Annotated in this window: 52 protein-coding genes (2 of these 52 running past the window's edge); 22 read left to right on the forward strand and 30 right to left on the reverse strand. The window is 50.3% G+C overall.

Features of this window, described 5'->3' with window-relative positions:
• From ybiI to mcbA, 4 genes are all read right to left on the reverse strand, one after another.
• On the reverse strand, window positions 1-6 hold the 5' end (the start) of the coding sequence (ybiI, locus tag WC5_RS08305; RefSeq protein WP_000146365.1) for a C4-type zinc finger protein YbiI. 261 nt of this gene lie to the left of the window's left edge; only the first 6 of its 267 coding nucleotides appear in the window; the start codon lies at window positions 4-6; the stop codon falls past the left edge of the window.
• 73 nt (window positions 7-79) lie between these two features.
• Entirely contained in the window at window positions 80-757 is a 678-nt protein-coding gene (gene ybiX, locus WC5_RS08300) for a PKHD-type hydroxylase YbiX (RefSeq protein WP_000990156.1), read from the reverse strand.
• Between the two features lie 213 nt (window positions 758-970).
• Entirely contained in the window at window positions 971-3,253 is a 2,283-nt protein-coding gene (locus WC5_RS08295) for a catecholate siderophore receptor Fiu (RefSeq protein WP_000430070.1), read from the reverse strand.
• A gap of 264 nt (window positions 3,254-3,517) precedes the next feature.
• Window positions 3,518-3,778 carry a DUF1471 family periplasmic protein McbA gene (mcbA, locus tag WC5_RS25335; RefSeq protein WP_010351222.1) on the reverse strand — a complete coding sequence of 87 codons (261 nt, stop codon included), beginning with the start codon at window positions 3,776-3,778 and terminating at the stop codon, window positions 3,518-3,520.
• 275 nt (window positions 3,779-4,053) lie between these two features.
• Between mcbA and rlmF the strand changes: the two genes are divergently transcribed.
• Window positions 4,054-4,980, forward strand: a complete 927-nt coding sequence (rlmF, locus tag WC5_RS08285; RefSeq protein WP_010351220.1) for a 23S rRNA (adenine(1618)-N(6))-methyltransferase RlmF — start codon at window positions 4,054-4,056, stop codon at window positions 4,978-4,980.
• On the opposite strand, the gene ybiO is transcribed toward rlmF, so the two are convergent.
• The 6 genes from ybiO to rhtA form a co-directional block, all read right to left on the reverse strand.
• Complete coding sequence (gene ybiO, locus WC5_RS08280; protein ID WP_016231639.1) at window positions 4,977-7,196, reverse strand: mechanosensitive channel protein; 2,220 nt, start codon at window positions 7,194-7,196, stop codon at window positions 4,977-4,979. The two genes, rlmF and ybiO, sit on opposite strands and share 4 nt — an antisense overlap.
• Before the next feature lie 116 nt (window positions 7,197-7,312).
• Window positions 7,313-8,035, reverse strand: a complete 723-nt coding sequence (gene glnQ / locus WC5_RS08275; protein WP_000569080.1) for a glutamine ABC transporter ATP-binding protein GlnQ — start codon at window positions 8,033-8,035, stop codon at window positions 7,313-7,315.
• Window positions 8,032-8,691 carry a glutamine ABC transporter permease GlnP gene (gene glnP / locus WC5_RS08270; protein ID WP_001159053.1) on the reverse strand — a complete coding sequence of 220 codons (660 nt, stop codon included), beginning with the start codon at window positions 8,689-8,691 and terminating at the stop codon, window positions 8,032-8,034. The genes glnQ and glnP overlap by 4 nt, the downstream gene beginning before the upstream one ends.
• Before the next feature lie 137 nt (window positions 8,692-8,828).
• Entirely contained in the window at window positions 8,829-9,575 is a 747-nt protein-coding gene (gene glnH, locus WC5_RS08265; RefSeq protein WP_000843874.1) for a glutamine ABC transporter substrate-binding protein GlnH, read from the reverse strand.
• 403 nt (window positions 9,576-9,978) lie between these two features.
• Complete coding sequence (dps, locus tag WC5_RS08260; protein WP_000100800.1) at window positions 9,979-10,482, reverse strand: DNA starvation/stationary phase protection protein Dps; 504 nt, start codon at window positions 10,480-10,482, stop codon at window positions 9,979-9,981.
• A 298-nt stretch (window positions 10,483-10,780) separates the two neighbouring features.
• The gene (gene rhtA / locus WC5_RS08255; RefSeq protein WP_010351217.1) at window positions 10,781-11,668 is read right to left on the reverse strand and encodes a threonine/homoserine exporter RhtA; all 888 of its coding nucleotides are present in this window, start codon (window positions 11,666-11,668) and stop codon (window positions 10,781-10,783) included.
• Between the two features lie 233 nt (window positions 11,669-11,901).
• On the opposite strand from rhtA, the gene WC5_RS25340 reads away from it, so the two are divergent.
• Both WC5_RS25340 and ompX read left to right on the forward strand, forming a co-directional pair.
• Entirely contained in the window at window positions 11,902-11,967 is a 66-nt protein-coding gene (locus WC5_RS25340) for a hypothetical protein (protein WP_123056750.1), read from the forward strand.
• Between the two features lie 52 nt (window positions 11,968-12,019).
• Window positions 12,020-12,535: an outer membrane protein OmpX gene (gene ompX, locus WC5_RS08250; RefSeq protein WP_010351215.1), complete on the forward strand. Its 516-nt coding sequence runs from the start codon at window positions 12,020-12,022 to the stop codon at window positions 12,533-12,535.
• A 49-nt stretch (window positions 12,536-12,584) separates the two neighbouring features.
• Here ompX and opgE read toward each other — a convergent pair whose 3' ends face one another.
• Together opgE and mntS are read right to left on the reverse strand one after the other, a co-directional pair.
• Window positions 12,585-14,168 carry a phosphoethanolamine transferase gene (opgE, locus tag WC5_RS08245; RefSeq protein WP_001054695.1) on the reverse strand — a complete coding sequence of 528 codons (1,584 nt, stop codon included), beginning with the start codon at window positions 14,166-14,168 and terminating at the stop codon, window positions 12,585-12,587.
• 271 nt (window positions 14,169-14,439) lie between these two features.
• Window positions 14,440-14,568, reverse strand: a complete 129-nt coding sequence (mntS, locus tag WC5_RS08240; protein ID WP_001001761.1) for a manganase accumulation protein MntS — start codon at window positions 14,566-14,568, stop codon at window positions 14,440-14,442.
• 185 nt (window positions 14,569-14,753) lie between these two features.
• Here mntS and mntR point away from each other — a divergent pair, with 185 nt between their 5' ends.
• Both mntR and WC5_RS08230 read left to right on the forward strand, forming a co-directional pair.
• A complete protein-coding gene (gene mntR / locus WC5_RS08235) occupies window positions 14,754-15,221 on the forward strand; it encodes a manganese-binding transcriptional regulator MntR (protein WP_000091016.1) in 468 nt (155 codons plus the stop codon).
• Complete coding sequence (locus tag WC5_RS08230) at window positions 15,218-16,336, forward strand: anion transporter (RefSeq protein ID WP_000056428.1); 1,119 nt, start codon at window positions 15,218-15,220, stop codon at window positions 16,334-16,336. The genes mntR and WC5_RS08230 overlap by 4 nt, the downstream gene beginning before the upstream one ends.
• 57 nt (window positions 16,337-16,393) lie before the next feature.
• Here WC5_RS08230 and ldtB read toward each other — a convergent pair whose 3' ends face one another.
• On the reverse strand, window positions 16,394-17,314 hold the full coding sequence (gene ldtB, locus WC5_RS08225) for a L,D-transpeptidase (protein WP_001056379.1): 921 nt from the start codon (window positions 17,312-17,314) through the stop codon (window positions 16,394-16,396).
• Between the two features lie 218 nt (window positions 17,315-17,532).
• On the opposite strand from ldtB, the gene WC5_RS08220 reads away from it, so the two are divergent.
• Window positions 17,533-19,125 (forward strand): ABC-F family ATPase, encoded by a 1,593-nt coding sequence (locus WC5_RS08220; RefSeq protein ID WP_000961452.1) that lies wholly within the window; start codon window positions 17,533-17,535, stop codon window positions 19,123-19,125.
• A gap of 228 nt (window positions 19,126-19,353) precedes the next feature.
• Here WC5_RS08220 and WC5_RS08215 read toward each other — a convergent pair whose 3' ends face one another.
• From WC5_RS08215 to WC5_RS08200, 4 genes are all read right to left on the reverse strand, one after another.
• Window positions 19,354-20,613, reverse strand: coding sequence for a DUF1479 domain-containing protein (locus tag WC5_RS08215; RefSeq protein ID WP_016231640.1), 1,260 nt, complete (start codon window positions 20,611-20,613; stop codon window positions 19,354-19,356).
• A 151-nt stretch (window positions 20,614-20,764) separates the two neighbouring features.
• Window positions 20,765-21,580, reverse strand: a complete 816-nt coding sequence (ybiV, locus tag WC5_RS08210; protein WP_000216897.1) for a sugar-phosphatase YbiV — start codon at window positions 21,578-21,580, stop codon at window positions 20,765-20,767.
• Window positions 21,581-21,720: 140 nt separating this feature from the next.
• On the reverse strand, window positions 21,721-24,153 hold the full coding sequence (locus tag WC5_RS08205; RefSeq protein WP_000209334.1) for a glycyl radical protein: 2,433 nt from the start codon (window positions 24,151-24,153) through the stop codon (window positions 21,721-21,723).
• 5 nt (window positions 24,154-24,158) lie between these two features.
• Window positions 24,159-25,058 carry a glycyl-radical enzyme activating protein gene (locus WC5_RS08200; RefSeq protein WP_010351157.1) on the reverse strand — a complete coding sequence of 300 codons (900 nt, stop codon included), beginning with the start codon at window positions 25,056-25,058 and terminating at the stop codon, window positions 24,159-24,161.
• Window positions 25,059-25,187: 129 nt separating this feature from the next.
• Between WC5_RS08200 and fsa the strand changes: the two genes are divergently transcribed.
• A complete protein-coding gene (gene fsa / locus WC5_RS08195; protein ID WP_000424885.1) occupies window positions 25,188-25,850 on the forward strand; it encodes a fructose-6-phosphate aldolase in 663 nt (220 codons plus the stop codon).
• A 182-nt stretch (window positions 25,851-26,032) separates the two neighbouring features.
• Here the strand turns inward: fsa and moeB are convergent, their stop codons facing one another.
• Together moeB and moeA are read right to left on the reverse strand one after the other, a co-directional pair.
• Entirely contained in the window at window positions 26,033-26,782 is a 750-nt protein-coding gene (gene moeB, locus WC5_RS08190) for a molybdopterin-synthase adenylyltransferase MoeB (RefSeq protein WP_000829240.1), read from the reverse strand.
• The gene (gene moeA / locus WC5_RS08185; RefSeq protein ID WP_000397375.1) at window positions 26,782-28,017 is read right to left on the reverse strand and encodes a molybdopterin molybdotransferase MoeA; all 1,236 of its coding nucleotides are present in this window, start codon (window positions 28,015-28,017) and stop codon (window positions 26,782-26,784) included. The genes moeB and moeA overlap by 1 nt, the downstream gene beginning before the upstream one ends.
• A 201-nt stretch (window positions 28,018-28,218) precedes the next feature.
• Between moeA and iaaA the strand changes: the two genes are divergently transcribed.
• From iaaA to WC5_RS08150, 7 genes are all read left to right on the forward strand, one after another.
• The gene (gene iaaA / locus WC5_RS08180; protein WP_000513750.1) at window positions 28,219-29,184 is read left to right on the forward strand and encodes a beta-aspartyl-peptidase; all 966 of its coding nucleotides are present in this window, start codon (window positions 28,219-28,221) and stop codon (window positions 29,182-29,184) included.
• Window positions 29,171-31,042 carry a glutathione ABC transporter ATP-binding protein GsiA gene (gsiA, locus tag WC5_RS08175; RefSeq protein WP_010351158.1) on the forward strand — a complete coding sequence of 624 codons (1,872 nt, stop codon included), beginning with the start codon at window positions 29,171-29,173 and terminating at the stop codon, window positions 31,040-31,042. The genes iaaA and gsiA overlap by 14 nt, the downstream gene beginning before the upstream one ends.
• Before the next feature lie 19 nt (window positions 31,043-31,061).
• Entirely contained in the window at window positions 31,062-32,600 is a 1,539-nt protein-coding gene (gene gsiB, locus WC5_RS08170) for a glutathione ABC transporter substrate-binding protein GsiB (RefSeq protein WP_000090117.1), read from the forward strand.
• Between the two features lie 17 nt (window positions 32,601-32,617).
• On the forward strand, window positions 32,618-33,538 hold the full coding sequence (gsiC, locus tag WC5_RS08165; RefSeq protein ID WP_000936029.1) for a glutathione ABC transporter permease GsiC: 921 nt from the start codon (window positions 32,618-32,620) through the stop codon (window positions 33,536-33,538).
• A 2-nt stretch (window positions 33,539-33,540) separates the two neighbouring features.
• Window positions 33,541-34,452: a glutathione ABC transporter permease GsiD gene (gene gsiD / locus WC5_RS08160; RefSeq protein ID WP_001236057.1), complete on the forward strand. Its 912-nt coding sequence runs from the start codon at window positions 33,541-33,543 to the stop codon at window positions 34,450-34,452.
• A 177-nt stretch (window positions 34,453-34,629) separates the two neighbouring features.
• Window positions 34,630-36,978: a sensor domain-containing phosphodiesterase gene (locus WC5_RS08155; RefSeq protein ID WP_010351159.1), complete on the forward strand. Its 2,349-nt coding sequence runs from the start codon at window positions 34,630-34,632 to the stop codon at window positions 36,976-36,978.
• Window positions 36,979-36,985: 7 nt separating this feature from the next.
• On the forward strand, window positions 36,986-38,314 hold the full coding sequence (locus WC5_RS08150; protein WP_000086866.1) for a GGDEF domain-containing protein: 1,329 nt from the start codon (window positions 36,986-36,988) through the stop codon (window positions 38,312-38,314).
• Window positions 38,315-38,360: 46 nt separating this feature from the next.
• On the opposite strand, the gene rimO is transcribed toward WC5_RS08150, so the two are convergent.
• The 3 genes from rimO to WC5_RS08135 all read right to left on the reverse strand — a co-directional run bounded on the left by rimO (window position 38,361) and on the right by WC5_RS08135 (window position 42,386).
• On the reverse strand, window positions 38,361-39,686 hold the full coding sequence (gene rimO, locus WC5_RS08145) for a 30S ribosomal protein S12 methylthiotransferase RimO (RefSeq protein WP_000049371.1): 1,326 nt from the start codon (window positions 39,684-39,686) through the stop codon (window positions 38,361-38,363).
• A gap of 127 nt (window positions 39,687-39,813) precedes the next feature.
• Complete coding sequence (locus WC5_RS08140) at window positions 39,814-41,049, reverse strand: oligosaccharide MFS transporter (RefSeq protein ID WP_000926278.1); 1,236 nt, start codon at window positions 41,047-41,049, stop codon at window positions 39,814-39,816.
• Window positions 41,050-41,303: 254 nt separating this feature from the next.
• Window positions 41,304-42,386, reverse strand: a complete 1,083-nt coding sequence (locus WC5_RS08135; protein WP_000849772.1) for a LacI family DNA-binding transcriptional regulator — start codon at window positions 42,384-42,386, stop codon at window positions 41,304-41,306.
• Window positions 42,387-42,619: 233 nt separating this feature from the next.
• On the opposite strand from WC5_RS08135, the gene WC5_RS08130 reads away from it, so the two are divergent.
• From WC5_RS08130 to yliI, 3 genes are all read left to right on the forward strand, one after another.
• Window positions 42,620-44,674 (forward strand): beta-galactosidase, encoded by a 2,055-nt coding sequence (locus tag WC5_RS08130; protein WP_016231641.1) that lies wholly within the window; start codon window positions 42,620-42,622, stop codon window positions 44,672-44,674.
• Between the two features lie 104 nt (window positions 44,675-44,778).
• Complete coding sequence (bssR, locus tag WC5_RS08125) at window positions 44,779-45,162, forward strand: biofilm formation regulator BssR (protein WP_000497145.1); 384 nt, start codon at window positions 44,779-44,781, stop codon at window positions 45,160-45,162.
• 110 nt (window positions 45,163-45,272) lie between these two features.
• Window positions 45,273-46,388: an aldose sugar dehydrogenase YliI gene (gene yliI, locus WC5_RS08120; RefSeq protein WP_000555063.1), complete on the forward strand. Its 1,116-nt coding sequence runs from the start codon at window positions 45,273-45,275 to the stop codon at window positions 46,386-46,388.
• Here the strand turns inward: yliI and gstB are convergent.
• A complete protein-coding gene (gene gstB / locus WC5_RS08115) occupies window positions 46,385-47,011 on the reverse strand; it encodes a glutathione S-transferase GstB (RefSeq protein WP_010351166.1) in 627 nt (208 codons plus the stop codon). The two genes, yliI and gstB, sit on opposite strands and share 4 nt — an antisense overlap.
• Before the next feature lie 245 nt (window positions 47,012-47,256).
• On the opposite strand from gstB, the gene dacC reads away from it, so the two are divergent.
• Window positions 47,257-48,459: a serine-type D-Ala-D-Ala carboxypeptidase gene (dacC, locus tag WC5_RS08110; protein WP_016159005.1), complete on the forward strand. Its 1,203-nt coding sequence runs from the start codon at window positions 47,257-47,259 to the stop codon at window positions 48,457-48,459.
• A 47-nt stretch (window positions 48,460-48,506) separates the two neighbouring features.
• Here the strand turns inward: dacC and deoR are convergent, their stop codons facing one another.
• On the reverse strand, window positions 48,507-49,265 hold the full coding sequence (deoR, locus tag WC5_RS08105; RefSeq protein WP_000450136.1) for a DNA-binding transcriptional repressor DeoR: 759 nt from the start codon (window positions 49,263-49,265) through the stop codon (window positions 48,507-48,509).
• 57 nt (window positions 49,266-49,322) lie between these two features.
• Entirely contained in the window at window positions 49,323-49,919 is a 597-nt protein-coding gene (ybjG, locus tag WC5_RS08100; protein WP_000892325.1) for an undecaprenyl-diphosphate phosphatase, read from the reverse strand.
• A 285-nt stretch (window positions 49,920-50,204) separates the two neighbouring features.
• Here ybjG and mdfA point away from each other — a divergent pair, with 285 nt between their 5' ends.
• Window positions 50,205-51,437: a multidrug efflux MFS transporter MdfA gene (gene mdfA / locus WC5_RS08095; protein ID WP_001181217.1), complete on the forward strand. Its 1,233-nt coding sequence runs from the start codon at window positions 50,205-50,207 to the stop codon at window positions 51,435-51,437.
• 40 nt (window positions 51,438-51,477) lie between these two features.
• Here mdfA and ybjH read toward each other — a convergent pair whose 3' ends face one another.
• The 3 genes from ybjH to WC5_RS08080 form a co-directional block, all read right to left on the reverse strand.
• Entirely contained in the window at window positions 51,478-51,762 is a 285-nt protein-coding gene (ybjH, locus tag WC5_RS08090) for a protein YbjH (protein WP_077629224.1), read from the reverse strand.
• An 84-nt stretch (window positions 51,763-51,846) separates the two neighbouring features.
• Entirely contained in the window at window positions 51,847-52,662 is an 816-nt protein-coding gene (gene ybjI / locus WC5_RS08085; RefSeq protein WP_010349635.1) for a 5-amino-6-(5-phospho-D-ribitylamino)uracil phosphatase, read from the reverse strand.
• Entirely contained in the window at window positions 52,662-53,870 is a 1,209-nt protein-coding gene (locus WC5_RS08080) for an MFS transporter (protein WP_000217873.1), read from the reverse strand. Before WC5_RS08080 ends, ybjI begins: the two co-directional genes overlap by 1 nt.
• A gap of 83 nt (window positions 53,871-53,953) precedes the next feature.
• On the opposite strand from WC5_RS08080, the gene rcdA reads away from it, so the two are divergent.
• A complete protein-coding gene (rcdA, locus tag WC5_RS08075; RefSeq protein ID WP_001250444.1) occupies window positions 53,954-54,529 on the forward strand; it encodes a DNA-binding transcriptional regulator RcdA in 576 nt (191 codons plus the stop codon).
• A gap of 135 nt (window positions 54,530-54,664) precedes the next feature.
• Here the strand turns inward: rcdA and WC5_RS08070 are convergent, their stop codons facing one another.
• The gene (locus WC5_RS08070) at window positions 54,665-56,350 is read right to left on the reverse strand and encodes an aspartate:alanine antiporter (protein WP_001024862.1); all 1,686 of its coding nucleotides are present in this window, start codon (window positions 56,348-56,350) and stop codon (window positions 54,665-54,667) included.
• Window positions 56,351-56,618: 268 nt separating this feature from the next.
• Here WC5_RS08070 and WC5_RS08065 point away from each other — a divergent pair, with 268 nt between their 5' ends.
• Entirely contained in the window at window positions 56,619-56,996 is a 378-nt protein-coding gene (locus WC5_RS08065; RefSeq protein WP_000681103.1) for an inner membrane protein YbjM, read from the forward strand.
• A 31-nt stretch (window positions 56,997-57,027) separates the two neighbouring features.
• Here WC5_RS08065 and grxA read toward each other — a convergent pair whose 3' ends face one another.
• Entirely contained in the window at window positions 57,028-57,285 is a 258-nt protein-coding gene (gene grxA / locus WC5_RS08060; protein WP_001195223.1) for a glutaredoxin 1, read from the reverse strand.
• Window positions 57,286-57,444: 159 nt separating this feature from the next.
• Between grxA and WC5_RS08055 the strand changes: the two genes are divergently transcribed.
• A protein-coding gene (locus WC5_RS08055; RefSeq protein ID WP_001201566.1) for a YbjC family protein crosses the window boundary here: on the forward strand, window positions 57,445-57,671 show its 5' portion. Its footprint extends 61 nt past the window's final position; the window shows 227 of its 288 coding nt (coding positions 1-227); the start codon lies at window positions 57,445-57,447; the stop codon falls past the right edge of the window.

A 57,671-nucleotide genomic window follows, 5' to 3' on the forward strand; every position in this document is an offset into this window, starting at 1 on the left:
TGCCATATCGTCCTCCCCATATCAATGCTTGTACAGTTAAGTGTAGCTAATATAGGGGCGAACCTGGGCAGTTCAAGCGTCAGATCTCCGACCATTCCCGCAGCAGATTATGATAAAGATTGAGTAGCGACAGGATCTCTTCTCCTTCACCGTAGCGGTTTTTGAGTGACTGAATATTGTTGTCCAGCTCGAACAGCATGGCGCGCTTTTTATCATCGCGGATCATTGATTGTATCCACATAAATGATGCCACCCTTACGCCGTGCGTTACGGGGGTCACACAGTGCAGGCTGCTGGAGGGATACAACACCAGATCGCCTGCCGGAAGTTTTACCCGATGTTGCCCGAAGGTGTCATTGACGACCAGTTCGCCGCCTTCGTAACTTTGTGGATCGCTCAAAAACAGCGTGGCGGAAAGATCGGTGCGCATCCAGCCGTTTTGCGGATGACTGCGTACTGCGCCATCCACATGAAAACCATAGGTTTCATTGTTCTGATAGCGATTAAACAGCGGCGTGGAGATGGTACGCGGCAAGGCAGCGGCAAAGAACAGTGCATGTTGGTTAACCGCGTTCAGCACTTCATTTTGTAATGCGGCATATAACGCGCTGCGGGTGTCTACCTGTTGATTATTCTTGACCTGCGCGCCTTGTGCGCCGGTGGTGACACGTCCATCAATCCATTCGGCTTGTTCCAGTTGGGCACGAAACCGGGCGACGTCCTGTGGCGATAACACACCGGGAATGTGGTACATCATATAGGTTCTCCAAAAAGTGGGGGCTGAGCATCACACCGATTGTTGATAGAGTGCACTTAACTCATGCCGGATGCGGCGTGAACGCCTTGTCCGGCCTACAAAATGATGTGAATTCAATGCATTGCACGAATTTCGCAGGCCTGATAAGCGTAGCGCATCAGGCAGTTCTGTTCTCGCCATCAATCTTAGTGCGCCCTGCACCCCACATCTGAATCAGAAATGCATATTGGCGGTGAGCAGGAAAGTTCTTGGCTCACCCGGGTGATAACGGTAGCCGCTCTTGTTGATTGAGGCGACGTAATCGGTATCGAACAGGTTGTAGACATTTAACTGGAAGTCGAGATTGCGATTAACCCGATAACCCAGTTTGGCATCGGCGACCCAATAACCTTCGGTAAACGCTGGCGTTCCCACCGCGCCGTCTGAACCTTTACGCATACTGCCGATATAGCGAGCGCCTGCACCAACGGAGATATCATCGGTTGCCTGATATTGGCTCCATAGGGTAAAGGCGTGTTCCGGCGTATACGGCAGTGATGAGGAACCATCCTGAGCAACGTCAGCGCCGTTTTTGATAGTCGCTTTTTGCTGGGTGTAACCGCCAATCACTTGCCAGGCCGGAGTGATATTCCCGGCAACGGAAATCTCATAGCCTTCGACGCGTTTCTTACCGTATTGTGAGTAAGTCCCGTCATCATTTTGCTCAACTTCATTTTCGATATCAGTACGGAACAGCGCGGCAGTGAGTAGCAGGCGTTTATCCAGCACCTGCCATTTGGTGCCAATCTCACTGGTTTTGGCTTTTTGCGGTTTAAAGTCGGTACGGCTGGCACTGTTACCGCTGCCAGATTGCGCAAGGGCGAAATTACTGCCACCTGGTGGTTGTTGGGAAACGGCATAGTTCACGTAGACATTGCCATTGTCTGTCAGGTGGTACAGCGCCCCGGCTTTCCAGTTCACCAGATTGCCCGACTTGGCGGTGTCGACGGTGGTGACCGGAGAACCTTTTGCCACACCAGCAGGGCAGGTGATGGCACCGCGTCCGCTGCCGCCGCAGGCGGTAGCACTGTCATATTCAGTATGATAATTGTCCAGCCGAATTCCGCCGTTCAGCTCAAAATCACGGGTGATTTGCAGCGTATCGAAGGTATAAATTGCAAAGGTATCCGTCTGACCATTGGCATTTGCGCCGTTGCGCGTCAGGCCACCGGGATGAATGCTGCTGTCAGGATGATAAATATTCACCGCCGGTAACGTCACCGGATTAACGCCGTAGTTGGTTTGCGTTTCGCGGGTAAATTCCACGCCGGTACTGATATCATGACCGATAGAGCCGGTATAGAACGTCGAGGTCAGGTTGGTCTGGTTGGTGAGAATTTTATTACTCACATCTTTGGTATTCGCAGTGCGTGACCACGTCCAGCTATTCACATCGCTGGTGGGCTGGGTAATATTCGACGCCCCCCCCATAATTGCCGTCATCAGGTAATCCTGCTTCACGCGTGACCAACGCGTAGTATTGCGAATAGTTGTGTTATCGCTGATGTCGTGCTCAAAACGCATGGTGGCAGTATCGGTGGTCGAATCGTCGTAATCGGAATCCGTACCATAAAAGTTATGCGTATCAACTTTTCCGGAATGATTCAGCGCCGCCGTACCCGCAGAAGGTGCGGAATAGCCCGGTAAACCAATGGTCGGAATGCCGCCGTCTGGCGTATTGTGCTGGGTAACGTGTAAATAGTTGAGATACAAACGATTCGACGTACCGAGACCAAATGCCACGGAAGGGGCGACGCCGTAACGCTCGTTTTTGACTTTATCGCGCCCGGCATCGTGCGTTTTTTCGCCCATCATATTCAGACGTACCGCTGTGGTATCGCCAATGACCTGATTAACATCCAGCGTGCCGCGACGGAACCAGGCGCTACCAATACTGGCGGAGGCGTCAATACCTGAATCATTGCGCGGTTGTTTGCTGATCATATTGATCGAACCCGTCGGCGCACTACGCCCGTAGTCGGTGCCGGATGGGCCTTTAATCACTTCGACCTGTTCGGTATTGAAGGTGTCGCGCGAGACGCTGCCAATATCGCGAATGCCATCAATATAAATGCTGTTAGAGGTATCGGCGCCGCGCATATAAATGGCGTCACCAGTGGTGGAGTTACCGTTCTCACCAGCAAAAAACGCACCCACGCCGGGGACGTTTTTAAGCGCGTCGGTAAGGTTGGTTGCGCCCTGATCTTTAATCACTTGTTCCGAAATCACCGTCATCGTGCGGGTTGTATCCGCTACCGGACGCGAGAATTTCGGGTCGGCAGATTGTTGTGGTGCATAAAGCGAAGGCGTTGATGCTTCGACAACCAGCGTGTCATCCGCGTTAGTTTGCCCTTCGGTGGCCAGTGCCTGTGCCACAGGCGTGATACCGATACAAAGACCGGCAAAGAACGTGAGCGAATGAAATTGTCTGGCGGGGAAATTGCGATTGTTTTCCATTTTGCAGGTGACTTTTTCTTATATGTTAAAATTTTCACTGTCACGAGAAAGCATCTCTGCGGATGCGATGCCACTGTTAATCCCGTAAAAGCGATCGTGCAAGTGATAATAATTTTGATAAGCATTATCACTTGGCGCGGTTTTCTATCACCCATTGCGCGAAAAAGAAATACATTTATTTACATTATGTTCATATTTGATGTTTTTTGATTACAAAATGGGCGAAAACTGCATCCAGAGGCGAATGCAGTTACGTTGGTGGGGTTATTTGTAGATGGTTGCAGTACCGAACATCTGGTCATTTCCGCCTGCGGAATTAATGACATAACCTTTCGCGCCTTGTTCGCGCGCTTTTTCTGCCAGTTTATCCTCCAGATCGCTTAGGTTAGATGCGCCGGTCGCCGAAACGGTTCCGGCTGGTCGTAGTTGACCGCTGTCCTGGCTACTCAGTGGCTGCGCGGCATAAGCCGTGAAGGTGATTCCGCTCAGGACGGTGGCAATCAGTAGTGCGAGGCACTTTTTCATAATGACATCCTCATAAATACAACGAGTAGTGCCTGATAAGTGTAGGTCTCTTGTGCGATGAAAATGACGCAAAAAATTGACAGAGATGTGCTTATTTTTTGAACAATATATTTTTACAAAACAAGACAAATCAATGACATGCAGCGTGCTGATTTTTATGATGAATTGATGAAAAATGCAGTCAGGTTAAGGTTTTGAAGCATGTTAAACGCAGCCAGATATTTACCCTGCTGCGTTATACGGGTATCTTACGCCGCTGCTTAAAGGAGAATGCTATGTCCGCCCAGAAACCGGGGTTACACCCGCGCAATCGTCATCACAGTCGCTACGATCTCGTCACGCTTTGTCAGGTGAATCCTGAACTGGCTCAATTCCTTACGCTTACCCCTGCCGGTGAGCAAAGCGTTGACTTCGCCAATCCGCTGGCAGTGAAGGCGCTCAACAAGGCGCTGTTGGCACATTTTTATGCTGTGGCGAGCTGGGATATCCCTGACGGTTTTCTCTGCCCACCGGTGCCGGGTCGGGCAGATTATATTCATCATCTTGCTGATTTACTGGCTGAGGCAAGCGGAACAATTCCAGCCAATGCCAGCATTCTGGATATCGGTGTTGGTGCAAATTGTATTTATCCGCTGATTGGTGTGCATGAATATGGCTGGCGTTTTACTGGTACAGAAACTAACAGCCAGGCATTAAGCAGCGCGCAGGCGATCATCAGCGCCAATCCGGGTCTTAACCGCGCTATCCGCCTGCGTCGGCAAAAGGATACCGGCGCCATTTTTAACGGCATCATCCACAAAAACGAGCAATACGACGCAACCTTGTGCAACCCACCATTCCATGACTCCGCAGCAGCAGCGCGTGCCGGCAGCGAACGCAAACGGCGTAACCTGGGGCTGGACAGAGATAACGCGCTGAACTTTGGCGGTCAGCAACAGGAGCTGTGGTGTGAAGGTGGCGAAGTGGCCTTTATCAAAAAGATGATTGAAGAGAGTAAAGGCTTCGCGAAGCAGGTGATGTGGTTTACCTCGCTGGTATCTCGTGGCGAAAACTTACCGCCGTTGTATCGTGCTCTGACGGATGTTGGCGCGGTGAAAGTGGTCAAAAAAGAGATGGCCCAGGGGCAAAAACAGAGTCGCTTTATTGCCTGGACCTTTATGAACGACGAACAGCGCCGTCGTTTTGTCAATCGCCAGCGTTAAAGCGTAGGCTCCCCCGATGGCAGTGGTGCTACCGGGGGCGTTCCCGGCAGCACCTGATAAGTTTGCACCGGCGCACGAACACCAGCCTGGTCGAAATGTTTTTTCACCTGGCTGTCGAGGGCAAATCTCACCGTCCACTGTTTGAGCGGCAGCGTGGTAAACGAAACACGCAGCGTAAACGCGGTATTGCTTAAGCCGACAATACCGGCAAAGTTCGGTTCACCAATAATCAGCCCGCGAATTTCTTCATTTTCCATCACCGCCGCTACGGCATCCTTCAGCGCCTGATTGGCTTTATCGGCATCCTCATGCCGATCGACATCATAGTTTGCTACCACCGAACCAATGCCACGGACGAAGTTAGCAAAGGTGGTTATCGAAGACCACGGAATGATGTGATACGCACCGGTATCCTGACGCACGCCCACGGAGCGAATCGACATCCGTTCCACCGTGCCGGTCAACGGCCCGATGGTAACCAAATCTCCAGTGTTCATACCGTTTTCAAACTGAATGAACACGCCGGTAATAATATCTTTCACCAGCGTTTGCGAACCAAACGAGATAGCCAGACCTAATGCCCCGGCACCTGCCAGCAGCGGCGCGATATTGACGCCGATTTCCGACAACACAATCATGATGGTGATGGTGCTGATAATCACCGCCAGCGCATTGCGAAACAGTGTCAGCAGGGTACGCGTGCGGGCGCTGGGCAGCGGGCGACCGTGAATATCCGAAGCCAGCCGGTTTTCGATCAAACTGGCGAGCACCGTCCAGCCAACCGCCGAGAAGAAAAGGATGAGCGCGATACGGATCAGGATATCCACGGTTTTCTGCCCCGCGCCGTTTTGCAGCCAGTTCCAGAAATCGAACAGCCCCCAGGCGCTGAGCAGCAACATTACCGCCACGCACACCGTTAGAATACGCGCCGTTTTCAGTGCTGCTGATAGCCAGCCGTTCAGCCGTTTTTGCAGCTCCGGATAGTTACGCTGAGTATGTGGCGAGAGAGTGATGGTCTTCGCCAGCCAGCGGGAAAACATACCGGAAACAAACGCCGCGATACCAATAATCGCCAGACTGCGCACCGTTGCGCCCATCATAAATTTCAGGCTGTTTCCTGGATCGAACAACGAAAAGAAAAACAGCACAATAAAATAGGCGCTTGCCAGCCAGTGCCACACCAGCGCAAAGGCGCGGATAAACAGGCTGAAGAATGCCAGCGAGTGCTCCGCGAAGTTGAGCAAATGCTGGGTAATCTCTTTTTTATTACGAAAGATCAGATACAGCGCCCAGACGGTCATGCACAGCATGATTATCACGTTGGCGAGCGCCCCGATTTGCACATTCACCTGATTAGAGATAATCGGCACTGCCACAATCAGTCCATAACCAATCAGACTGCTTAACCAGCTAAGACGGCGGCACCAGTAGCGGGCGCTTTCATCCTGAATATTGAACGGGCGCAGCTCTGCCACGTTCGGGCAGAAAATCAGGCGTAAAACAGCTTTGAAAAATTCAATCAGAGCGAAAGCATTGAGAAACAGGCTTTGTTGAAAAGCGATGGTTTTGCTACCGGCGTTGAGGTTGTCGCTTAGTACCTGGCCGACAAATAACGTCAGAGCCAGCAACAGCAAATCGATAATAAACGCCCCGATGATCATCGCCGGAAGCTGTAACCAGTTGCTGCGCTCACGGTTTTTTTGCCGCGCCCACTGACCCATTTTGCGATATAACGGCAGCGCGCACAGGCGAATCAGCCAGTAAAAACCAAACACTAAAACCGCTAGCATTGAAAAATGGGTCAGCGCATTGCTGAAGGTTTGTAGATTAAACGGCTTATGCGGGGAGCCAGTGATATTGCGGTAAAGTTGCCCGAAGCGGGCGGAAAGGGCTTCACCATAATGGCGGCTGATTTCAGTCACCTTTTGCAGCACGGTTTGCTCTTCAACCAGCGTCGGCGGCACGATTTTCGGTACGGGGTCTGCAGGGGGCGTGGCGGCAACGGTGCGTAGCTGGTCGATCAACTCTTTGCGCGAGGTGTCATTATCCAGCACGTCCGCCAGTGCGCCATAGGCCGCTTTTTTTTGTTCGATATCCGGTTCCTGAGCCGGTTCAGAGCCTGAATCTGTTGTTGCTGTGGTGGTAACGCCGGGTATGGATACTGCATGGACAGGTGCGCCCAGCAGGCAGATGAGGATGAACAGAATCCACCGCATGACTCCTCCAGTGAGAAAACAGAGCAAAAAGATAAGTATAGATGCTGGGGGAGGAGCGATTTGAAATGAGAGGAATCTGGTGTGCCTCCCTTTCAGGGGAAAGGGAGGCTGAGAAGTTAAGAGACGTGCTGTAAAAATTCCTGCAAACGCTGGCTCGGCGGGTTCTTGATCAACACCTGAGGATCGCCATCTTCCGCAATCCGGCCTTTATCAATAAAGATCAGACGTGAAGCCACTTTCTCAGCAAAACCGATTTCGTGGGTCACAATCACCATCGTCATGCCTTCTTCTGCCAGATCCTGCATAACCTTCAGCACTTCATGGCGCAGTTCCGGGTCAAGAGCGGAAGTCGGTTCATCGAATAGCATCATTTTCGGCTTCACCGCCAGCGCGCGGGCAATCGCCACACGCTGTTGCTGACCACCAGAAAGTTCGGAAGGGTAGTGATGTGCGCGTTCTGCCAGACCGACCTTCGCCAGCAGCTCACGTGCCAGTTTTTCCGCCTCTTCTTTGTTTGCGCCACGCACGCGTAGCGGACCAAACATCACGTTTTCCAGCGCCGTCAGGTGCGGGAAGAGGTAAAATTGCTGGAACACCATGCCCGCTTCCTGGCGAATCAGACGCTCGTCAACTTTCGGATCGTTAACCTTCAGACCATCGACAATCAGATCGCCAGAGGTAATTTCTTCCAGTTTGTTGATGCAGCGCAGCAGGGTTGATTTACCGGAACCAGAAGGCCCGATAATCACCACCACTTCGCCCTGAGCAATGTTCAAATCGATATTGTGCAGCACCTGGGTAGGACCAAAATGCTTGGAGACGTTTTTAAATTCAATCACAGGATTTTCATCCTTCTTTCCAGACGACGCAGAATAAAGCTCAGCACCAGGGTAATAATCAGATAAAACACCGCCACGGCGCTCCAGATCTCAAGGGCGCGGAAGTTACCGGCAATAATTTCTTGCCCCTGACGGGTCAGCTCCGCCACGCCGATAACAATAAACAGCGAGGTGTCTTTAATGCTGATGATCCACTGGTTGCCCAGCGGCGGCAGCATACGGCGCAGTGCCAGAGGTAAAATGACGTAGCGAATGGTTTCCCAACGTGAAAGACCAAGTGCCAGCCCGGCTTCACGGAAACCTTTGTGGATTGACAGCACTGCGCCACGAGTGATTTCCGCAATGTATGCGCCGGAGTTGATCATGATGGTGACCACCGCCGCAGTAAACGGGTCGATGCGTAAGTCGTTAAACGCCATCGGCAGGGCGAAGTAGATAAACATCACCTGGACGACGATAGGTGTGCCGCGAATCACTTCAATAAAGACTAACGCGACGTGGTTGGCTATCCAACCGCCAAAGGTGCGTGCAAAACCTGCCGCCAGTCCGATCACCAGGCCGCCAGCCAGACCGAGGATCGAAATCCACAGGGTCATTTTGGCGCCTTCAATCAGAAGCGGAATGGCAGGCCAGATGGCACTCCAGTCAAACTGCATATGTTGTTCCTGTTACCGTGGTGTAAATAATCAAATTCAGGGTAATTAATGGCGTTGGAGCAAGCCTGTGCCCTCACCCTAATCCTCTCCCCAGAGGGGAGAGGGGACTGTCCGTGCGCTTTACAGGCGTGGTGTTATTATTTCGGTTCTGTACCGAACCATTTTTTGTAGATTTCGTTGTAAGTTCCGTTTTCGCGCAGGGTTTTCAACGCGCCGTTGACTTTATCACGCAGCTCGTCGCTACCTTTCGGGAAAGCAATACCGTATTGCTGTGCTTCCAGAGAGTCACCCACCGCTTTGAACTGGCCGTTACCGGCGGTTTTGATGAAGTAAAGAATGTTTGGTGTATCGTGCAGGACGGCGTCTGCGCGGTTAGTACCCAGTTCCATATAGGCGTTATCGATGTTCGGGAACTGTCGCAGATCTTTGGTTTTGATGTTCGTCTTCGCGTAATCAACGGAGCCAGTGCCGCTCTTCACAGCAACCACTTTACCGTCGAGATCTTTCACGCTTTTCACATCGTTGTTGTTCGCTTTCACCATCACTAACAGACCGCTTTTGTAGTAGCCGTCAGAGAAATCGATCGCTTTTTTACGCTCGTCGGTGATAGTGATGCCCGCCAGCGCCAGATCGACGTTTTTGGTTTGCAGCGCCGGAATGATACCGCTGAAATCCATCGGTTTCAGTTCGTAATCCAGCTTCAGTTCTTTGGCGATTGCCGCCCACAGATCGACATCAAAGCCCACGTATTTGTCGCCCTGTTTAAATTCAAACGGAACGAAAGCGGTATCTGTCGCGACAACTAATTTTTTATCTGCGGCATGGGAAGAAACCGCAAAAGCCAGGGTCAGTGCTGCCAGTGAAACTTTTAATACAGACTTCATAGCATTTCCTTTTTTCTATCCACGGGACGATCCCCTGCGTAACATTTACCTATATGAAAAAATCGTGCCAGTTTTGCAACTCGTTGATTTTTCGAGAGGCGATGAAAACGGATTGCACGATTTATGAGGCAACACCGTTAGATTGCACCATTATGGGGCGCCAAAGTGGTGCGCTAAAATAGTGCAGTCAACACAGTGATTATTTAGCGTAAATCCTGATGAAAAAACAATCTTTATGTAACGATTGTGTGATGATGTTGATACAAAAAGTTTACTTTGTCAGGCTGGAAGGGCAGTTGGATGCACTAAAAAAGTGCGTAGAGACTGGGCATTAAAAAAAACGGCCCCCTTTCAGGAAGCCGCTTTTATTGCCTGCTAACGTTTTGAACCATCAGCGGCGGTGTTATTCGATGTTAGATTCGATAAACCACAGGAATTTATCCAGGTCGCGGGAGGCGGCGGTCAGGATATCTGCAGTATCATCATCTTTTGCTTCACCGATGGCTTTACGTACATCATTGGCGACAATTGCATAACGATCCGCCAGCTCTTTCAGGTGATCCTGAACGTTGTGGATGTCCAGCGGGTAGCTTTTCAGCGGTGTTTTGCTATTGATAACTTGAGTGGTGCCAAGGGCAACGCCGCCCAGTTGTACCGCGCGTTCAGCCATGGTATCCAGATGATCGATCAGAGCGGTACGGAAGCCATCCAGCATTTCATGTACGGCAATGAAGTTAGCGCCGCGCATATTCCAGTGTGCCTGTTTGGTAATCAACGAAAGATCAATAAACTGGATAACCTGACGATTCAGCAACTCTACTGTCGCTTTTTTCTCGCTGTCAGAGACATCGTTGCGGGTATAAAGCAGATTGGTCGCTTTTGATTTAACTAATTTAGCGGTACTCATAATTTCATATCCTCTTGATGTTATGTCCCAGTAATTAACGAGACTAAGTATAGCACCGGCTATGTGTTCCGCTATTCTGGCTGTTCCTATCACACTAATAGTGGTAACAAGCGTGAAAGATAAAACCGACGAAAATACAGTGGCTTATATATTCAAATAAGAACGATTCTTATTTATTTGTTCACCAGGAATTTTCGGAATAAATATGCTTTTGTGTAGTCAGATATATAAGGATGTGGCAGGTGAAAATTAGCGAAATATTCTGCATGGTTATGCATAACCATGCAGAATTGTAAATTTAATTAATATCTATTTCTTCTATTTTGCTCTCTTTGCGTGCTGTCAGCGTGGAGCCCATTGAAGCTGCGATGATAGCGCCGAGCGCCAGAATCTGTATTGGCGTCAGCATCTCACCGAGGAAAATCATCCCGGAAATGGCGGCCAGTGCCGGTTCCATGCTCATCAGCGTACCAAATGTCCGCGTCGGCAAACGGGTAAGGGCAATCATCTCCAGCGAGTAGGGCAGAGCGGTCGAGAGAATTGCGACAGCTAAACCTAATGGAACAACCGACCAATGCCAGAGAGCCTCTCCAGCCTGTAACGCGCCGATTGGCACGAAAATTAATGCCGCAATCAGCGAACCGATCGCCACCGTCGCAGGGCCGTGTTCAGCACCGGCACGTTGCCCACTTAATATGTAGATAGCCCAACAAGCACCGGCACCGAGCGCCAGCGCACAGCCGGTTAAATCGACATGGGAAACATCTTGCCCCAGCGGCAGCAGGAACCACAGACCGAGCACTGCCAGCAAAACCCAAACGAAATCTACCGGGCGACGAGAGGAGAACAGTGCCACCGCCAGTGGCCCGGTGAACTCCAGCGCAACTGCAATTCCCAGAGGTACAGTCTGAATAGAGAGATAAAAGAGATAGTTCATCCCACCCAGAGATACACCGTAAAACAACAGCGGTAACCGTTGTTCTCTGGCAAAACGCAGCCGCCACGGTTTAAAGAAAGCGACAAGAATCAATGTTCCCAGCGCAAGGCGCAGTGCAGTCACTCCAGGCGCGCCAACCAGTGGAAAAAGTGATTTTGCTAATGAAGCCCCACCCTGAATAGACGCCATGGCAACGAGCAATATGACTATTGGTAACCAGACCGGCATTTTACGTAATGACCCTGGCATCCTTTCTCCCATAAAGTTGTATAGCAAGGTAAAACGTGGAGTGTACTGGATGTACCAGTGGCTGGTTGAGCATTTGTTGAAAATTTTTTCCCCGTTTTGGCTAAAATGCGCCAGGATTGATGGATTCATCAGTTTGCTGATTAAGAATAATCTGGATGAGAGAGTGTGAATATATGCGTAATACTTACGCTGTTCACAGAAAAAGTGATTTAAATTTAGATGGATAGCGGTGAATGGAAACGTTCTGTTACACGAAATGGCCCGTTAGACATCACAAATCGCGAAGAGTTTCCCATTAATTTTTGATATATTTAAAACTTAGGACTTATTTGAATCACATTTGAGGTGGTTATGAAAAAAATTGCATGTCTTTCAGCACTGGCCGCAGTTCTGGCTTTCACCGCAGGTACTTCCGTAGCTGCTACTTCTACCGTAACTGGTGGTTATGCACAGAGCGATGCTCAGGGCAAAATGAACAAAATGGGCGGTTTCAACCTGAAATACCGCTATGAAGAAGACAACAGCCCGCTGGGTGTGATCGGTTCTTTCACTTACACCGAGAAAAGCCGCACTGCAAGCTCTGGTGACTACAACAAAACCCAGTACTACGGCATCACTGCTGGTCCGGCTTACCGCATTAACGACTGGGCAAGCATCTACGGTGTAGTGGGTGTGGGCTATGGTAAATTCCAGACCACTGAATACCCGATCTACAAACATGACACCAGCGACTACGGCTTCTCCTACGGCGCGGGTCTGCAGTTCAACCCAATCGAAAACGTTGCTCTGGACTTCTCTTACGAGCAGAGCCGTATTCGTAACGTTGACGTAGGCACCTGGATTGCCGGTGTTGGTTACCGCTTCTAATCACTTCGGTGATATAAAAAATCCGCCTCTCGGGGCGGATTTTTTTATCTTAAGATTTGGGATCGAATATATCGGTTCCGAGATGGTTGTAATCCACCTTCTGTAACTGGAAGTTAGTGATGTATATCGGCCCGGCTTTCTTCTCAGAGATAAACGGGTAATTGATGTTGATCTCCTTCGCTTTAATCCCTGTCCATTGAGAGAAAAAACCTAAGAAGTCATTGGCTGAACGGCGGGCTTTAATTATCCGGTGCGCTTTATCGTCGCTGGAAATGACCATAAAAGGCACCTGGAAATTTTGCTGATATTTATCGTCATGAGCCAGATATTGCACTTCTTTACCGCGTTCTTTAAAGGCCAGACCGTGGTCAGAAAAGTAAACCAGCGAGAAACTGCTACCGCTGTTGCGTAACTGGTCATAGAGTTTGCGCAGTAAATCGTCCGTTTGCGTCATGGTGTAGAGATAGCACGACGTCTCTTTCGATTGCACAAAGGTTTCGTATTTGCCTTGTGTCCGGTCGCAGGCCTGCGGATGTGAGCCCATCAGATGCAAAACAATCAGTTGCGGTTGCGAGTGTTCTTGCGCCAGCACCTGAGCGGTCATGTCCAGTAACGCTTCGTCTTTGGTGTTCTTATCTGCTTCAAAATTACCTTCTTTCAGGAAGTGCACTTCATCTGCACGTTTAGCAATGCTGGCGATGGCGGTATCGTACTCACCAATTTGTCCCTGATTGGAAAACCACCAGGTCTGAAAACCTGCGCGGTTGGCAAGGGTGACAAAGTTATCCTGAAATTGTGGCTTGCCATCGACGACGCGGTTAAGCGTTAAGCCAAGCGATTTTTGCGTGGAGCCGCTGGCGGCAATGTAGTCAGCGAAGATCAGACCGTTAACGCTGCTGGCAAACGGGGTGTTGTTCCAGTGACCGCCAAAGGCACCGAGAGCGTCGCGACGTGCGCTTTCACCGATCACCACCACATAGGTCTGATATTTCGGTTTAACTGCAGTAACCGTCCAGGTATCTTTCATCCCGGAAAGTTTTGCCATCCGCTCTTGCTCTTCAATCACCTCGTTATTGTTGACGATGACATCCTTAGCGAAACGAAATACCGGATAGCCAGTATCCTTCAATTTAAATACGCCGCCCCAGGCCAGGTTTTGCACGGGGGCAACAAAAAAAGTCGCCACGCTGAATACCAGACACAGGCTGTCGAATTTACTCCAGCGCGTTTTTTTACTCTCTTTTTTTCGCCGGACAGCTATCACGCCGAGCGCAAAAATAAATAAGCCGACCAGATAGCTGTACCACGGAAAAATCGTGAGGATTTCAGTCGACTCTTCCATATTGGTGGAGTGCAGGGCCAGCAAGGTATTGAAGTTAGGCGCGCCGTAGGCCTGAGCAAAAGGGAAATAACAGGCTGCCACTAACGAACTGACGCCAACCAGGACTTTTTGCACGCGAGGCAATGTTCGCCATAGCAAAAGCAAAATAGCCGTAAACGCAGCGGTGTAGAGCAAACTGAAGGGATAACCTAAGCCGAGATTAATTAATAGCGACTGTAAAAAGTAGAACGCAGTCCACGGGCTAAATACCCGGCTACGGGTAACAAGCGATTCTTTGAGGGTTAAATTCATATGCCACTATCGTAACAAACGCCATGTGCTTACCCTGGCGTCAAGGGTCAATACCTGCAAGAGTGCGTGAAGAGGGGAAAAGGGTCCGCATCCGCGAGCCGCAATATACGCAGGGCTGCAAGAAGATAGAGCGAGCCGCCGTTCAGGTCAACTACTGACGAACAAATCTTTTGCGAAGGGGATTGCAAATCCGACAAAAAGTGGGGGTTTTCAGGCAGAAACTATTTATGCCTGCAATAACGCAGGAGTGAAGCGGCGTACCGCGACGCCGCTATTTATCGGAAGGTTTATCTTGCTGCGGTTTATTGTTGACCATATCGCACAACATAGAGAGCAGCATTAACCGTACTTTAAAGGGAGAATGACTAAACACGCGCATACACCTCTTGAACTCATTCATAAGACCTCCTGACTTGCTAATCCCGTCGATCCATGAGGGATGATTGCATTACATACAGATATAGCACAGGCTATATTATATAGCTATTGCTAAAACGTTAATTTTTTGTGCCTTCGCAACTCTGGTTTACAATGTGCGCACGAAATGAGAACGCTATATATGTGTCACCATAATGAGGAAGCACAATGAGTCGTCGCGCAGGTACGCCAACAGCAAAAAAAGTGACGCAGTTAGTGAACGTGGAAGAACACGTTGAAGGGTTTCGCCAGGTCAGAGAAGCGCATCGCCGTGAACTTATTGACGATTATGTTGAGCTGATATCTGACCTGATAAGAGAAGTGGGGGAAGCCCGTCAGGTGGACATGGCTGCTCGTCTGGGCGTTTCGCAACCGACGGTGGCTAAAATGCTTAAGCGGCTGGCAACCATGGGACTGATTGAGATGATCCCGTGGCGTGGCGTGTTTTTAACGGCGGAAGGGGAGAAGCTGGCGCAGGAAAGCCGCGAGCGCCATCAGATAGTCGAAAATTTCTTGCTGGTGTTGGGCGTCAGCCCGGAAATTGCCCGTCGTGACGCGGAGGGTATGGAACACCATGTGAGTGAAGAGACGCTGGATGCCTTTCGTTTGTTTACCCAGAAACATGGTGCCAAATGAGCCTGCCTTTTTTACGCACGCTGCAAGGCGATCGCTTTTTTCAGTTATTAATTCTCGTTGGTATCGGATTAAGTTTTTTTGTTCCCTTTGCGCCGAAATCCTGGCCTGCTGCTATCGACTGGCACACCATCATTACTTTAAGTGGCCTGATGCTGCTGACCAAAGGTGTTGAATTAAGCGGTTATTTTGATGTGCTGGGGCGCAAAATGGTGCGCCGTTTTGCTACTGAGCGTCGGCTGGCGATGTTTATGGTACTGGCGGCGGCGCTGCTTTCTACCTTTCTGACCAACGATGTCGCGCTGTTTATTGTTGTCCCGCTGACCATCACGCTGAAAAGACTGTGTGAGATCCCGGTTAATCGGCTGATTATTTTTGAGGCGCTGGCAGTGAATGCCGGATCGCTGCTGACGCCGATTGGTAATCCGCAAAATATCCTTATCTGGGGACGTTCGGGTCTTTCGTTTGCCGGTTTTATTGCACAGATGGCACCGCTGGCTGGTGCGATGATGCTGACATTGCTGCTGCTGTGCTGGTGTTGTTTTCCTGGAAAGGCGCTGCAATATCATACGGGGACGCAAACGCCGGAGTGGAAACCACGGCTGGTGTGGAGTTGTCTGGGGCTGTATATCGTCTTCCTTACGGCGCTGGAGTTGAAACAAGAGCTGTGGGGGCTGGTGATTGTGGCGGCGGGCTTTGCGCTGCTGGCACGTCGCGTGGTGCTCAGTGTGGACTGGACGTTGCTGCTGGTATTTATGGCGATGTTTATTGACGTCCATTTACTGACCCAGCTTCCGGCGTTGCAAGGCGTGTTGAGTAACGTGAGTCATTTATCCGAACCCGGATTATGGTTAACGGCGATTGGTTTATCGCAGGTGATCAGTAACGTGCCGAGTACTATTTTGCTGCTGAACTATGTGCCGCCGTCGTTGCTGCTGGCATGGGCGGTTAACGTAGGTGGTTTTGGCTTGTTACCGGGATCGCTGGCAAATTTGATTGCGCTACGGATGGCGAACGATCGTCGTATCTGGTGGCGTTTCCATCTTTATTCGATACCAATGTTGTTGTGGGCGGCGCTGGTAGGATACGTTTTGTTAGTTATGCTCCCGGCAGTGTAAGAGCTGGCAAATAAAAAGGCGGATTATGAGTCCGCCTTGCGCTTTAAGTTTTAAAGATTAATTCAGACGAACCGGCATCCCGGAACGGTTTTGAATAGCCTGATCCAGAACAGCCTGGTCAACATCTGGCTGACCGGTCACTGTCTGCACGCTCTTGGTTAGCGTAATCGGCACAATTTCCTGACCTTCAAACTGGGCTTCGGTCGTAGACAGCGGATTATGGACTTCAATATAACGGCTGCCGTCCGGCTCGGTGGTCGCTTTTACCGGCTCATCAATAAACTGTACGCGAGTACCGACCGGCACTTTCTCGAACAGGAATTTGATGTCTTCGTTACGCAGACGCACACAACCGTGGCTTACGCGCAGGCCGATACCAAAGTTGGCGTTGGTGCCGTGGATAGCGTACAGGCGACCGATATACAGTGCATACAGTCCCATCGGGTTATCCGGGCCAGCCGGAACGACAGCCGGAAGCGGTTCGCCCGCAGCGCGGTATTCTGCATGCATTTTAGCGGTCGGCGTCCAGGTCGGGCCTGCTTTCTTACGCTCTACTTTGGTGGTCCAGTTGATAGGCGTGTCTTTACCTAACTGACCAATGCCGATCGGCAGTACGATAACGGTGTTAGTCCCTTTTGGATAGTAATACAGACGCATCTCTGCGCTGTTAATCACAATGCCTTCATGAACAGTGTCCGGCAGGATCAGTTGCTGCGGGATGTTCAGTACGGTGCCGCCTTTCGGCAGGAAGGTATCCACACCAGGGTTCGCTTCCATCATATTGGAAAGCCCCATCTGATACTCCGCCGCAAAGTACTCCAGCGGCTGAGTGTTACCTTCAGGGATAGTGATCACCTGATTTTGACCAACCAGGCGACTCCCGTCGGTTGGCAGAGGATAAGTTACCGCTGAAGCGGTACTGCAAAAGCCGACAACAGCGAAGGCCGCTGCGAATAACGTTTTCAATTTCATATTCATGTTAAGCGAGATTTCGTGCCTGGCAGGCCATTAGGTTGAGAATATTAGAGTATTGGAAGCGCATTATATGTTCATTCCAGCTAACAGTGAAATCAGATGTGTACGAAATCACATTTTTTGCCTTTGGGAAGAGTGTAGACCTTAAGCGGAGGACGGGATCTTCTTTCAGATTTATGGCATAATGCGCGATTTGTCATATCTCTTTTCAGGATACGCCTGTGTTAGTTTCCAGTAACGTCACCATGCAGTTCGGCAGTAAGCCGTTGTTTGAAAACATTTCCGTCAAATTTGGCGGCGGCAACCGTTACGGCCTGATTGGCGCGAACGGTAGTGGTAAATCCACCTTTATGAAGATTCTCGGCGGCGACTTAGAGCCGACGCTGGGTAACGTTTCCCTCGATCCCAACGAGCGCATTGGTAAACTGCGTCAGGATCAATTTGCCTTTGAAGAGTTCACCGTGCTGGATACGGTGATCATGGGGCATAAAGAGTTGTGGGAAGTGAAGCAGGAGCGCGACCGCATCTATGCTTTGCCGGAAATGAGCGAAGAAGATGGCTATAAAGTTGCCGATCTGGAAGTGAAATACGGCGAAATGGACGGTTACTCTGCGGAAGCTCGCGCTGGTGAACTGTTGCTTGGCGTGGGAATTCCAGTGGAACAACACTACGGCCCGATGAGTGAAGTTGCTCCCGGCTGGAAGCTGCGTGTGCTGCTGGCGCAGGCGCTGTTTGCTGATCCGGACATTCTTCTGCTCGACGAACCAACCAACAACCTCGACATCGATACCATTCGCTGGCTGGAGCAGGTGCTGAACGAGCGTGACAGTACCATGATTATCATCTCGCACGACCGTCACTTCCTGAACATGGTTTGTACCCACATGGCGGATCTGGATTACGGCGAACTGCGCGTTTATCCGGGCAACTACGATGAGTACATGACGGCGGCGACGCAGGCACGCGAACGTCTGCTGGCTGATAACGCCAAGAAGAAAGCGCAGATTGCCGAGCTGCAATCTTTCGTTAGCCGCTTTAGCGCCAACGCCTCTAAATCTCGTCAGGCAACTTCGCGCGCGCGTCAGATTGATAAAATCAAACTGGAAGAGGTGAAAGCCTCCAGCCGTCAGAACCCGTTCATCCGTTTTGAGCAGGATAAGAAACTGTTCCGTAACGCGCTGGAAGTGGAAGGGCTGACCAAAGGGTTTGATAACGGTCCGCTGTTTAAAAATCTCAACCTGCTGCTGGAAGTGGGTGAAAAGCTGGCGGTACTCGGCACCAACGGCGTCGGTAAATCGACCTTGCTGAAAACGCTGGTGGGTGATCTGGAACCGGATAGTGGCACCGTAAAATGGTCAGAGAACGCGCGCATTGGTTACTACGCGCAGGATCACGAATATGAGTTCGATAATGACCTGACCGTGTTTGAATGGATGAGCCAGTGGAAGCAGGAAGGCGATGACGAGCAGGCGGTGCGCAGCATTCTCGGTCGCTTATTGTTCAGTCAGGATGACATCAAAAAGCCTGCCAAAGTGCTTTCCGGTGGTGAAAAAGGCCGTATGTTGTTTGGTAAGTTAATGATGCAGAAACCGAACATTCTGATCATGGACGAACCGACCAACCACCTGGATATGGAATCCATCGAGTCACTGAACATGGCGCTGGAACTGTATCAGGGCACGCTGATCTTTGTTTCACACGACCGTGAGTTCGTAAGCTCCCTGGCGACCCGCATTCTGGAAATCACCCCGGAACGCGTGATCGACTTTAGCGGTAATTACGAAGATTACCTGCGTAGTAAAGGGATCGAGTAAGTTATTGTCAGTAGCCCTGGAAATGTCAGGGCTACTGATGACAAATGCAAGATTGTTATCAGGCCTACGTAGACCCTGCAATATATTGAATCTGAAGGGCTTTGTAGGCCGGATAAGGCGTTAACGCCGCATCCGGCATGAAGAAAGCGCACTTTGTCAGCAATCTGAGCAACATCGAACCGACTTCCTTAACCTCACATCAATTCACTTCCACTAATCCATCACCTCTCAAACATCCATGCCCAGCGCGCGTTTACCGTGAACGTTCAGATCCTCCAGCGTAAAACGACCTTGCCAGTTTGTTTCATAATCTTCACGCGGGAAATCCCCCGGCGAGATGCCTTTTTCCAGTGCCTCTTTGACCTTGTGCGCATAAGCCCGGTTCTTCTCGCACATCGGCGCGGCAGGAATATACATCACGTTCCCCCAGCCCTGTTGATTGTCTACCGGTGCGACACAGTGGATCACATCGCAGTGCCACCAGACAGAATCCCCCGCTGTTATTGCCGGAATTGACGTTAGTGCTTTCATCAATAAGGGGTGCCATTTTTCAGAAACAGGCAGAACTTTACCAGGCGCGACTCCGCACAGCTCGTCGTCCGGCACGTCATCCAACAGCGGGCGTAATAAAACATACGCCATCGCTTCCGGGAGCGGCACCACATGCAACAACCCCTGGCCTGGTAACATATCGGAAAGTGCCGTCCAGCCCTGGAACGTGCGGAACACTGAACATTTGGTGGTGTTATCGACGGTGTATTCTTCTACATCGGTACGGTGTGCTGCATCCCACGGATCGTAATCATCAAAATTACCGTTGAAAACATGGGCAAAAACGCGCTGATAAGCGGGTAATAACCAGCGTTCCAGTGCGCCAGAATCAGTGTGTGCGCCCAGACCTTTGGACGTCGTGCCCGGTGGGCGACGGCGGATCCTGTCTGGATAGATTACGCTGACATCGGGATCAAACCATTGTTTGCCGTTGCTTTCAGACTTCCACAGGCGGTTAAGGAAAGATTGCACCGCAGCCATATTGTCGCTCTGCCGCGCCTGCATCTGTGCCTGTGACCAGTAAATGGGATAGATTTCGGGGCGAGACGCCTCCAGCGAGCCGAAAAAGCTGTCACCGGGACCTTTATAAACATCATCAAAGTGATTGGCATCAAGGTAGTTGAGCATTGCGCGATCCCACGCCAGCGCCTGCTCGCGGGGGAAATGGCCTTTTATTACCGCGCAGCCGCGACGTTTTATCTCATTGCGCGTGGCTTCACTCACTGTACCTGCTGCAATGTCGCTATAAGGAACTTCCGGCCAAACCGGCAGTCCTTGCGCTTTCAGTGCGTCTATTTCTGCTACACGCGCTTCGATTTTTGCAGAGAGTTTATCGAAGACCTGTTGTACATCGCCGATCTGTTGCCGCAGCTCCGCTTTCATCTCACGGATAGCCGTTTTCGCATCTGTTGGCAGCGTCTCATGGGTAAAAGTCATATCAACCTCACAACTTTCGTTCGAAAGTAAAAATGATTACGATTGATACTTTAAGTTAAAAATAAGTTAACGCAAGATGAAAATCTTGAGTTAGTGCACAAAGTGAGCAAAAAAGAGAGATGCCGGAGCGGTCACTCCGGCCGGGAGAAGATTACTTATTGAAAGGAGTGATGCTATCCAGCACCGCCTGAATCACATTCAGCGCGCCTTCATGATTATTATCATCGGTAGCGTAACGGGCGATTTGTTTAATGTTTTCCGCAGCATTGCCCATTGCAAAGGAATAATGCGCCATTTTAAGCATCTCTGCGTCGTTACCGCTGTCGCCAATCGCTACCACATTTTGCGGCGACAGATCCCAGCGTTTTAACAACCGCGAAATACCATTTGCTTTATGCAGGCCGGGAATAATCAGGTCGATAAAACCCGCGCCACTGGTGACAGGTTTCATAATGCCATCGAGCGCAACGTGCAGTTTGTCGACAACCAGCGGGATTTGTTCATCCGGCAGGTTGAGCGAAAACTTAAAAAGCACGTCATCAATCTCCTGGTAATCCTTCACAGGTTTCAGTCGATGGTAGTGTTTTTCCATCAGTGCGACGAATGCTTCCGGCGCATTTTCACTGATGTATGCGCTTTGCAGACCACAGGCGACAAAATTGAGTTGTTTATCTTTCAGCAGTTCACCAATGACAATTCTGGATTCATGCCGGGTCAGTTCACCGTGGAACAACTGCTTGCCATGTTCGTAGACCAGCGCGCCATTTTCCGCGACAAAAGAGATTTCATCTTTTAGCTCAGGAAAGAAGGAAATAAGCTGGTAATACTGGTTACCACTGGCGACAACGAACTCAATGTCGCGCTTTTTCAGTTCCTGATACTGCGCCATAAAACGTGACTGGTTGTACATTTTGGCGTCGTTAAGAAAAGTACCGTCCATATCGCAAACGATAACTTTTACAGTCATAAAAGTGCTCCCGGCAATGAATGCAAACGCCACAGTGTAATAACAATGTGATGCGGAGCACAAACTAATTTCGAATGAAAGCGAGAGTAAAATTGATTTCGTGAATGTTTTAGCCCGGCGGCGACGCCGGGCTGAGGGGATTACAGCATGTGTTCAGTACGGGCGATGATATCGTCCTGTGCGTCAGGAGAGAGCGCGGTGAAGAAGGCGGAATAGCCCGCGACACGCACGACCAGATCGCGGTACTGATCAGGATGTTTTTTCGCTTCCAGCAATGTTTCTCGGGAAACAATGTTGTACTGAATATGCCAGCCTTTATGCACTTCGAAGAAGGTACGCAGCAGGATCATCAGTTTCTGCTTGTCAGATTCGTTCTCCAGCGTCGCCGGGTTCAGTTTCTGGTTGAGCAACACACCGCCGAGAATCGACGCCGTAGGCAGTTTACCCACCGAGCCAATGACCGCAGTAGGGCCGAGATGGTCAGTACCGGAGGCCGGGCTTGCGCCTTCTGCCAGCGGGGTATGCGCTTTACGTCCGTCCGGCGTTGCCATCGTCTGCGCGCCAAACGGTACGTTGGCGGAAATAGATGATGTACCTGCGTAATAGTTGCCGCCAACCGGACCACGACCGTAGCGCGGGTTGTGGTACTGCTTCAGTTCGTCGATATAGGTCTGATAGGCGCGAGCCAGCAGCGTATCGACGCTATCATCATCGTTGCCATACTTCGGCGCGCCGTTAATCAGACGCTGACGCAGTTGCTCGTGAGTCAGACCTTCGAAGTCTTCCGCCAGTGCGGCAGCCAGTTGTTGCTGACCAATCGCGCCCTGTTCAAATACCAGTTTTTTCACTGCCGCCAGGCTGTTGCCGAGGTTGGCAATACCAACCTGCAAGCCGGAAACCCAGTCATATTTCGCGCCGCCTTGCTTGATACTTTTCGCTCGCTCAATGCAGTCATCCACCAGCGCCGAGCAGAGAATATCGTGCACGTTCTCTTCCAGCATGGTGTCGACGACATATTCGATTTCGATTGATTTGCGGGTGTAGTAACGGATTTGCGTATCCCACGCGTCCATTACTTCATCGAAGTTGTTGAAGTTACCCGCTGACAACGCTTTTTCTTGTGGCAGGAACACTTTGCCGCTGGTGGCATCACGACCGCCTTCCAGCGCCGCCAGCATCACGCGGGCGAAGTTGATAAAGCTCATGCCGGTGCAGCGATAGCCCCATTTACCGCCGACGGCGGTTTCGATACAACCAATCGCTGCGTAATCGTAAGCGTCCTGCGGTTCAATACCGAGTTTGATAAATTCCGGGATCACGATTTCGTCGTTGTTAAACGCGGGCATCCCGAAGCCGCAGCGGATCACCTGTACACAGGCATCGAGGAAATCGTTACTCATTCCTGCATGGTAGCGCACGCTGAGGTTAGGCTGAGTGGAGCGCAGACGACCGCAGGATTCAAGGATCGCGTAAGAGAGCGGATTCACTGCGTCCATCGGTTGACCATCAACCAGATTTTGCCCGCCAATGGTGACGTTCTGATACAGCGGGCTACCCGCAGAGGCTTTCGAGTGCGAGCCGGAGCGGATCTTGTTTACTTCCAGCAGTTTCAGCCAGCAGCTATGCAGCATCTCGATGGCATGTTCGCGATCCAGCGTCTGGTTGAGTTCAACGTCGCGGCGATAGTACGGATAGAGATACTGGTCCATACGACCAAACGAAACCGAGTGACCGTTAGATTCAATCTGCAAAATCAACTGGATGAAGTAGCACAGTTGCAGCGCCTGCCAGAAAGTTTGCGGCGGCTGGTGGGCGATAAGATCGCAGTTTTCTGCTATCGCCAGCAGTTCATCACGACGGCTTTCGCGAGTTTCGGTGGCTGCCATTTCACGCGCCAGAGCAGCGAAACGTTCAATATGTTCACTGACTGCCACCAGCACGATATCAATGGCTTTCAGGAACTGCTCGCCGTGCAGATCTTCCAGTACCGTCAGGTTGATACGCGAGCGACGCTCCGCCACTTTCTCGCGCAGACCATCAAGCCCTTTTTCCAGCAGCAGCGGGAAATTCACCGCCAGGTGCGCATCGCCGGAGGTCATATTGCCTTCTGCTTTAATGATACCGGTCGCCAGCAGGCCTTTTTGCTCATCGGTAAACATGCCGTAGCAGCGATCCTGTACCGTCTGACCGCGCCACCACGGGCACACTTCATGCAGAACGCGTTTGTTCTCTTCGCTCACCGCAAAACCAGCACCCGGACGATCCGCCAGATCATCAATCTCTTTTTCGATCCAGGAGACGGTATATTCCGGGAAGATCGGCGCGGCACGAACTTCGCTTGCCTGGTTGCCGATGATCAACTCATCGTGTTTGATCCAGATGGTGCGATTCGCCAGGTGATGTGCCAGTGCCAGTGCGCGACGCACCGGGATCGGCTTATCGAGATGTTGTTGATACATCTCGGTATAGTGCTGTGCGCGCTCGGTACAAACCGGCGGTTTCACAATATGCACCAGCGCATTTTTGTGCGCTTTAATGCGGTCGCTGAGCGTGTCCAGTTTCAGTGTTGTCATGGTTGTTATCCTCGTAAAGTCGCGGTTAACCCTTTCTGGCAGGCATACTGCTGGGCAAAGTCGAGCAGTTCTGGCGCATCAAGCGGTTTTTCCGGGGCGTCATAGGGCAGATTAAGTAAGTGATATTTGTTGATGCCCAGCGTGTGGTAGGGCAGGAAATGAATTTCGCCAACGTGCAGCTCGTCGGCGGCAAAATCGGTAATGGCTTTCACAGAGGTTTCATCGGCATTAAAGCCCTGAATCAGCGGCACGCGAATGATGATTTTTTTGCCCGCTGCGGCGAGTTTTTTCAGGTTATCCAGCACTCTGGCGGCGTTACCGTCGGTCCACTGTTTAAACGGCGCGTCGGCGACGTGTTTTAAATCGGCAAGAAACAGATCGATATAGGGCAGAGAAGGGGCGATATATTTCCACGGCACATGCAGGCAGGTTTCTACCGCAGTATGAATGCCGGCCTCGTGGCTGGCTTGCAGTAGCGCCATCGCCATTTCCGGCTGCATAAACGGTTCACCGCCAGAAAGCGTTAATCCGCCGCCGCTGCGATCGTAAAACGGTTTATCGCGCAGAACGGTCGCCATGATCTCCTCAACGCTTTTCACTTCGCCGCACACGGTTAACGCCTGTGTCGGGCAGCAGTCGGTTAACGCCGTCAGATGTTCAGGGGTTAACTTTTCCCGATGGATAAGCAGGCCATTCAGCGTGCGCTCAATCACTTCCGGGGCGGCTTTAGCACACAGCTCGCAGCCCTCCAGGCACAGACGCGCGTCATACAGCAGATCCTGCGTGCGGGCGCGGCTTTCTGGGTTCTGACACCAGCGGCAACCCAGCGAGCAACCTTTCAGAAAAACCACTGTGCGAATGCCGGGACCGTCGTGGGTCGAGTAGCGTTGAATATTGAAGATCATAGATGCCTCTCTGTTTCGTTCAAACATTAAATTACTTTCGAATGAAAGTTATGTTGATGTGCGTCAACTGTTCAGAGAGTTTTCTCGTGGTAGTCTGGTTTCAGACAAAAGTACATTTTGAGGATGGTTATGGAACTGTATCTGGATACTTCAGACGTTGCTGCAGTGAAGGCGCTGGCACGCGTTTTTCCGCTGGCGGGTGTGACCACTAACCCGAGCATTATCGCTGCGGGTAAAAAACCGCTGGACGTTGTGCTTCCGGAACTTCACGAAGCGATGGGCAGTCAGGGGCGTTTGTTTGCCCAGGTAATGTCTACCACTGCTGAAGGCATGGTGAACGATGCGCGCAAACTGCGTTCTATCATTGCGGATATCGTGGTGAAAGTACCGGTGACCGCCGAGGGGCTGGCAGCTATCAAAATGTTAAAAGCGGAAGGGATCCCGACGCTGGGCACGGCGGTGTATGGCGCAGCACAAGGGCTGTTGTCGGCGCTGGCGGGCGCGGAATATGTTGCGCCTTACGTCAACCGTATTGATGCTCAGGGGGGGAGCGGTATTCAAACCGTGACCGATTTGCATCAGTTACTGAAAATGCATGCGCCACAGGCGAAAGTGTTAGCCGCGAGTTTCAAAACCCCGCGTCAGGCGCTGGATTGTTTACTGGCAGGATGTGAATCAATCACCCTGCCGCTGGATGTGGCGCAGCAGATGATTAGCTATCCGGCGGTTGATGCTGCCGTGGCGAAGTTTGAGCAGGACTGGCAGGGCGCGTTTGGCAGAACGTCGATTTAACAGGATGTTCTGCATCCTCATAAATTGCTTATGACGTGGCGGAGTGCACCGACGCCTGCCGCGTCTTATCAGGTCTGGAAATCTGCGCCCGAACCGTAGGTCGGATAAGGCGTTTACGCCGCATCCGACACCCGGAGCACAATGCGACGCCTGCCGCGTCTTATCAGGCCTGTAGGCGACAATTACTGCCCGCAAACCTCACATCCCGCATTGCGCATCAGTTTCATTTCGCGGAACTGACAGGTCATCGCATCGTACATCACGATTTTTCCGCTGGCAGGTTTGCCATAACCTGCCAGCAGTTTGATCGCTTCCATTGCCTGCAACGAACCAATTACGCCAATCAACGGCGCCATCACACCTGCTTCCACGCAGGTTAGCGCGTTCTCGCCAAACAAACGGCTAAGGCAGCGGTAGCAAGGCTCGCCGTCCTGATAAGTAAAGACCGTGATTTGACCTTCCATACGAATTGCTGCTCCGGAAACCAGCGGCACCTTTGCGGCAAAACAGCCAGCGTTCAGTTGATTACGTACCGCTACGTTATCCGTACAGTCGAGCACCAGATCGTGTTTAGCAATCAAAGCAGCAAGCTCAGCGTCATCAAGCAACGCATTCACCGGCGTAATCGAGATATGGGGATTGATCCGTGCCAGGGCGTCATGAGCAGATTCAACCTTCGGTTGCCCGACCGTAGCGTCACTGTGTAGCGTCTGGCGTTGCAGATTCGAGAGCGAGACAGTGTCGAAGTCGAGCAGCGTCAGGTTACCGACACCGGCGCTTGCCAGATACTGCGAGGCTGCGCAGCCGAGTCCACCAAGGCCGACGACCAGCACGCGAGAATCTTTTAACGCTTCCTGACCGTCAAAATCAAAACCACGCAGGATGATTTGCCGGTTGTAGCGCAGCATCTCCTGATCGCTGAGTTCCGCCATTACAGGCCTCCGAATAACGCGTTAAATGGCTCGACTTCCACCCATTCGCCCACTTCCACATTGCCGCGATCGCGTTCCAGCACGATAAAACAGTTGCCGAGGCTAAAGGAGCTAAATATATGTGAGCCCTGATGCCCGGTAGTGGTGACTTCCAGTTCGCCGTTGGCATTGCGTTGCAGCACACCACGCTGGAAATCAAGACGACCAGGCGTTTTCTTGAGGCGAGAAGCCGTGCGTACGCGCTGACACGCGGGCAGGCCGCTGGCGGTGTTGCCGCTTAATTTTGCCAGTAACGGTTGTACCAGTTGGTAGAAGGTTAGCGTTGCTGAAACTGGATTACCCGGCAGGCCGCAGAACCAGCTATTGCCGAGTTTACCGAACGCGAACGGTTTACCCGGTTTAATCGCCAGCTTCCAGAAGGCAATTTCACCCAGCTCTTCGAGAATGGTTTTGGTGTAATCTGCTTCACCAACCGAAACACCGCCAGAACTGATCACTACATCCGCCTGACTGTCGGCTTCAATAAATGCTGTGCGCAAGGCGTGGGGATCGTCGCGGATAATCCCTAAGTTGATCACCTCGCAACCCAGTTGTTCTAACATCAGGTGTACGGCGAGACGGTTGGTATCGTAGATTTGATCGTCGCCCAGTGGCTGACCTGGCAACTGGAGTTCATCACCGGTGGAAAACAGCGCCACACGCACTTTGCGAATCACCGGAACTTCGGCAATTCCCAGCGAAGCAATCACCGGCAGCTCTGCGGTAGTCAGGCGAGTACCCGCCGGGAAAACAACCGCACCCGCAGAGATATCTTCACCGCGACGACGAATATTTTGCCCGCTACGCACTTCAGCGGTAAAACGCACTCCTGCGTCTGTTTGTTCGGTCTGTTCCTGCATCACCACCGCTTCGCAGCCTTCCGGCACCGGAGCACCGGTCATAATGCGAATACAGTTGCCCGCAGGCCATTCACCATGATACGGCTGACCGGCAAACGATTTGCCAGCAACAGAAAGCGGTTGCCCGGAGGCGATATCGGCTAAGCGAACCGCGTAGCCGTCCATTGCCGAGTTATCAAATCCAGGGACATCGAGCGGCGAAACCACATCGCTCGCCAGAATACGACCAAAACACTGAACCAGTGGCAGCGTTTCCTGGGCAGTCAAAGGGGTAACGCGAGAAAGCATCTCATTAAGCGCGGTGTCGAGCGACATCAAACCGGTGGTAAATTCCATGAAAACACTCCTGCGGGGCAAAATCGAATCCGCCTATTATGTCAGAAAAACGCCACGGACTGTATGCCACCTCGGTCGTAGAGCGGGCTCCTGCCTTTACATGCCATATACATCTTTCTATATTCAAAAATTGAATGAATAATTCATAAAAATTCTGATATTTATAGCAAAGTGGCGAGCCACCCTTAATGGACGAATACTATGGGCAAAGCAGTCATTGCAATTCACGGCGGCGCAGGCGCAATTAGCCGCGCACAGATGAGTCTGCAACAGGAATTACGCTACATTGAGGCACTGTCAGCCATTGTCGAAACCGGACAGAAAATGCTCGAAGCGGGCGCAAGTGCGCTGGATGCAGTGACGGAAGCTGTGCGCTTGCTGGAAGAGTGTCCACTGTTTAACGCCGGAACTGGCGCTGTCTTTACGCGTGATGAAACCCATGAGCTCGACGCCTGCGTGATGGATGGCAACACCCTGAAAGCCGGTGCTGTGGCGGGCGTCAGTCATCTGCGTAATCCGGTTCTTGCCGCCCGTCTGGTGATGGAACAAAGCCCGCATGTGATGATGATAGGTGAGGGCGCAGAAAATTTTGCTTTTGCTCATGGCATGGAGCGCGTCTCGCCGGAGATTTTCTCCACGCCTTTGCGTTATGAACAATTGCTGGCAGCGCGTGAGGAAGGGGAAACGCTCCTTGACCATAGTGGCGCACCGCTGGATGAAAAACAGAAAATGGGCACTGTGGGAGCCGTGGCGTTGGATCTCCATGGCAATCTGGCGGCTGCCACGTCCACGGGGGGAATGACCAATAAATTACCTGGTCGGGTCGGCGACAGCCCGCTGGTTGGCGCCGGATGTTACGCCAATAACGCCAACGTGGCAGTTTCTTGTACCGGCACAGGCGAAGTTTTCATTCGCGCGCTGGCGGCGTATGACATTGCCGCGTTGATGGATTACGGCGGATTAAGCCTCGCACAAGCCTGCGAGCGGGTCGTTATGGAAAAACTCCCTGCGCTTGGCGGCAGTGGCGGTCTAATCGCTATCGATCACGAAGGTAACGTCGCGCTACCTTTTAACACCGAGGGAATGTATCGCGCCTGGGGCTACGCAGGCGATACGCCAACCACCGGTATCTATCGTGAAAAAGGGGACACCGTTGCCACACAGTGATGAGCTTGATGCCGGTGATGTGCTGGCGGTTGATAATCTCAATATTGCCTTTATGCAGGACCAGCAGAAAGTAGCTGCGGTTCGCGGTCTCTCTTTTAGCCTGCGACGTGGCGAGACGCTGGCGATTGTTGGAGAGTCCGGTTCCGGCAAGTCAGTTACAGCACTGGCGCTGATGCGTCTGCTTGAACAGGCGGGCGGCCTGGTGCAGTGCGACAAAATGGTATTGCGGCGCCGCAGTCGTGAGGTGATTGAGCTTAGTGAGCAGAGTTCCCGGCAAATGCAGCATATACGCGGTGCGGATATGGCGATGATTTTCCAGGAGCCAATGACGTCGCTAAATCCGGTATTTACCGTGGGCGAGCAGATTGCCGAGTCTATCCGTCTGCATCAGAACGCCAGTCGTGAAGAAGCAATGGCGGAGGCGAAACGGATGCTGGATCAGGTTCGCATCCCGGAAGCGCAAACCATTCTTTCGCGTTATCCGCATCAACTCTCCGGTGGGATGCGCCAGCGGGTGATGATTGCCATGGCGCTGTCATGTCGCCCGGCGGTGCTGATAGCCGATGAGCCGACGACCGCACTGGACGTCACCATTCAGGCGCAGATCCTGCAATTAATCAAAGTGTTGCAAAAAGAGATGTCGATGGGCGTCATCTTTATCACTCACGACATGGGCGTGGTGGCGGAGATTGCCGATCGGGTACTGGTGATGTATCAGGGCGAGGCGGTGGAAACGGGCAGCGTCGAACAGATTTTTCATGCGCCACAGCATCCTTATACCCGTGCGCTATTGGCTGCTGTTCCGCAGCTTGGCGCGATGAGAGGGCAAGATTATCCCCGACGTTTCCCGTTGATATCGCTTGAACATCCGACTAAACAGGAACGCCCTGTCGAGCAGAAAACGGTGGTTGATGGCGAACCTGTTTTACAGGTGCGTAATCTGGTCACCCGTTTCCCTTTGCGTAGTGGGTTGTTGAATCGCGTAACGCGGGAAGTGCACGCCGTTGAAAAGGTTAGTTTTGATCTCTGGCCGGGCGAAACGTTGTCGCTGGTGGGGGAGTCTGGCAGTGGTAAATCCACCACCGGACGGGCGCTGTTGCGCCTGGTTGAAAGCCAGGGCGGCGAAATTATCTTCAACGGTCAGCGAATCGATACTCTGTCACCCGGCAAACTTCAGGCATTGCGCCGCGATATTCAGTTCATTTTTCAGGATCCTTACGCCTCACTGGATCCACGCCAGACGATCGGTGATTCGATCATAGAACCACTGCGTGTTCATGGGTTATTGCAGGGTAAAGACGCTGCTGCACGCGTTGCGTGGCTACTGGAACGCGTTGGTCTGTTACCCGAACATGCGTGGCGCTACCCGCATGAGTTTTCCGGCGGTCAGCGTCAGCGTATCTGTATTGCCCGTGCGCTTGCGTTGAATCCCAAAGTCATTATTGCCGATGAAGCCGTGTCGGCGCTGGATGTTTCTATTCGCGGGCAGATTATCAACTTGTTGCTCGATCTCCAGCGTGATTTCGGTATTGCATATCTGTTTATCTCCCACGATATGGCGGTCGTGGAGCGGATCAGCCATCGTGTAGCGGTGATGTATCTCGGGCAAATTGTCGAAATAGGCCCCCGACGCGCGATCTTTGAAAATCCGCAGCACCCTTATACGCGTAAATTACTGGCGGCAGTTCCGGTTGCTGAACCATCCCGACTGCGGCCACAGCGCGTACTGCTATCGGACGATCTTCCCAGCAATATTTATCAGCGTGGCGAAGAGGTTGCAGCCGTCTCGTTGCAATGCGTCGGGCCGGGGCATTACGTCGCACAACCACAATCAGAATACGCATTCATGCGTAGATAACATTCAGGCGGAGAATCAAATGGCAAGAGCTGTACACCGTAGAGGGTTAGTGGCGCTGGGTATTGTCACAGCGTTGATGGCATCTTGTGCATTCGCTGCCAAAGATGTGGTTGTGGCGGTGGGATCGAACTTCACCACCCTCGACCCGTATGACGCGAATGACACGTTGTCACAGGCCGTGGCGAAATCGTTTTACCAGGGACTGTTCGGTCTGGATAAAGAGATGAAGCTGAAAAACGTGCTGGCGGAGAGTTATACCGTCTCCGGCGACGGCCTCACTTATACCGTGAAATTGCGTGAAGGGATTAAGTTCCAGGATGGCACCGACTTCAATGCGGCGGCGGTAAAAGCGAATCTGGACAGAGCCAGTGACCCTGCGAATCATCTTAAACGCTATAACCTGTATAAGAATATTGCCAAAACTGAAGCGGTCGACCCGACAACGGTGAAGATTACGCTTAAACAGCCGTTCTCCGCGTTTATTAATATTCTCGCCCATCCGGCAACAGCGATGATTTCTCCGGCGGCGCTGGAAAAATATGGCACGGAGATCGGCTTTCATCCGGTCGGCACCGGGCCGTATGAACTGGATACCTGGAATCAGACCGATTTTGTGAAGGTCAAAAAATTCACTGGTTACTGGCAGTCGGGACTGCCCAAACTGGACAGCATTACCTGGCGTCCGGTGGCGGATAACAACACCCGTGCGGCAATGCTGCAAACCGGTGAAGCGCAGTTTGCTTTCCCCATTCCTTACGAGCAGGCCGCACTGCTGGAGAAAAACAAAAATATCGAGCTGATGGCCAGTCCGTCGATTATGCAGCGTTATATCAGTATGAATGTGACGCAAAAGCCATTCGATAACCCGAAGGTACGTGAGGCGCTGAATTATGCCATCAACCGTCCGGCGCTGGTGAAAGTCGCGTTTGCGGGATATGCAACGCCCGCCACTGGCGTGGTGCCGCCGAGTATCGCCTACGCGCAAAGTTACCAACCGTGGCCTTACGATCCGGCAAAAGCGCGCGCATTACTCAAAGAGGCGGGATATCCCAACGGTTTCAGTACCACGCTGTGGTCGTCGCATAACCACAGCACCGCGCAGAAAGTGCTGCAATTTACCCAGCAGCAGTTAGCGCAGGTAGGGATTAAAGCCCTGGTGACGGCGATGGATGCCGGACAGCGGGCGGCAGAAGTAGAAGGTAAAGGGCAAAAAGAGAGTGGCGTGCGACTGTTCTATACCGGCTGGTCGGCTTCGACCGGCGAAGCTGACTGGGCGTTATCGCCGCTGTTTGCGTCACAGAACTGGCCACCGACGCTGTTTAATACTGCGTTTTACAGCAATAAACAGGTAGATGACTACCTGGCTCAGGCACTGAAAACTAACGATCCGGCGGAAAAGACCCGCTTGTATAAGGCGGCGCAGGATATCATCTGGCAAGAGTCGCCGTGGGTTCCGCTGGTGGTCGAAAAACTGGTGTCGGCACACAGTAAAAATCTGACCGGTTTTTGGATCATGCCAGACACCGGCTTCAGCTTTGAAGATGCGGACTTGCAATAAGCAACGCAGGGAGTGGAATGCTTAATTACGTTATAAAACGCTTACTGGGGTTGATTCCGACGCTGTTTATCGTCTCGGTGCTGGTGTTTTTATTTGTCCATATGCTGCCCGGCGATCCGGCGCGATTGATTGCCGGGCCCGAAGCTGATGCTCAGGTCATCGAACTGGTGCGTCAGCAACTGGGGTTGGATCAGCCGCTGTATCACCAGTTCTGGCACTATATCAGCAATGCCGTGCAGGGAGATTTTGGCCTGTCGATGGTCTCGCGTCGTCCGGTTGCCGATGAGATTGCCAGCCGCTTCATGCCAACGCTGTGGCTGACCATAACCAGTATGGCCTGGGCGGTGATATTTGGTATGGCGGCGGGGATTGTTGCCGCCGTCTGGCGTAACCGCTGGCCAGATCGCTTGAGTATGACCATCGCGGTGTCGGGGATCTCCTTCCCGGCATTTGCCCTGGGGATGCTTTTGATTCAGGTTTTTTCCGTTGAGCTGGGTTGGCTACCTACGGTAGGTGCAGACAGTTGGCAGCACTACATTTTACCCTCCCTGACGCTCGGCGCGGCAGTGGCAGCCGTGATGGCGCGCTTTACCCGCGCGTCGTTTGTCGACGTATTAAGCGAAGATTATATGCGTACCGCGAGGGCGAAAGGGGTGAGCGAAACCTGGGTTGTCCTCAAACATGGGCTACGCAACGCCATGATCCCGGTAGTGACCATGATGGGCTTACAGTTTGGCTTTTTGCTCGGTGGGTCCATCGTGGTGGAGAAAGTCTTCAACTGGCCCGGACTTGGGCGCTTACTCGTTGACTCCGTAGAAATGCGCGATTACCCGGTGATTCAGGCGGAAATTCTGCTTTTCTCGCTGGAATTTATTCTTATCAACTTAGTGGTGGACGTGCTTTATGCCGCCATTAACCCGGCTATCAGGTACAAGTAAGGATGCGATTATTTAACTGGCGTCGTCAGGCGGTGTTAAACGCCATGCCACTGGTAAAACCTGATCAGGTGCGTACTCCGTGGCATGAGTTCTGGCGACGTTTTCGCCGTCAGCATATGGCGATGACCGCCGTATTGTTCGTCATTTTGTTGATTGTGGTGGCCATTTTTGCTCGCTGGATCGCCCCCTATGACGCCGAAAATTATTTCGATTATGACAATCTGAATAACGGACCTTCTTTGCAGCACTGGTTTGGCGTCGATTCACTGGGGCGCGACATTTTCAGCCGCGTCCTGGTTGGTGCGCAAATCTCGCTGGCGGCGGGTGTGTTTGCGGTGTTTATCGGTGCGGCGATTGGGACGTTGCTGGGTTTGCTGGCTGGATATTATGAAGGCTGGTGGGATCGGCTGATCATGCGTATTTGTGATGTGCTGTTTGCTTTCCCTGGCATTTTGCTGGCTATTGCTGTTGTTGCGGTGCTGGGAAGCGGCATTGCTAACGTGATTATCGCCGTCGCTATCTTTTCTATTCCGGCGTTTGCCCGACTGGTGCGCGGCAACACGCTGGTGTTAAAACAGCAAACCTTTATTGAATCAGCGCGCAGTATTGGTGCCAGCGATATGACCATTTTGTTGCGCCACATCTTACCGGGGACAGTCTCTTCCATCGTCGTGTTTTTCACCATGCGCATTGGCACCTCGATTATCTCCGCCGCCAGTCTGTCGTTTCTCGGCCTGGGAGCGCAGCCGCCGACCCCGGAGTGGGGAGCGATGCTCAACGAAGCGAGAGCGGATATGGTTATCGCGCCGCATGTGGCGGTTTTTCCGGCACTGGCTATTTTCCTGACCGTGTTGGCGTTCAACTTGCTGGGTGATGGTTTGCGTGATGCGCTGGACCCCAAAATTAAAGGATAGTCACGGTTGAATATTGCTTGAAAGGGTAATGACCTCAGAGGAAATTATTGCCTTAAGCAAGTGTTGTAACTTTTTTCTAATTTTGTAGAATCGGGTAATTTGGTTAAAAAGCCGTTGCGAGGGACTATTTATGCAGCGGCACAGCGTACTGACAGTTATTTTGTTAAATGTATTAACATGCTGAGTTTATACGAAAAGATAAAGATAAGGCTGATAATTTTATTTTTATTGGCTGCGCTGTCATTTATTGTTCTTTTTTTCATCATTAACTATCAACTGGTATCGGAGCGTGCGGTAAAACGTGCCGATAGCCGCTTTGAACTTATTCAAAAAAACGTTGGCTATTTCTTTAAAGATATTGAACGTTCCGCTCTGACGTTAAAGGACTCACTCTATTTATTGAAAAACAGTGAGGAGATTAAACGTGCCGTCATCCTGAAAATGGAAATGATGCCATTTTTAGACTCAGTGGGGCTGGTACTGGATAATAATAAATATTATCTATTTTCGCGGCGGACGAATGATAAAATCGGTGTTTATCATCAGGAAAAGGTAAATGGCCCCCTTGTTGATGAGGCAGGACGCGTCATCTTTGCCGATTTTAATCCGTCGCAGCGCCCGTGGTCAGTAGCTTCGGATGGCTCTGACAGTAGCTGGAATCCGGCATATAATTGCTTTGATCGTCCGGGGAAAAAATGTATTTCTTTTACGCTGCGAATTAACGGCAAAGACCGTGATTTGCTGGCTATTGATAAAATTCATGTCGATTTAAACTGGCGATATCTGAACGAATACCTTGATCATATCAGCGCAACTGATGAAGTCTTGTTTCTGAAACAAGGTTATGAAATCATTGCCAAGAACCAACTCGCCCGTGAAAAATTGATTATTTATAATAGCGAAGATAATTATAATATTATTGATTCTGTCGATACGGAGTATATAGCAAAAACATCGCGCGTACCCAATAACTCGCTATTCGAAATCTATTTTTATTATCCTACGGGGAAACTATTTAACGCGTCAGATAAACTCTTTTATTTGCCGTTTGCTTTCATTATTGTCGTATTGCTGGCGCTTTACTTAATGACGACCCGTGTGTTCCGTCGCCAATTTTCAGAAATGACAACGCTGGTCAATACGCTGGAGTTTTTACCTGACTCTGCGGATCAAATGCAGGCACTGAAAATTCGTGAAGGCGATGCTAAAGAGATTATCAGCATCAAAAATTCGATCGCGGAAATGAAAGATGCTGAAGTTGAGCGTTCAAATAAACTGCTCTCGCTGATCTCCTACGATCAGGAAAGCGGTTTTATCAAAAATATGGCGATTATTGAGTCAAACAATAATCAGTATCTGGCCGCCGGGATCATCAAACTGTGCGGACTGGAAGCCGTCGAAGCCGTGTTTGGTGTCGAGGAACGCAACAAAATTGTCAGGAAGCTGTGTCAGCGAATTGCCGAGAAATATGCACAATGCTGCGATATCGTGACATTTAATGCCGATCTCTATTTATTATTGTGTCGGGAAAATATACAGACTTTTACCCGTAAGATCGCGATGATAAACGATTTCGACAGTAGCTTTGGCTACCGCAATCTGCGTATACACAAATCTGCCATTTGTGAACCTCTGAAGGGCGAAAATGCCTGGAGCTATGCAGAAAAACTGAAGCTGGCGATTTCCAGCATCCGTGACCATATGTTCTCTGAGTTTATTTTCTGTGATGATGCGAAACTCAGCGAAATTGAAGAGAATATCTGGATTGCGCGCAATATCCGTCACGCCATGGAAAAAGGCGAGCTATTCCTGGTTTATCAACCGATTGTTGATATTAACACCCGCGACATTCTGGGCGCTGAGGCGCTGTGTCGCTGGGTTTCTGCGGAGCGGGGGATCATCTCGCCGCTGAAGTTTATTGCTATCGCGGAAGATATCGGTTTTATCAATGAACTGGGTTACCAAATTATTAAAACGGCGATGGCTGAATTCCGCCATTTTAGCCAGCGTGTGCTCCTGAAACAGGATTTCTTACTGCATATTAATGTTTCGCCCTGGCAGTTAAACGAACCACATTTTCATGAGCGTTTTATCGCCATCATGAAAGAACATGAACTGACAGCGAAAAGTCTCTGTATTGAGATCACTGAAACTGTGATCGAGCGAATTAGTGAACATTTTTATCTCAATATTGAACAATTGCGTAAACAAGGGGTACGAATATCGATTGATGACTTTGGTACAGGTTTGTCAAACCTGAAACGTTTTTATGAAATTAATCCTGATAGCATAAAAGTGGACTCGCAATTTACCGGCGATATTTTCGGCACTGCGGGCAAAATTTTGCGCATTATCTTCGATCTGGCACGCTATAACCGGATCCCGGTGATTGCAGAAGGTGTTGAGAGCGAAGAGGTTGCGCGTGAATTAATCAAATTAGGGTGTATTCAGGCCCAGGGGTATCTGTACCAGAAGCCGTTGCCATTCTCTGCCTGGGACAAAAATGGGAAGTTAGTAAAAGAGTAGTTTAGGTATGTCCAGAATCAATAAATTCGTACTTACAGTCAGTCTGCTGATTTTTATCATGATTTCAGCGGTTGCCTGCGGGATCTATACCCAGATGGTAAAAGAACGGGTGTATGGCCTGAAACAGTCCGTTATTGATACTGCTTTTGCGGTGGCAAATATTGCTGAATATCGGCGTAGTGTGGCAATTGATCTCATTAACACGCTTAACCCGACTGAAGAGGAATTGCTGGCTGGCTTGCGCACAGCTTACGCTGACTCGGTTTCACCTTCTTATTTGTATGATGTTGGTCCTTATCTGATTTCCAGTGATGAGTGTATTCAGATTAAGGAGTATGAAAACAATTATTGTGCAGATATTATGCAGGTTGTTAAGTATCGGCATGTTAAAAATACGGGGGTCATCTCTTTTGACGGCAAAACCTTCGTCTATTATCTCTATCCGGTTACTCACAATCGCAGTTTGATATTTTTGCTTGGGCTGGAACGATTTTCTTTACTGTCAAAATCGCTGGCGATGGACAGCGAGAACCTGATGTTCTCTCTGTTTAAGAACGGTAAACCGGTGACCGGTGATGAATATAATGCTAAAAACGCCATCTTCACCGTTTCGGAAGCGATGGAGCATTTCTCCTATTTGCCGACCGGATTGTACGTATTTGCTTATAAAAAAGACGTTTATTTGCAGGTATGTACGCTGATTATTTTCTTTGCTGCCCTGGTGGCAGTTATTTCAGGCACAAGTTGCCTCTATCTGATACGCAGAGTGATTAATCGTGGCATTGTTGAGAAAGAAGCCATTATTAATAACCATTTTGATCGCGTTCTGGACGGTGGGCTTTTCTTTTCGGCGGCGGATGTCAAAAAACTCTACAGCATGTATAACTCGGCGTTTCTTGACGATCTGACCAAAGCAATGGGCAGAAAATCCTTTGACGAAGATTTAAAAGCCTTACCGGAAAAAGGCGGATATTTGTGCCTGTTTGACGTCGATAAATTTAAAAACATTAACGACACCTTCGGTCATTTGTTGGGCGATGAAGTGTTGATGAAGGTCGTGAAAATCCTTAAATCACAAATCCCGGTGGATAAAGGTAAAGTCTACCGCTTTGGCGGTGACGAATTTGCGGTAATTTATACTGGCGGAACCCTGGATGAGTTGCTATCGATTTTAAAAGATATCGTCAATTTCCAGGTGGGGAGTATTAATTTAAGCACCAGTATCGGCGTGGCGCATTCAAATGAATGTACTACCGTTGAACGACTGAAAATGCTGGCGGATGAGCGGCTGTATAAGAGTAAGAAAAACGGCAGGGCACAGATTAGCTGGCAGTAATTTTTATTAACGAACCGGGCAAATGATTTTGCCCGGTCTGAATTAATTAAACCCGACTACCCCACAAATCGTACTCGTCGGCGTGCTCGACTTTCACACGCAGGATATCGCCCGGCTTAACGTTGGTTTCACCATTGAGATAAACCGCGCCGTCGATTTCCGGAGCGTCTGCCATGCTGCGGCCGATTGCGCCTTCTTCGTCTACTTCATCGACGATCACCAGAATTTCACGGCCCACTTTTTCTTGCAGGCGCTCGGCGGAAATCTGCTGTTGCAGTTGCATGAAGCGATTCCAGCGTTCTTCTTTCACTTCTTCCGGCACTTGATCTGGCAGAGCATTGGCATCAGCGCCTTCAACCGGGCTGTATTTAAAGCAGCCAACGCGATCCAGACGTGCTTCTTTCAGGAAGTCGAGCAGCATCTGGAAATCTTCTTCCGTCTCGCCAGGGAAGCCGACAATAAAGGTTGAACGCAGGGTCAGTTCCGGGCAAATTTCGCGCCACTGTTTAATGCGCGCCAGTTGGCGATCTACAGAACCCGGACGCTTCATCAGTTTGAGAATGCGCGGGCTGGCGTGCTGTAACGGAATATCCAGATACGGCAGGATTTTGCCTTCAGCCATCAGCGGGATAACGTCATCTACATGCGGGTAAGGGTAAACGTAGTGCAGACGTGTCCAGATCCCCAGTTTTGATAACTGTTCGCACAGGCTGACCATACTGGTTTTTACCGGCTCGCCGTTGTGGAAGCCTGTACGGTGTTTAACATCAACGCCATACGCGGAAGTATCCTGGGAGATCACCAGAATCTCTTTAACGCCTGCATCTACCAGGCGTTTCGCTTCGCTTAACACTTCGCCAATCGGACGGCTCACCAGATCGCCGCGCATAGACGGAATAATGCAGAAGGTGCAACGGTGGTTACAGCCTTCGGAAATCTTCAGATAGGCGTAATGACGTGGCGTCAGCTTAACGCCTTGCTCCGGCACCAGGCTCAGGAATGGGTTGTGTTTCGGTTTTGGCACGTAGTGATGAACGTGCTCCAGAACTTGCTCATAGCTATGAGGGCCGGTGATTTCCAGCACTTTTGGGTGGACTTCGCGGATCTGATCTTCTTTCGCCCCTAGACAACCGGTCACTATTACCTTGCCGTTTTCATTCAACGCTTCACCAATGGCTTCCAGTGATTCTTGCACCGCACTGTCAATAAAACCGCAGGTGTTGACGATCACCATGTCTGCGTCGTCGTAGCTCGGTACTACGTCATAACCTTCAGTGCGCAGTTCGGTCAGAATACGCTCTGAATCGACGAGGTTTTTCGGACAGCCGAGGGAAACAAAGCCGATTTTCGGCTGGGGAGTTACTTTGCTCATAGCTTAAAAAATATTCAGTTACAGGAAAGGTCAGGGCAGGGATTCTACAGAGTTCTGGATAAAATTTGTATCGTAATCTGGTCAACAGGCGAGGAAAACGCCCCAACTATCGGGGCGTAAATGGTTATCAGGCTACTGGGTTTTCCGTTAGCGCCTTTGCAGGCTGGTTGCTGGATTTGTCCCGCAGCGTAAAGACCGAAATAAGCGTGAAGCAACCGGCAATCGCCCCCAGGATTAGATAGGTTTCAGCAAAGCCAATGGTGTCATACAGATAGCCAGCAATGGGTGAATAGATTGCCGTGGCGATGGATGCCACAAAAAGCACCAGCAGGTAGACCGTCGAAGAGAGTTTGTGATCAAAGTTAGCCGCGATAAATTTAAACACAGACACCAGGATCAGTGGTTTTTCGATGGCATGCATCATTTTAACGGCCGCAATCCACACCGGTCCCAGTTGGATAGCAGAACCTGCAATGCGTAACGACATAATGGTTCCGGCAATCACTAATGCCCATTTTGCGCCAGTGCGGTTAACAAACCACGGCATCAGACAGAGAAATAGGGTTTCTCCGCAGACCTGGACAGAAGCCAAAATCCCGTACCAGCGATTGCCTTCTTCTGGCGTCGGAAATTGCAGCGAAAAATATTGTGCGAATTGTTGATCGTAGGTGTCATAAATTTGCGTTACGAACAGAGTGAACATCAATAAAAACCAGAACTGACTATTTTTCGCCAGTTCAAGCGCATGGATAGCTTTCAGCGAATTAGTTTTTTCAATTTCGGCCTCGGTAAGTTCGATTTTGGTAAACATAAAGCAGATTGCGGCGACCACAATGGCACAGCTTGCCAGCCAGAAAGAGAGATTAGGGTTGGTATCAATGTATTTACCCACAATCCACGCGGCGGCGGCCCATCCCAGAGAGCCCCACATTCTTACGCGACCATATTCAAAATGATAACGACGCGAAACTTTATCTATCCAGGAATCCAGAACGCCACAACCAGAATTAAAAATTATCCCCAGGTAAACGCCACCCAAAACAGCGCCCAGCCAGAAGTTATGAACCAGAAGCGGGGCATACACATAAATAAAGAATGGGCCTACAGGAAGTAATAATGCGACGAGGATCCAGATGAGTTGTTTCTTAAGACCAAATTTATCGGAGATGAAACCGAAGAACGGTTGCATTAATAACGCAATGAAAGCATTAACGGAATAAAGCAATCCTGTGCGTGTGGCGGTAATTTCCAGATGCTGTGTCGTCCATATGACAAAAAATGCCATCGTTGCCGACCAGGCAAAGAGGTACAGGAAATCGAAAATACTGAGCAAAATATAATTACGTTTACCGGGCAATAACATAGCCATATCCTCAATCACTGGCGTTGGGTCATTTACCGTTGGCACAGGCATTCGCTGTGCTTACTGGTTATTGTTTTGGTATGCATCTCCGGAAAATGTCATACGTTAACAATTTCATTTTTACTCTGACCCTGACTGTGATGATTAGGCAATGTGTTAAATGAATGTTTGCGATTTACATCACAATTATTGCTGGTAATAAAAAAGATTTAGCGAAATAGATCACTAAATCTTTTTATGAGAACGTATTACTTTTATGCCTTGCGTGTTAGCTCATCCGCCAGTGTGCGAAGGTGTTCAGCAATATTCATCAGATCAGTCTGTGGTGAGTGCAGAGGGCCAGCAGAGTTACGCACGACCAGGCGACTGGGAAGGATGGTTGAAGAGCGGAGCATCGCGTGTTCATCGTCCGGCTGTAAAATCTGTTGAACGGCAATTTTCCCTTGTAAATCAAAGTCGATTGCGACGGTCGTTAGCGAAGGTTCAAAAAACGCACTCTCATAGGTGTCGTCATAGCCTATGACAGAAATATCTTGCGGGATTTTACGTTTTTGTTGATGTAAGGCGCTTAACGCCCCCAATGCCATCTGATCATTGGCGATCAGAAGAGCGGTCGCCTGTGGCGTTTCACGTAGCATCTGTAACGTCGCCAGATAGCCGCTTTGAGCGTCCCAACTACCGTAATGAATGGCCAGCGGCGTCAGTTGGAGTGAGGCGAGAGTATCGCGCCAGGTATTGAGTCGTAGCCGCGCCGGTACTGAGTTTTCTGGGCCGGAGATCAGGCAAAATTGACGATGCCCCAAATCGTAAAGATATTTCACGCTGGCGCGTGCACCTTCTGCAGGATTAAAAGTGACGTTAAACACCGGGCTATAAGGGTCCACGTCGAGAAACAGACACAACACATCGCTGTTTTCAGCAACCAGAGTTTCAGCCAATGCCGTTTCCAGCGGTGCGTTGATAATAATCTTTGTTACCCGTTGTGCTTTTAAGTCATTAATTGCAGCCTGAATACCTTTAATATCAACATCATCGATCATGGATATCAGCACCTGATATCCCTGTTCTCCGGCATATTTTTTCACTGCTGCCGCAATTTGCGAGGGGGCATGTAGGGCGAGCGAAGTTGTAACCAGCCCGACCGTTTTGCTCTCTTTCCCTACCAACTGTTGAGCTACGCGATTTGGAACGTATTTAAGTTCGGCAATGGCTTGTTCAATTTTTTGACGTGTTTTGGCAGACACGTTCGCTGAATTGTTAAGCACCCGCGACACTGTCTGATAAGAAACATTGGCATGACGAGCAACATCGGCAAGGGTTGCAGCTTTGGTTTTCATATTCGCCCCGGCTAAAAGATTTGTCACAGTATACCGCAGTGAATGTCATACGTATCACGCTCACCTGTCTCAGTGCCGGTAAGCTGACCCATCGAACCTGTTTGCAGGGAAAAACGCGTACTTGATCACATTCCTGCCGGACATTCCTTGCATAACGAAGCAATTAATTACTAGATGACAGTATTGTGAACGAATAACATTTTTTGTCTGTTTAAAACAATTCAGGAGTCAGCATGGACAAGCACCCACCGATCATCCCCAGAGCCCCATGGTTACTTCATGGTGCTGATTACAACCCGGAGCAATGGTTACATGTCCCCGGGATTCTGGAGAAAGATATCGCCATGATGCAACAGGCTGGTTGTAACACCATGTCGGTGGGTATTTTTAGCTGGTCAATGCTGGAACCCACAGAGGGGGAATATTGCTTTGACTGGCTGGATGAGGTGCTGGATAAACTTCATGCGGGTGGGATCTCTGTCTTCCTCGCAACACCAAGCGGAGCCAAACCTGCCTGGCTTGCTGCACGTTATCCGGAGGTTCTGAGAGTTAGCGCCTCACGCGAGAAAATGCTTCACGGCGGTCGCCATAATCACTGCCTTTCTTCTCCCGTGTATAAAGAGAAAGTGACGCAAATTAACCGTAAGCTGGCGCAGCGATACGCAAATCATCCGGCGGTTCTGGGATGGCATATCAGTAATGAGTATGGCGGAGAGTGTCATTGTAATGGATGCCAACAGGCGTTTCGCCGTTGGTTGCAGACTCGTTACGCCACTCTTGAGGCGCTTAATCAGGCATGGTGGACTGGTTTCTGGAGCCATACATACAGTGACTGGTCACAAATTGAATCTCCTTCCCCATTAGGTGAGATGTCTAACCACGGTTTGAATCTTGACTGGCGGCGCTTTGTCACATCGCAGGTAAAAGAGTTCTATCAAATGGAGATCGCGCCGTTAAAAGCAGAACGCCCCGATTTACCTGCGACGACCAATTTTATGTGGTATTTCAATGACTACAACTACTGGGCATTAGCTGAAGTGGTTGATTTTGTGAGTTGGGATAGCTATCCCATGTGGCATAAACAGGAAGATGAACGCGCCGTTGCTTGTAAAACAGCGATGTATCACGACCTGATGCGTACTTTAAAAAATAAGCCGTTTATTCTGATGGAATCCACGCCCAGCCAGACAAGCTGGCAGCCAACCAGCAAATTGAAAAAGCCGGGAATGAATATTCTTTCTTCCTTACAGGCCGTCGCTCACGGCGCAGACGGCGTGCATTATTTTCAGTGGCGTAAGAGTCGTGGCGCCGTGGAGAAGTTTCATGGTGCGGTGGTTGATCACGTCGGTCATCTGGAGACGCGTACCGGGCGCGAAGTCATACAACTGGGGCAACGGCTGGCTCATCTTAAACAATTGGTCGGAACGAAAACCCAGGCAAAAGTTGCCATTATTTTCGACTGGGAAAACCGCTGGGCGGTCAACGATGCTGCCGGGCCGCGCAATTGCGGTATCCACTACGAGCAAACGGTAGTGGAGCATTACCGACCTTTCTGGGAGCAGGGCATGGCGGTCGATATTATCAATGCTGATTGTGATCTTACGGGTTATCAGTTAGTTATTGCCCCAATGCTCTATATGGTTCGCGATGGATTTGCTGCTCGTGCTCGCGCCTATGTTGAAGCTGGTGGCAATTTTGTCACCACTTACTGGTCCGGGATTGTCAATGAAACCGATTTATGTCATCTGGGTGGATTCCCTGGCCCGTTGCGTGACCTGATGGGTGTGTGGGCTGAAGAGATTGATAGCCTTAATGATTATCAGCATAACGAAGTTATCTGCGAGCCGAATGCGTATGGACTGCAGGGGCAATGGCAGGCACGGGAATTATGTGCGGTTATTCACGCCGAAGGTGCACAGGTTCTGGCGCGCTATGGTGAGGATTTTTATGCGGGTACACCTGCGTTAACAGTAAATCACGTCGGACAAGGTCGAGCTTTCTATGTGGCTTCGCGTAATGATGCGTCATTTCATCAAGCGTTTGCCGCGATGTTGATCAACACACTTCATCTCCCAAAAGCACTTGCTACTGAACTTCCTGCTGGCGTTATTGCAACGCGTCGGACAGACGGCGAGCAGGAATGGGTTTTTGTACAAAATTACACTGCTCATGTACAAAATGTTGTGCTTCCTGGAGCGTGGCGAGTGACGGAAACAGGCAAGGCTTGTTCACAAGCATTAGAACTGGCGCCGTGGGGATGTGAGGTACTGGAAAAAGAAATAATGTAAATTCTTATTAATAAGATGTGAAGTATTGATCCCTGACAGCATTTTGTACAAAAAGTAGCCATACTATTTAATTGCACAAAGGCTGCAAAGAGGAGGATCGAAGTATGTTCGTTGACAGACAGCGAAGCGATCTACTTAACCGGTTGATCGATGCAAGAGTTGACCTCGCCGCATACGTGCAACTGAGGAAGGCCAAAGGATACATGTCCGTCAGCGAAAGCAATCATCTACGAGATAACTTTTTTAAACTGAATCGCGAACTGCACGATAAATCGCTGCGGTTGAATCTTCATCTGGATCAGGAAGAGTGGAGTGCTCTTCATCATGCTGAAGAAGCATTAGCGACAGCCGCAGTATGTTTGATGAGCGGGCATCATGATTGCCCGACTGTTATTACCGTCAACGCCGATAAGCTTGAAAATTGTCTGATGAGCTTAACGCTGAGTATCCAGAGCCTTGAACAGCACACCATGCTTGAGCAGGCCTGAAAACTAAGGGGGAGAAAGCGTCTCCCCCTTCATGTTTAAGTTTTTGTAAAAATGAATTTGTCATCTCCTCCACTGACTACGCTTTAAGCCAGAGTCAATCCGGAGGCGTTATGCATCGACAATCCCTTTTCCTTGTGCCCTTTCTCTGTGTTTCTTCCGCTCTCTGGGCGGCTCCTGCGCCGGTAAATGTCGAAGTACTACAAGACAAACTCGATCATCCGTGGGCGCTGGCCTTTTTACCTGATAATCATGGCATGTTAATCACCCTGCGCGGTGGCGAGTTGCGTCACTGGCAAGCAGGAAAAGGATTATCTGCGCCGCTTGCCGGTGTGCCGAACGTCTGGGCGCACGGGCAGGGAGGCTTGCTGGATGTGGCATTAGCGCCTGATTTTGCCCAGTCGCGCCGCATCTGGTTAAGTTATTCCGAAGTTGGCGATGATGGCAAAGCCGGAACTGCTGTGGGTTATGGCCGCTTAAGTGATGACCTCTCAAAAGTGACCGACTTCCGCACCGTCTTTCGCCAGATGCCAAAACTGTCTACCGGCAACCATTTTGGCGGGCGGCTGGTATTCGACGGTAAAGGTTATCTTTTTATTGCTCTGGGCGAAAACAATCAGCGCCCGACGGCGCAGGATCTGGATAAATTGCAGGGTAAATTAGTGCGTCTGACTGACCAGGGCGAGATCCCGGATGATAATCCTTTTGCCAGGGAATCCGGTGCGCGCGTAGAGATCTGGTCTTATGGCATTCGTAATCCGCAAGGAATGGCGATGAATCCGTGGAGTAATGCACTGTGGCTGAATGAACATGGCCCGCGCGGTGGTGATGAAATTAATATCCCGCAAAAAGGCAAAAACTACGGCTGGCCGTTGGCTACCTGGGGCATTAATTACTCAGGTTTTAAAATACCGGAAGCGAAAGGGGAAATCGTCGCCGGAACCGAGCAACCGGTTTTTTACTGGAAGGACTCACCAGCGGTGAGCGGCATGACCTTCTATAACAGCGACAAATTCCCCCAGTGGCAGCAAAAATTATTTATTGGTGCGCTGAAAGATAAAGATGTCATTGTGATGAGCGTCAACGGCGACAAAGTGACAGAAGATGGCCGTATTTTAACGGACAGAGGGCAGCGAATTCGTGATGTTCGCACTGGACCCGACGGTTATTTATACGTTCTCACCGACGAGTCCAGTGGGGAATTACTTAAAGTTAGCCCACGCAATTAGCTAACGGGAATCATCACCACTTTGCGCACTGCGGGGCGTTCAGTGAGTTGCTGATACCAGCGTTGCAGATTTGGACGCGGTGTCCAGGTCAGGCCAACATTAAACAAATTGTAGATAAACGGTGCGATAGCAATATCGCCCACACCAAACTCGTCGCCGGAGAACCATTTTACTTTTGCCAGTTCCGCATCGAGCAGGGCAAACAGGGCGTCGCACTCTTTGCAACTGGCTTCAATGGCGGCCTGATCACGTTCTTCCGGTGGCGTTCTGACTAACCCCATCAGGATCCCACGATGGGCATTGCTGAGCGTCTGGTTTGCCCAGTCCATCCACTTTTCGGCTTCTGCGCGACGTGCCGGCGAGTCGATCCACAGACGTTTTTGCCCGTACTGTGCAGCCAGGTAGCGGACAATGGCATTTGATTCCCAAAGAATTAAGTCACTTTCGTCGTCACGCAACAGCGGCACCAGCCCGTTGGGATTCATCGCCAGAAAATCGGCGTCATGGTTTACCCCAAACTCACGACCCGCCAAAATTTGCTCATAAGGCAGTTCCAGTTCTTCGAGTGTTAGCAACACTTTTTTAACGTTGGTTGAATTATTCCGACCCCACAGCGTAATCATACTCACCCCTTTTCCGACAGGCAGCCACAGGCTGAACAGGACTCCGATGGTGAAGTAAAGTTAACTTTTAAGCAACAGCGAGTAAAAAAATGACGCCAGAAGCAGCGAAGCGGCAGGATATTGCATAAACTTTAAAAACTTTACCAACTTACGGTTTCTTTAAACTTGTGTGTGCGTTATTAATCACCGAACTTATCATACGGCGATATAACGTATTTTTTTGAATGGATACTCGGGTGGCATTTATGACGCAATACTCCTCTTTCCTTCGTGGTCTTGCAGCGGGTTCTGCATTTTTATTCCTTTTTGCCCCAACGGCATTCGCGGCGGAACAAACCGTTGACGCGCCGAGCGTGGATGCGCGTGCATGGATTTTAATGGATTACGCCAGCGGTAAAGTGCTGGCAGAAGGCAATGCGGATGAGAAACTGGATCCCGCGAGCCTGACCAAAATAATGACCAGCTATGTGGTTGGACAGGCGCTTAAGGCTGATAAGATCAAACTCACCGATATGGTGACGGTCGGTAAAGATGCCTGGGCGACGGGAAACCCGGCACTGCGCGGTTCGTCGGTGATGTTCCTCAAACCGGGCGATCAGGTTTCGGTGGCAGATTTGAACAAAGGTGTGATTATCCAGTCCGGTAATGACGCCTGTATTGCGTTGGCCGATTACGTTGCCGGGAGCCAGGAGTCATTTATTGGTTTGATGAATGGTTATGCCAAAAAACTGGGCCTGACCAACACTACCTTCCAGACTGTGCACGGTCTGGATGCGCCGGGGCAATTCAGTACCGCGCGCGATATGGCGTTGCTGGGTAAAGCGTTAATCCACGATGTGCCGGAAGAGTACGCCATTCATAAAGAGAAAGAGTTTACCTTTAACAAAATTCGCCAACCAAACCGTAACCGTCTGCTGTGGAGCAGCAACGTTAACGTTGATGGTATGAAGACCGGAACCACGGCTGGTGCGGGATACAATCTGGTCGCTTCTGCTACTCAGGGTGATATGCGTTTGATCTCCGTGGTGCTGGGGGCAAAAACTGACCGCATCCGTTTTAATGAGTCTGAGAAATTACTGACCTGGGGCTTCCGCTTTTTTGAAACCGTGACGCCAATTAAACCTGATGCCACCTTTGTGACTCAGCGCGTCTGGTTCGGTGATAAGAGCGAAGTGAATCTCGGCGCAGGCGAAGGGGGATCAGTGACCATCCCACGCGGGCAACTGAAAAACCTGAAAGCGAGTTATACGTTAACGGAACCGCAGCTCACCGCGCCGCTGAAAAAAGGTCAGGTTGTCGGCACCATTGATTTCCAGCTTAACGGTAAATCTATTGAACAGCGTCCGCTGATCGTGATGGAAAATGTGGAAGAGGGCGGGTTCTTTGGTCGGATGTGGGACTTCGTGATGATGAAATTCCATCAGTGGTTCGGCAGCTGGTTCTCTTAATCTTCTGATGACCGGATGGCGCGAAAACGTCATCCGGTTATGCGTTATTAATACATCAACTTAATACGCTGCGTCTGCGCATACTTCATATACTCATCTTCCGGACAACAATCGCTCACCACAATATCAAAGCGTTTCAGCTCGCCCATGCGCGCCGGACGTACCTTGCCAAACTTACTGTGGTCGACAACCAGCACGTGCTTTTGTGCCATCGACATCGCCCAGTGTTTTACCGGCAACTCTTCAAGATTAAAACAGGTTGCGCCTTTACTGACATGCACGCCCGCTGCGGAATAAAAAGCAATATCCGGGCAAAAATTATTCAGTGTTTGCTGAAAATCAATGGGTTTGAAAATGGCGTTGCTGGCGTGAAATTCACCACCACAAAGAAACGCGCGGCAATGGGGTTTCTCTTTTAGCGCCAGAAAGGTATTTAGTGAATAACAAATGGCGGTGAAAGGGATTTCATTATCTATCGCTTCAATAATCCACGGCGTGGTGGTGCCGCAGTCAAAAAAGAGGGTCTGATCGGGTTCAACCAGCGTCGCGGCCAGTTTTGCCGCCCGGCGTTTTTCTTCCACCAGGCGGGATTTTTGATCGCTTAACAGGTAATGGCTGGCACTACGCGGTTCCAGAACAATATAGCCGCCGAGTAGTACGACGGGGGCACTGTTGTTATTCAAATCGCGACGAATCGTCATCTCTGAAACCCCGAGCAGGGCGGCGGCGTCCTTCAGGTGTAACTTATCGCTGCGTTTTAATTCTTGTAGTAACTGCCCTATACGCTCTTCGCGACGTGTTTCCATATTCCCTCTGAATAGTTATTGAAGCGAGCCGCCTGATATTACACTTTTTATCCGAAATCAGCCACGCACCCAGCCTTTACGTATAGGTAAGGCGAAACAGAAGCGATACCACAATTGCAGCTTCTGGTAGAGTATAGCCCCCACAGCCTGCCAGATAATCTGGGCGCTAAGGCAACCAATCATTCCTGCCAACAATCCACCGAGCATGTCCAGCGGCCAGTGAACACCGAGATATACACGTGACCAGGCAATGACCACCGCCAGCGCCATAAGGATTGTGCCTGACCACAGGCGATGCCAGCATAAAAATGCCAGCGCAAAGGTGAAAATCACCGTACCGTGGTCGCTTGGGAAAGAGTCATCCGCCGCATGATGCAGGAAGTTATAGCCGATATGATCAACAAACGGACGGTCGTGCGGAAATAAGTGCCCCATCGTCCAGGAAACAAACAGGCTGACTGCCAGCGCGATGGCGATTTTTATCACCAGTTGCCGTTGAGCCGTAAATCCCCATAGCCAAAGCACCGTAGCCAGCAGCGGCACTACAGTAATTAAATCTTTGGCAATAAAAATCGCTAACGAAATCATCCATGCGGATGAGTCTGGCGTCGCATTAATAAGAGAGAATAATGAGTAATTCAGATTTTCCAGCATAACTTTCAGACTCAAAAGGTGATTAAAATGGGGAGCCATCAGGCAAGTCGATGAGCATAAAGTGCGTGTTAAACAGGGTAAAGCAGCATCGTCTTATTTCACTTTCGGATTGGCTTACAACAGGGAATAGTAACGCGAAGGAATTAAATAAAGCTTAAAGAAAGAGTGGCTATACTCGGAATAATGTAAGAATGTGCTTAAGCGTGGTTTCAACTACAAAATTTGCTTTCTCGTTTGCTGCGCTTTTATTAAACTTTGTGCGATTATTCTTGGCGAAGAAATTGCATGCAAAATAGATTAGCTACTGGTGCCAGACTTGGGCGTCAGGCATTACTTTTCCCCCTCTGTCTGGTGCTCTACGAATTCTCGACCTATATCGGCAATGATATGATTCAACCCGGTATGCTCGCGGTAGTGGAAGAGTATCAGGCGGGTATTGACTGGGTTCCTACTTCGATGACCGCTTACCTGGCGGGCGGGATGTTTTTACAGTGGCTCCTGGGGCCGCTGTCGGATCGTATTGGTCGCCGTCCGGTGATGCTGGCAGGCGTGGTGTGGTTTATCGTCACCTGTCTGGCAATATTGCTGGCGCAAAACATTGAACAATTCACGTTATTGCGCTTCCTGCAGGGGATAAGCCTTTGTTTCATTGGCGCTGTTGGATACGCCGCGATTCAGGAATCCTTCGAAGAGGCGGTTTGTATCAAGATCACCGCGCTGATGGCGAACGTGGCGCTGATTGCTCCGCTACTCGGTCCGCTGGTGGGCGCCGCGTGGATCCATGTGCTGCCCTGGGAAGGCATGTTTGTGCTGTTTGCTGCATTGGCGGCGATCTCCTTTTTCGGTCTGCAACGCGCTATGCCGGAAACTGCCACGCGTATTGGTGAGAAACTGTCCCTGAAAGAGCTTGGCCATGACTACAAGCTGGTGCTGAAGAACGGTCGCTTTGTTGCCGGAGCTCTGGCGCTGGGATTCGTCAGCCTGCCGCTGCTGGCGTGGATCGCCCAGTCACCGATTATCATCATCACCGGCGAAAAGTTGAGCAGTTATGAATATGGGTTGCTGCAAGTGCCAGTTTTCGGGGCGTTAATTGCGGGTAACTTGCTGTTAGCGCGTTTGACCTCGCGCCGCACCGTTCGTGCATTGATCATCATGGGTGGCTGGCCGATTATGATTGGCTTGCTCGTCGCCGCTGCCGCAACGGTTATCTCATCGCACGCGTATTTATGGATGACCGCCGGGTTAAGTATTTATGCTTTCGGTATTGGTCTGGCGAATGCGGGACTGGTGCGATTAACCCTGTTTGCCAGCGATATGAGTAAAGGTACGGTTTCTGCGGCGATGGGGATGTTACAAATGCTGATCTTTACCGTCGGTATCGAGATCAGTAAACATGCCTGGCTGAATGGCGGTAATGGACTGTTTAATCTCTTTAACCTTGCCAACGGAATTTTGTGGCTGCTGCTGATGTTTATTTTTTTAAAAGATAAACAAACAGGAAATTCAAACGACGGATAAGAAAATGCCTGGTTGCTTTGTACAATCAGGCATTCATGGATTAATGGTGATGGTCGTCGATTTGATGTTCGATAACCATCCCTTCGCCTACGCTGGCAAGATGACGAACATACGGATGTGGGCGGTAAGCCGGAGCTGGAGTAGGCGCCACATAGACAGTTTGTGGTACAGTCGCGACGCTGACCGCTTGTGGAACGCTGACTGAATCGGGGACTACCACCACTTTGTATCCGCTCGGCACATCAACGGTGACACTTTGCGCCATTGCCACACCAGTAAAACTCAACAGAAACGCGCCCAGCAGTACACAATTTTTCATCATCATTTCGCCTGAAATAATCCAGAAGGGGAATTTCCGCGAATTATGCATCCTTCATTCAGGCATTGTGTTGCCGGGCGTGCTGCCGTTTTATTGATTAAATGGCGCTTCGTGCTTAAGAATTTTATCGATCACATCCAGTACGCTTTCACGGTTATTAGAGCCTGCGCGGTATTTCGCCGCAGCTACGACCGCGTTGCCAGCATTTTCCATCGCAAAGCTAAAGCCAGCCTGGCGCAGCATTTCGATATCGTTACCGCCATCGCCAAAGACCACCACTTCACTGTCATCTATTCCCCATAACTTCTGGAGTTGCCGCAGGCCATTGGCTTTATGTACGCCGGGGATAATCAGATCGATGCTGCCGTTGCCGGTGTGAACCGGCACCATAATATCGCCAATCGAATCATGTAACTCTTTTTGCACTTGCGGAATCAGTTCATCGGAAAGATTCAGGCCAAACTTAAAGAAGATATCTTCTAAGTTGTCAAAGTTATCGACATATTCCAGACGGTGATAATACATTTCCGCCACCGTTTTCATGGCATCGTCATATTTTTTGAGGGTATAGGCGCTATTTTTTCCGCAGGCAATAATTTCCACTTCCGGGCGCGTCAGTAAATGTTCCACGACAGTGGCAAATGCATCCTTCGACAGCTCGCCATTAAAAACATCTTTGCCTTCGCTCACAACCCAACCACCGTTTTCTGCCACAAAGGCAATTTCATCGGCAATTTCGGGGAAGAAAGAGATCAACTGATAATATTGATTCCCGCTGGCGACCACAAAGCGAATCCCTTGTGCTTTCATCTGCTGATACTGAGCCATAAACCGCTCGCGGTTATAGGTTTTTTGATCGCTTAAGAAAGTACCATCCATGTCTACCGCAATTAATTTAATGCTCATCAATTATTCTCCATCGCCGTCTGCGTTTTGGTATCGGGTTTGGCGACGGCTTTCGCGACAATAGCCGCGAGAATAACCAGCGCCAGTACAACCAGCATTGCACTACGTAATCCATAATGTTCGCCGAGATAGCCCAGCAGCGGCGGCCCGACGAGGAAAGCCAGATAACCGGTCGTCGCTACTACGCTGACGCGGGTCGGCGCATCGGGGCCGGTATCGCTGGCGGCAGAAATGGTCAGCGGGAAGCCCAGCGAGGCACCCAATCCCCAAAGAACAACAGACACCCCAGCGACCCAGGCGCTATCGACAAAAATAATCAGCCCAATACCCAACGCACCCATTAGCGCACTGGCCCGAACCACGGCAACGCGGCTGTAACGGTCGATGAACCAACCGCCAGTGAAGCGTCCAACGGTCATCCCCAATGTGAAACCGGCATAAATCAGTGAGCCGGAAGTGGGGCTAAAACCGTGACCATCAACCATTAACAAGGGTAACCAGTCGTTGGCAGAACCTTCTGCAAAGGCCATCGCCAGCACCACAACACCAATCAACAGCAACTGGATATCGCGATAAAAAGGTACGCATTTTTCGCCATGTTGCGTGCTATCGGTGGCATTTTTTCCCGTACCGCCAGGGATTGCCTGAATGGCGATATAAATAGGCGCGATGCCTACCAGTGCCGCCAACAAAATATGCACAGTTGCCGGAACGCCAAAGGCCGTTAGCGCCATCCCAACACCAGCGCCTGCCAGCGTGCCGAGGCTATAAAAGCCGTGCATCATCGGCAAAACCGTTTTATTCATTTCTCGCTCAACGGCGGCACCTTCAACGTTTATAGCAACTTCAGCGGAACCAAAACTGGCTCCAAAGACGCCAAGACCAACGGCAAAGAGCACGGGCGATGTCAGCCAGAGCGCCACACTTAATATCATCATCCCGATCAACGCGCAGGACATCGTGACCAGGATGACATTACGCGTCCCAAAACGTTTCACTAACCACGCCGAGCAGAGAATTCCGCTCATCGAACCGATCGACAAACCAAAGAGTACACCGCCCATTTCAGCGATCGAAACAGAAAGAATGTCGCGAATCGCTGGCGTACGGGTTGCCCAGGACGCCATTAACAAGCCTGGCAAAAAGAAGAACATAAACAGCGCCCAGGTTCGGCGTTTCAAGGCATTACGTGAAGAATTTACGGTCATAGATCACGTCAAAAAAAGAAGAGGGAAGACAACCTTAGCAAGGTTGTGTACATTTGTACACAATTGCAAAGAGAGGAAATGACATGCGTCGCGCTAACGATCCGCAACGGCGAGAAAAAATCATCCAGGCCACGCTGGAGGCGGTGAAACTTTACGGGATACATGCCGTTACGCACCGCAAAATCGCTACCCTTGCCGGAGTGCCGTTGGGGTCGATGACCTACTATTTTTCAGGAATTGATGAGTTGCTGCTGGAGGCGTTCAGCAGTTTTACAGAGATAATGTCTAAGCAATATCAGGCATTTTTTAGCGATGTTAGTGATGCATCAGGCGCCTGCCAGGCCATAACTGACATGATCTACAGCTCGCAGGTTGCAACGCCGGATAACATGGAACTGATGTATCAACTTTACGCATTGGCCAGCCGAAAACCGCTATTAAAAACGGTGATGCAAAACTGGATGCAGCGTAGTCAGCAAACGCTCGAACAATGGTTTGAACCCGGAACCGCCCGCGCGCTGGATGCGTTTATTGAAGGGATGACACTGCATTTTGTCACTGACCGTAAGCCGCTATCGCGCGAGGATATTTTACAGATGGTGGCGCAATTGGCAGGGCAGGAGATAAAATTCAGGCAACAAAAAACCCATCAACCTTGAACCGAAATGGCGGGGTTGATGGGCTCCACAAAATGGGGACATCAAAGAAAAGCAGTGGCACTAATTAAGACTGATGCCCCGAGGAAAAGTTCTGTGGTTGTACAAAAAAATTTCATTTTTGGGGCAACTTCAGTTTTATCCGAGTCCTGGCCATACCATTACGATGATTGTCCCTGCCAGCGTCAGCAGTACGTTAGCTATTGCATAAGTGCCCGCATAACCTAATGCCGGGATGTTGCTGCGCGCAGTGTCGCTGATGATCTCCATTGCCGGAGCACAAGTACGTGCGCCCATCATTGCACCGAATAACAGCGCGCGGTTCATGCGCAGCACATAAGCGCCAAACAGGAAGCAAATAACAACGGGCACCAGGCTGACAATTAACCCGGCAATCAACATCTGACCGCCAATCGCACCCAGGCCGTTATTGATGCCACTACCGGCGCTTAAACCCACACCCGCCATAAATACCATCAAACCGAACTCTTTCACCATGCTTAACGCGCCCTGGGGAATATAGCCGAAGGTCGGGTGGTTCGCTCGCATAAAGCCCAGCATAATACCAGCGAATAACAACCCGGCGGCGTTACCCATGCCGAAGCTGAATGTGCTGAACTGGAAGGTGATCATCCCGATCATCAGACCGATGACAAAGAACGCGCAGAATGCCAGTAGATCGGTAACCTGGCTGTGAATAGAGATAAAGCCGATGCGATCGGCGATGGTTTTCACGCGACGGGCATCGCCGCTCACCTGCAATACATCGCCTTTATTAAGCACCACGTTATCGTCGATCGGCATTTCGATCTGGCTGCGGATGACGCGGTTAAGGAAACAACCGTGATCGGTCAGCTTCAGTTGTGCCAGACGTTTACCGACAGCGTTATGGTTTTTGACGACCACCTCTTCAGTGACGATACGCATGTCGAGAAGGTCTCGATCAAAAACTTCTTTACCGTTACGGAAGCTGGGATCGAGCCGGGCGTGGGCGTCGGGATATCCTACCAACGCTATTTCATCGCCCATCTGTAGCACGGCGTCACCATCCGGATTTGCCAGAATCCCGTTACGACGAATACGTTCAATGTAGCAACCGGTTTGTCGATAAATACCCAGTTCACGCAAGTTTTTGCCATCGGCCCAGGCGACCAGTTCCGGCCCGACGCGGTAGGCGCGAATGACCGGCAGATAGACTTTACGGCTGGCGTCGGTATCCAGACCTCGTTCACGAGCGATTTGTTGGGCGCTGGTCTGTAAGTCCTGATGCTGCAACTTAGGCAAGTAACGCGCACCGACAATCAAACTCACCAGGCCAATCAAATAGGTTAATGCATACCCGAGGCTTAAATTATCCAGTGCCGCAGAGAGCTGCCCGCTTTCTATTCCTGAGTGGCGTAAGGTATCGCCCGCACCAACCAAAACCGGTGTTGATGTCATTGAACCAGCCAACATACCGGCCGTCAGGCCGATGTCCCAGCCAAACAACTTACCCAGCCCTAAGGCGATCAGCAGTGCACTACCGACCATTACCAGGGCTAACATTAGGTAATTTTTCCCATCGCGGAAAAAAATGGAAAAAAAGTTGGGTCCGGCTTCGACCCCGACGCAGAAAATAAACAGCATAAAGCCAAGATTAAGCGCGTCGGTGTTAATACTGAAATGTTGTTGACCTAATAACAGTGATACGACTAAAACGCCAATGGAATTACCCAGTTGGATTGAACCAAGTCGTAATTTTCCGAGACATAGTCCAAGCGCGAGGACCACGAATAATAACAGAATGTAATTCCCATTTAACAATTCGGCGACGTTTATATTCACGGAGACTAACTTCTTGTTTACGAGTAAGCTGTTGAAAGAAATGGTAATTTAAGATAATGTTTTTACCTGAATTCAGAGCGCAGATTCATTCAGCGCACTTAATCAATAGTAAAGTAACAATATATTTTACTAGTGTAATCACATTAGATACCAACGGCTATAAGAATTGTGTTGGCCTATATTAGCATGGAATGCGAAGCGGCTTTATCTTACTGAGCGCCACACCGGCGAAAAATGTGTTCGATAGAGGCAGTGTCAGGAGGAACATGTGAAACATAAACAACATTGGGCGGGGGCAATTTGCTGTTTTGTCCTCTTTATTGTGGTGTGCCTTTTTCTGGCGACACATATGAAGGGAGCTTTTCGGGCTGCCGGGCACCCTGAAATCGGCTTACTGTTTTTCATTCTTCCTGGGGCTGTAGCCAGCTTTTTTTCGCGGCGTAGAGAAGTCCTTAAACCACTGTTTGGCGCAATGCTGGCAGCACCGTGTTCTATGTTAATTATGCGTCTGTTTTTTTCACCATCACGCTCATTCTGGCAGGAGCTGGCGTGGTTGTTGAGTGCCGTCTTCTGGTGTGCGCTGGGCGCATTATGTTTTTTGTTTATCAGTAGCTTGTTCAGGCCGCAACACAGAAAAAATCAATAAAGCCCTCAAACAGAGAGGGCTTATCCGGTAATCAGGCGTCAAGATTCTCTTTCACCCAGGCAGCAAAATCGGTATAGCCACCGATGTGTTGCTGATCGACAAAAATCTGCGGTACGGTTTCTACCGGCTTGCCAGCTTTCTGTTGCAGATCCTCTTTAGTGATCCCTTCAGCACGAATATCCACATACTGATAGTGAAAATCATCGTGTTCATTACTTAACTTTTCTGCCAAATCTTTGGCACGCACGCAGTAAGGGCAACCCGGACGACCGAAAATAACGGTTTGCATTGGCTTTCTCCATTTATCTCTCATGTGTGCATGATCACGCCAAATCTTATTCGCTGAAAGTAGGTTTAACCTGTTGCATTGATTGCTTAAAGCTATAACTGTTAAGCACAACGCGGCGAAAGGTTTTAAACTGGCAGCTCACTTTGCAGAGGGAAGTTTATGCGCGCGATCGGTAAATTGCCTAAAAGCGTGTTGATACTGGAATTTATCGGAATGATGTTACTGGCGGCGGCGTTGCTGTCGATAAGTGACAACTTTTCGCTTCCAGCGCCGTTTTCTACGCCAGAAGCGCAAATTCTGATGATTTTTCTCGGTGTTTTGCTCATGCTTCCCGCTGCGGTGGTGGTTATTCTTCAGGTGGCAAAACGGCTGGCCCCGCAACTGAT

Origin of the sequence: Escherichia sp. KTE114, from assembly GCF_000407765.1 — a bacterium.
GTDB lineage: Bacteria > Pseudomonadota > Gammaproteobacteria > Enterobacterales > Enterobacteriaceae > Escherichia > Escherichia ruysiae.

What these genes read in the sequence shown, in the direction of transcription:
- ybiX (WP_000990156.1), bottom strand. Translation starts at nt 757, where the DNA reads ATGATGTACCACATTCCCGGTGTGTTATCGCCACAGGACGTCGCCCGG.
- WC5_RS08295 (WP_000430070.1), bottom strand. Translation starts at nt 3,253, where the DNA reads ATGGAAAACAATCGCAATTTCCCCGCCAGACAATTTCATTCGCTCACG.
- mcbA (WP_010351222.1), bottom strand. Translation starts at nt 3,778, where the DNA reads ATGAAAAAGTGCCTCGCACTACTGATTGCCACCGTCCTGAGCGGAATC.
- rlmF (WP_010351220.1), top strand. Translation starts at nt 4,054, where the DNA reads ATGTCCGCCCAGAAACCGGGGTTACACCCGCGCAATCGTCATCACAGT.
- ybiO (WP_016231639.1), bottom strand. Translation starts at nt 7,196, where the DNA reads ATGCGGTGGATTCTGTTCATCCTCATCTGCCTGCTGGGCGCACCTGTC.
- glnP (WP_001159053.1), bottom strand. Translation starts at nt 8,691, where the DNA reads ATGCAGTTTGACTGGAGTGCCATCTGGCCTGCCATTCCGCTTCTGATT.
- glnH (WP_000843874.1), bottom strand. Translation starts at nt 9,575, where the DNA reads ATGAAGTCTGTATTAAAAGTTTCACTGGCAGCACTGACCCTGGCTTTT.
- dps (WP_000100800.1), bottom strand. Translation starts at nt 10,482, where the DNA reads ATGAGTACCGCTAAATTAGTTAAATCAAAAGCGACCAATCTGCTTTAT.
- rhtA (WP_010351217.1), bottom strand. Translation starts at nt 11,668, where the DNA reads ATGCCAGGGTCATTACGTAAAATGCCGGTCTGGTTACCAATAGTCATA.
- ompX (WP_010351215.1), top strand. Translation starts at nt 12,020, where the DNA reads ATGAAAAAAATTGCATGTCTTTCAGCACTGGCCGCAGTTCTGGCTTTC.
- opgE (WP_001054695.1), bottom strand. Translation starts at nt 14,168, where the DNA reads ATGAATTTAACCCTCAAAGAATCGCTTGTTACCCGTAGCCGGGTATTT.
- mntS (WP_001001761.1), bottom strand. Translation starts at nt 14,568, where the DNA reads ATGAATGAGTTCAAGAGGTGTATGCGCGTGTTTAGTCATTCTCCCTTT.
- mntR (WP_000091016.1), top strand. Translation starts at nt 14,754, where the DNA reads ATGAGTCGTCGCGCAGGTACGCCAACAGCAAAAAAAGTGACGCAGTTA.
- WC5_RS08230 (WP_000056428.1), top strand. Translation starts at nt 15,218, where the DNA reads ATGAGCCTGCCTTTTTTACGCACGCTGCAAGGCGATCGCTTTTTTCAG.
- ldtB (WP_001056379.1), bottom strand. Translation starts at nt 17,314, where the DNA reads ATGAATATGAAATTGAAAACGTTATTCGCAGCGGCCTTCGCTGTTGTC.
- WC5_RS08215 (WP_016231640.1), bottom strand. Translation starts at nt 20,613, where the DNA reads ATGACTTTTACCCATGAGACGCTGCCAACAGATGCGAAAACGGCTATC.
- ybiV (WP_000216897.1), bottom strand. Translation starts at nt 21,580, where the DNA reads ATGACTGTAAAAGTTATCGTTTGCGATATGGACGGTACTTTTCTTAAC.
- WC5_RS08205 (WP_000209334.1), bottom strand. Translation starts at nt 24,153, where the DNA reads ATGACAACACTGAAACTGGACACGCTCAGCGACCGCATTAAAGCGCAC.
- WC5_RS08200 (WP_010351157.1), bottom strand. Translation starts at nt 25,058, where the DNA reads ATGATCTTCAATATTCAACGCTACTCGACCCACGACGGTCCCGGCATT.
- fsa (WP_000424885.1), top strand. Translation starts at nt 25,188, where the DNA reads ATGGAACTGTATCTGGATACTTCAGACGTTGCTGCAGTGAAGGCGCTG.
- moeB (WP_000829240.1), bottom strand. Translation starts at nt 26,782, where the DNA reads ATGGCGGAACTCAGCGATCAGGAGATGCTGCGCTACAACCGGCAAATC.
- moeA (WP_000397375.1), bottom strand. Translation starts at nt 28,017, where the DNA reads ATGGAATTTACCACCGGTTTGATGTCGCTCGACACCGCGCTTAATGAG.
- iaaA (WP_000513750.1), top strand. Translation starts at nt 28,219, where the DNA reads ATGGGCAAAGCAGTCATTGCAATTCACGGCGGCGCAGGCGCAATTAGC.
- gsiB (WP_000090117.1), top strand. Translation starts at nt 31,062, where the DNA reads ATGGCAAGAGCTGTACACCGTAGAGGGTTAGTGGCGCTGGGTATTGTC.
- gsiC (WP_000936029.1), top strand. Translation starts at nt 32,618, where the DNA reads ATGCTTAATTACGTTATAAAACGCTTACTGGGGTTGATTCCGACGCTG.
- gsiD (WP_001236057.1), top strand. Translation starts at nt 33,541, where the DNA reads ATGCGATTATTTAACTGGCGTCGTCAGGCGGTGTTAAACGCCATGCCA.
- WC5_RS08155 (WP_010351159.1), top strand. Translation starts at nt 34,630, where the DNA reads ATGCTGAGTTTATACGAAAAGATAAAGATAAGGCTGATAATTTTATTT.
- WC5_RS08150 (WP_000086866.1), top strand. Translation starts at nt 36,986, where the DNA reads ATGTCCAGAATCAATAAATTCGTACTTACAGTCAGTCTGCTGATTTTT.
- rimO (WP_000049371.1), bottom strand. Translation starts at nt 39,686, where the DNA reads ATGAGCAAAGTAACTCCCCAGCCGAAAATCGGCTTTGTTTCCCTCGGC.
- WC5_RS08140 (WP_000926278.1), bottom strand. Translation starts at nt 41,049, where the DNA reads ATGTTATTGCCCGGTAAACGTAATTATATTTTGCTCAGTATTTTCGAT.
- WC5_RS08135 (WP_000849772.1), bottom strand. Translation starts at nt 42,386, where the DNA reads ATGAAAACCAAAGCTGCAACCCTTGCCGATGTTGCTCGTCATGCCAAT.
- WC5_RS08130 (WP_016231641.1), top strand. Translation starts at nt 42,620, where the DNA reads ATGGACAAGCACCCACCGATCATCCCCAGAGCCCCATGGTTACTTCAT.
- bssR (WP_000497145.1), top strand. Translation starts at nt 44,779, where the DNA reads ATGTTCGTTGACAGACAGCGAAGCGATCTACTTAACCGGTTGATCGAT.
- yliI (WP_000555063.1), top strand. Translation starts at nt 45,273, where the DNA reads ATGCATCGACAATCCCTTTTCCTTGTGCCCTTTCTCTGTGTTTCTTCC.
- gstB (WP_010351166.1), bottom strand. Translation starts at nt 47,011, where the DNA reads ATGATTACGCTGTGGGGTCGGAATAATTCAACCAACGTTAAAAAAGTG.
- dacC (WP_016159005.1), top strand. Translation starts at nt 47,257, where the DNA reads ATGACGCAATACTCCTCTTTCCTTCGTGGTCTTGCAGCGGGTTCTGCA.
- deoR (WP_000450136.1), bottom strand. Translation starts at nt 49,265, where the DNA reads ATGGAAACACGTCGCGAAGAGCGTATAGGGCAGTTACTACAAGAATTA.
- ybjG (WP_000892325.1), bottom strand. Translation starts at nt 49,919, where the DNA reads ATGCTGGAAAATCTGAATTACTCATTATTCTCTCTTATTAATGCGACG.
- mdfA (WP_001181217.1), top strand. Translation starts at nt 50,205, where the DNA reads ATGCAAAATAGATTAGCTACTGGTGCCAGACTTGGGCGTCAGGCATTA.
- ybjH (WP_077629224.1), bottom strand. Translation starts at nt 51,762, where the DNA reads ATGATGATGAAAAATTGTGTACTGCTGGGCGCGTTTCTGTTGAGTTTT.
- ybjI (WP_010349635.1), bottom strand. Translation starts at nt 52,662, where the DNA reads ATGAGCATTAAATTAATTGCGGTAGACATGGATGGTACTTTCTTAAGC.
- WC5_RS08080 (WP_000217873.1), bottom strand. Translation starts at nt 53,870, where the DNA reads ATGACCGTAAATTCTTCACGTAATGCCTTGAAACGCCGAACCTGGGCG.
- rcdA (WP_001250444.1), top strand. Translation starts at nt 53,954, where the DNA reads ATGCGTCGCGCTAACGATCCGCAACGGCGAGAAAAAATCATCCAGGCC.
- grxA (WP_001195223.1), bottom strand. Translation starts at nt 57,285, where the DNA reads ATGCAAACCGTTATTTTCGGTCGTCCGGGTTGCCCTTACTGCGTGCGT.